Below are 56423 nucleotides of genomic sequence, written 5' to 3' on the forward strand. Positions count from 1 at the left end.
TCAACGTACTGACGATGATTATTGTCCTAAGACAAAAACCTTCCTCTTAATACTTCGTGTGAGACTCTTGATTACTTTTGCTATTGCTTCAGCCCCGAAAGACTGAAACCGCACTCGCCATCAAGCGCCCACACTTATCGGCTGTTAGTTTTTAAAGAGCGCATCGCCTGACTGCTTACTTCACCGCACCGAGCACCTTGCTCAGCGCCGCTTCCGTCTGGCATTTGCTGCATCAGCAGCAGAGAACGAGATTATGTCTGGCGAGAGGCAACGGGTCAACCCCTTTCTGCGATTTATTTTCGACTCGTGTCTGCTGCTTAATAACGAGGCATTCGGCAAACACCACCGATTCGATGATGGACCCGAACGCCCCGCCACTCGGGGCCGCACAACGCAGTCGCTTAATTTCCGAAGTATGGAACGCAAAAGCCCGCTGGTCCCACGCAGTCCGATGCGGATGACGAACCACGCTGCGTCATTCCCGATCCCGTCGCGCCCGAACGCGTGCCGCCGTACGATTGGTTCGCTCCATCCGCGTTTTGCTGCGCGGCGACCTTGGCTTCGGCGGCCTGAATATCGACCGGATAGCTGGCGTTGTCTCCCGACGCCGCCGAGTACCCGGCCCGCTCCAGTTGCACGAGCTCGGCCCGAACCTGCGCACGCGTGACCGGCGCGCTATCGGTCTGCGCGAAAACAAAAGTAGGCGCGATGACCACGGCGACCGACACAACGACTTTGGCGATGGTATTCATGATGTACAGACTCCCACGATAGGTTGAACGGGACCGCGTGCGATCCACTCACCTCATCGCGCGCAGGGACGATGGCCCATGCACCCGATTTGCTCGACCCAGGTTTCAAGCGTTGAGGCTTCGATTGGTTAACCCGAGGACATCGCGATCTATTCCCGTCATCGCGACGCGACGTCACACCGCACTTGACACTGTTGCCGAAGCTCACGTACTGTTTGGTAGACCAACCAATATTTTCAACCGGACCATGGAGCGAGCGATGCCCCGCATTCTTCGCGTTCCACTCTGTTCATGTCTTCTTCTCGCGATGCTGCTCACAGCATGTTCGCGGCAAGACTCCAACGCCTTTCAGGGCTATGTCGAAGGAGAATTCGTTTATCTAGGCTCTTCGCAATCGGGCAAGCTGATCGACTTGTCCGTCGCGCGCGGACAAAGCATCAAGGCCGCAGCGCCCGTGTTCGCGCTCGAATCCGACGATGAAGCCGCCGCGCTCGATCAAGCGAAGCGCCAGCTCGCCGCCGCGCAATCGCAACTCGAAGACATCCTGACGGGCAAGCGCGCGCCCGAGGTCGCATCGGTTCGTGCGCAACTCGCGCAGGCCCGCGCGAATGCACGAAAAGCCGCGCTGCAATTGAACCGCGACGAAGCGCAATTCAGCGCGGGCGGCATTTCGAAGGGACAACTCGACGACTCCCGCGCCAACGCCGACGCCACCGCCGCACAAGTGCGCGACCTGAGCGAACAGGTCGACATCGCGCGCCTGCCGGGACGTCCGCAGCAAATCGCGGCGCAGCGCGCACAAGTCGCGTCCGCGCAGGCCGTCGTCGCACAGGCGCAATGGAAGCTGGATCAGAAGCGTGTCGCCGCTCCCGCCGATGGCCTCGTCTACGACACGCTTTTTCGTCGCGGCGAATGGGTTCAGGCGGGCAGCCCGGTCGTGCAGATGCTGCCGCCTGAAAACATCAAGGTGCGCTTCTTCGTGCCCGAGACCATAGTGGGCGCGCTCTCGACGGGACGCGCGGTTTCGATTCATTGCGACGGCTGCATCGCCGATATTCCCGCGAAAATCACCTACATCTCGCAGCAGGCGGAGTACACGCCGCCCATCATCTATAGCAACGAAAGCCGTGCGAAGCTCGTGTTCATGATCGAGGCGCATGCGAACGCATCGGATGCGCGCAAGCTCCATCCCGGCCAACCTGTCGCGGTGAGCCTGCAATGAACGAGCCGATCGACGACGCGCATCGAACGCAATACATCATCGACGTGCACAAGCTCAACAAGCACTTCGGCGACAAGCACGTCGTCAACGATGTCTCGCTGCAAGTCGCGCGCGGCGAAATCTTCGGCTTCCTGGGTCCGAACGGAAGCGGCAAGACCACATCGATTCGCCTCATGTGCGGTCTGCTCACGCCCGATTCCGGCAGCGGCACGTGCCTCGGCTACGACATCGTTCGCGAGAGCGAAGAGATCAAGCGCAACGTCGGCTATATGACGCAGCGCTTCTCGTACTGGGAGGACCTGACGATCCGCCAGAATCTCGACTTCGTGGCGCGCATCTATCAGATGGCGAATCGTCGCGAAGTGGTGGACCGTTCGCTCGAAGCGCTCGGGCTGCAAAGCCGCGCGAATCAATTGACGGGATCGCTCTCGGGCGGCTGGAAGCAACGCCTCGCGCTGGCTGCATGCATGCTGCACGAGCCGAAGCTGCTGCTGCTCGATGAACCCACCGCCGGCGTCGATCCCACCGCGCGCCGCGACTTCTGGGAAGAGCTGCATCGGCTTGCGGCGAACGGCATCTCGGTGCTCGTGAGCACGCACTACATGGACGAAGCCGAGCGATGTCACAAGCTCGCGTACATCGCGTATGGGAAGCTGCTTGCGCAAGGCACCGCGAATGAAGTGATCGCATCGCAAGGGCTTGCGACATGGAGCATTCATGGCGAGCATCTGAGCGCGTTGTCGGAACGCTTGCGCGAGACGCCGGGTGTCGATCAGACCGTCGTCTTCGGATCGGCACTGCATGTCAGCGGCAGCGACCACGCAGCACTCGAACGCGCCGTGCACGATGCGACGAAAGACAGCGCGTTACGCGCCGAGCAAATCGACACGGGCCTCGAAGACGTGTTCATCTATTTGATGAGCCGTTCCACCGACAACTTCAAGGTGAAGTCATGAGCGCGCGCGTGCGTTTCTCGGTGACGCGCTGGTGGAGCATCGTGCTCAAGGAGTTCCTGCAATTGCGGCGCGATCGCATCACGTTCGCGATGATCGTCGGCTTGCCGATCATTCAGCTCGCGCTCTTCGGCTATGCGATCAACACCGATCCGAAACACTTGCCGACCGCGATCATCACGGGAGAAGACAGCACGTTCTCGCGCAGCTTCATCGCGGCGATGCGCAACTCCGCGTACTTCGATATCGTCGAAACGCTTCCCGACGACGAAGCCGGCCGGCGCGCGCTCGCGCAAGGCCGCGTGCTTTTCGTGCTGAACATACCGACGGATTTTTCACGCCGGCTCTTGCGTGGCGAACGCCCCGCGTTGCTCGTCGAAGCCGACGCGACCGATCCCACCGCGGTCAGCCGCGCGACGAGCGCATTGAGCGGCCTCGTTGAATCGGTCGAGTCGAAGGACATCACCGGCCCGCTCGCGAGACTCGCCGGCAAGCCGCCCGCGTTCGACGTGCAGGTGCATCAGCTTTACAACCCTGAAGGCATCACGCAATACAACGTCGTGCCCGGCCTCATGGGCGTGATCCTGACGATGACGCTCGTGATGATGACCGGCCTCGCCATCACGCGCGAACGCGAACGCGGCACGATGGAAAATCTTCTCGCGACACCCGTGCGCCCCATCGAAGTGATGACGGGCAAGATCGTGCCTTACGTGTTCATCGGTTTGATACAGGCGACGATCATTCTGCTCGCCACGCACTTCGTCTTCAACGTGCCGTTGGCCGGCAATCCTATCGCCATCTATGTCTCGGCGCTGCTCTTCATCGCGGCCAATCTGACGGTGGGCATCACGCTGTCATCGCTTGCACAGAATCAGCTTCAGGCAATGCAGCTCACGTTCTTCTATTTCCTGCCGAACATTCTGCTTTCGGGCTTCATGTTCCCTTTCGCGGGCATGCCGAAGTGGGCGCAATTCATCGGCAACCTTCTGCCGCTCACGTACTTCAACCGGCTCATTCGCGGCATTCTTCTGAAGGGCAACGGCTGGGCCGATCTTTGGCCTTCCGTGTGGCCGATGATGCTCTTCACGCTGATCGTCATGTGCATTGCGCTGCGCTTCTACCGGCGCACGCTCGACTAGGAGTCGCGCAAATGAAAACCATCGCAGCCATTTGCGTGCTGATGCTGGGCGGCTGCACCGTCGGCCCGGATTTTCATGCGCCCGCGCCGCCCGATACACAGTCCTATACGCGAAGCACATCGCAAGCGCTGGCCGTTGCCGATCACGCGCTGCCGCAATGGTGGAAGCAGTTCGGCTCGGATACGTTGAACGGTCTCGTCGATCAGGCGTTGCACAACAGTCCGACGCTCGCAGAGGCACGCGCGCGGCTGACGCAAGCGCGCGAGGACTATCAGGCGCAAGCGGGCGCCACGTACTTCCCTGCTGTCGATGCCTCGTTTTCCGCCTCGCGTCAGAAAGTGGACCCCGCCGCGTTCGGCATTCCGGTGCCGAGTCCCGGCCCGTTCACGCTATACGATGCATCGGTGAGTGTGTCCTACACGCTCGATGTCTTCGGCGGCGACCGTCGCGCGCTCGAAGCGTTGCGCGCGCAAGTGGACTATCAATCGTTCGAACTCGACGCTGCGCGCTTGTCGATAGCGGGCAACGTCGTTTCCACGGCGATTCGTCGCGCTTCGTTGCAGCAGCAGATCGCGTTGACGCAAAGCATCGCCGATGCACAAGCGCAGCAGCTCGCCATCATGGAAGCGCGGCTGAATGCGGGCGGCGTGGCACGCTTCGATGTTCGCAGCCAGCGAACGCTCCTCGAACAGACGCGCGCGAGCTTGCCATCGCTCGTTACTCAGCGCGATGCAGCCGATCATCGGCTCGCGATTCTGCTAGGCGTCGAGCCATCGAAAGCGGACTTCGACGCGCTCACGCTCGATGCACTGCGCGCGCCGGACGACGTGCCGCTCACGTTGCCATCGACGCTCGCACGCGAACGCCCCGACATCCGCGCGTCCGAGGCGTTGCTGCATCAGGCGAGCGCGAACGTCGGCGTGGCGACGGCGGATCTTTATCCGAAGTTCTCGTTATCGGCGGGCGTGGGTTCGCAACGCACGAGCATTCACGACATGCTCGACAAGCTGAATGTGTGGAACGTCGGCCTCAATCTGACGCAGCCGCTCTTTCGCGGCGGCGAATTGCGTGCGAGAAAGCGGTCCGCTGAAGCGGCCTACGATGCCGCGACGAACGCGTATCGGCAAACCGTGCTGGATGCGCTTCAACAAGTGGCCGATGCATTGACCGCGCTGCACAACGACGCGCATGCGGTGGCGTCGCGCGATATCGCGGCGGACGAGGCGCAAGCCAATCTCGATACCGTCCACGCGCGTCATGCCGCGGGTGGCGTGAGCCGCTTCGATTTGCTCGATACGCAACGGCAAGCGCTGCAAACGCAACTCGACCGCACGCTTGCGCATGCGAGCCGTCTCAGCGATACGGCTGCGCTGTTTCAGTCGCTTGGCGGCATCGAAAAAGAGCGCTTGAATGAATGAGCGCGCGCGTTATTCCGCGAATCGGCCCTGCACCGCGCGCTGAATTTCTGCGAACGCCACCGGCTTCACGAGATGATGATCGAAGCCCGCTTCTTTCGAACGCTGGCGATCATGCGCCTGGCCGTATCCGGTGACGGCGATCAGCAATGCATCGGCGGTTGCGGGGCGCGCGCGCATTTCGGCGGCCAGCCGGAAGCCGTCCATGCCGGGCAAGCCGATATCGAGCAGCACGATCTGCGGAAGGAACGCCTCGGCGATATCGAGCGCCTCCGCGCCGTCGTGCGCGGTGCGCACATCGAAGCCATCGGCTTCGAGGAGCAGCGCCATCGCGGTGGCTGCATCGACGCTGTCATCGACGAGCAATACGCGTTTGCCGCCCGTCACGCGCGGCGCTTCATCGACGGGGCGCGGCTCGGGCTGCGGTTCCTGCGCGAGCGGCAGCCACACGACGAACTCGCTGCCGTGCTGCGGCCCCGCCGAATACGCCTCGATGCGCCCGCCCTGCAATTCGACGAGCGTCTTCGCGAGCGGCAAGCCGATGCCGAGCCCGCCTTCCGACCGTTCGAGCGAGGTCTCGGACTGCACGAACAGATCGAAGATATGCGGCAGCATGTCCGCCGCGATGCCGATGCCGTTGTCGCGCACCGTGATGCGCACTTCGTCGCCGAACTGCGCGGTCTCGATCGCGATCTCGCCTTCCTCGAGACTGTACTTCGACGCATTCGACAGCAGATTGCCGAACACCTGCGCAATGCGCACGCTGTCGCCGACGATATAGAGCGGCGCATCCGCGAGCCGCGTCGTGAGTTTGTGGCGCTTGCGCTGCAGCGCGGGCTGCGCGGTTTCGATGGCCGCTTCGACCGCCGCCGCGACATCCACCGCTTCCTGCCGCAGCGTGACCTTGCCCTGCGTGATGCGCGCGACATCGAGCAGATCGTCGACGAGGCGGCTCAGGTGCCGCACTTGCCGGTCGATGATCGTGCGCACCGTCGCGAAGTGCTGCGCGGACGGCGCGCGCTGCGGGTCGAGCAGATCGACGGCATTGCGGATCGGCGCGAGCGGATTGCGCAGTTCGTGCGCGAGCATCGCGAGAAATTCGTCCTTGCGGCGATCGGCGTCGCGCAGCAGCATTTCGGCGGCCTTGCGCTCGGAGATATCGTTCACGACGCCCGCGATTCGCACGGGCCGGCCATCCGCGCCACGCACCTGCGACGCGCGCTCGGCCACCCAGCGCGGCCCGCCGTGCGCCCGCGCGATCCGATATTCGACCTGATACGGCGCGCCGTTCGTCAGCAATTGCCGATACGCCGCCGCCACATGCTCGCGATCCAGCGGATGAATGTCGCCGGACCAGTGATCCGGACCCGGACGCGGCGCGGGCGCGCCTTCGCCGGAATCCCACAGGCGCGCGTAGGCCGGGCTCACGTAGAGCAATTGATTCGCGGCGGGATCGAGCATCCAGAAAACGTCGTCGATATTCTCGGCGAGCTGCCGGAAGCGCTCCTCGCTTTCGCGCAGCGCGCTTTCCGCGAGCCGCACGCGCAACAGCGCGCGGACATGCGCGATGAGTTCGGCGGGTTCGACCGGCTCCGTCAGATAACTGTCCGCGCCGCCTTCCAGTCCGCGAATGCGATCGAGGCTATGCACCGCCGCCGCCGACGTCTGCAGCACCAGCGTGCTCGCGGTTTCCGGCGACGCCTTGATCTGGCGGCACACTTCGAGGCCGTTGATATCGGGCAGCTTCACGTCGAGCAGCACGAGGTCCGGCGATTCCGCGCGCACGCGCTCCAGCGCGGCCGTACCGGTTCCCGCTTCGATCACGTTGAAACCCGCGCGCGACAAGATGCGCGTTTTCGCATAACGCGCGCCGTCGTTGTCGTCGACGTTGAGAATCAGCACCTCGCTCCAGTCGCTTTTCATGATGTCGTTCCGTCGCCGCGAAGGGCACCGTTCATTCTGCCCGACACCATATCCAGCACGCCCGCCAATTCCCCGCCGGAAACCGGCTTTTGCACGAATGCGGCCGCGCCGAGCGCCTGCGCTTCGCCGCGATCTTCCGGCTCGCCCAGCACCACGACAGGAATATTGCGCGTGGCCGCCTGCGCGCGCAGCGCGGCGAGCCAGATCCACGCTTCGGACGGCGCGGGCCGCACGGCGAGCAGCAGCGCGGCGGGCGGCGTGCGGGACAGCGCGCGGCTCGCTTCGTCGAGCGTGGCGGCGCTGATCGTCCGATACGGCGACTGCCGCAGCGCCGCTTCGCAGTCGAGCCGTTCGATCGGATTGCTCGCGACGAGCAGCACCGCCGGCACGGCCTCGCCGTGGGCGGCGGCGTGCTCGGCTTCGGAGACGCCATAAAAAGCGGGAATCGTCGCGTTGAAGGCCGAGCCGCGCCCGACCTCGCTTTCGAGCGACACATCGCCGCCCAGCAGCTTGCAGAGCTTGCGGCACAGCGGCAAGCCGAGGCCCGTGCCTTTCACGTATTGCTGAAGCCGGTTCTCGACCTGGCCGAATTCCTCGAACACCACTTGCTGATGCTCCGGCGCAATGCCGATGCCCGTATCCTTCACCGAGAACGTGATGAGCCGGCGCGCTTCGTCGTAATGCGCGGACACGCGCACTTCGCCGCGCTCCGTGAACTTCAGCGCGTTCGACACGAAATTGCGCAGCACTTGCGCGACCTTGGCTTCGTCGGTGCGAATGGGCGGCAGGCCTTCGCAGGAATCGAAGATCAGCTCGACGGCATTGCCCGGCGTGAGCGGCCGCAGCATGCCGCGCAGCGCGGAAAAGAGCGTATCGACTTCGAATTCGGCGGCACGCACTTCGATCTTGCCCGCTTCGATCTTCGCGAGATCGAGCAAGTCGTCGACGGTTTCGGACAAGTCTTCCGCCGCCTTGCGGATGAAGCGCACCTGCTTTTCCTGCTCTTCCGTGAGATCGCCGTCGATGCGTTCCAGCAGCAGCTTCGAGAGCGCGCGGATCGACGAAAGCGGCGTGCGGAATTCGTGACTCATGTTCGACAGGAACCGCGACTTGGATTCATCCGCGCGACGCAGATGATCCGCGCGGGCGTCGAGTTCCGCGTACAGCGCGACGACGCCGCGATTCGTGTCTTCGAGTTCGCGCGTGAGGCGCGTCAGTTCTTCCTGGCGTTCGCGCAGGTCGGCGAGCGCGCCGATGAGTTCGCGGTTCTGCCGCGCGAGTTCGGCGGTCGAGTCTTCGGTGTTCTGGCGCGAGAGCGTCGCGGCGATGGACTGCGCGGCGTTCGCATCGAGCAACACGCTTTCGGGCAGCGCCTTCGCGAGCGAGATGGACGTGCCGCCGTCGGGATCGTCGGCGATCGCGCATTGATCCATCAGACGCTGCGCGGCGAGCAGGCCGAGCGCGGCTTGCGATGCGCCGCTCTTCATCGCGCGCAGACGTTCGCCCGCGCCCGCGCCGGCGAGAAACCGCACGACGAAGCGCGGCGGATACATCGCGTCGTCGAGCAGGAAATCCGCACGCGCGCGCGGTCCCGCCGAAAGCACCGTGCGCGCCGCTTCGAGCACGGACGTGGAAATACGCGTCTGGTCCTGCGTCGAGAAGCCGAGCGCGGCGCTCGCATCGCGCGCCTTGCGCCGGGCGGCGACGATATCGCGCTCGTCGTCGATCTCCATCGAGTAGAGCGGACGCGCCATCATGCAACTCCGGCCGCGCGTGCGACGAACACGGTGACGTCGTCGCGGCCGCGCGAGAAATCGCGGTACAGCACGGCGGCGACGAGCGCGGGATGCCGCGTGCTCAGGCCCGGATAGCGTTCGAGATCCCAGCGCGAGCCGAGTCCGTCCGAATGCAGGACGAGGAGCGAATCGCGCGAATACGGCACGTCGAACTGCTGCACGCGCCGCGCCGCATGCCCGACGATGCCGCTGTGCGATACCAGATGCCGGTGCGAACTGTGCGTCCACACGCTCGCCGCGATATTGCCGATGCCCGTGAACGCGACCTTCCCGTCCGCGCCCGACGCCGCCGCTCCCGCCGGCATGCGCGCGATGCCGACCGCCGCGCCGCGCGTCGGACGCAGCGCTTCGTTGGCCACGTCCATGATGCGTTCGAGCGGCGCGTCGCCGTGCGCGCCGAGCACGCGCGCCGCCTCGATCGCGGCGACGTTGGCGAGCGGCCCGTGGCCGAGACCGTCGGCGACGAGCACGGTGAAGTCATCGTCGCCGAAATGGCAGGACCAGGCATCGCCGGATACGGTTTCGGTCTGAAGCGGCAGATTCACGACGCCGTACGTCACGCCCGCATCGTTCGCGGATGCGCCCGCGCTGCTCCAGCACACGATGCGCATCACGGTGCCTTGTCCGGGCACGCTCCAGACATCCAGCTCGGACGACAGGCGGCGGATGGCGCCCATGCCGTTGCCGGGGCTGCCGGCCGTCGTGTAGCCGTCCTCGAAGGAACGGTAAAGATCCTGAATGCCCGGCCCGCGATCGATGCACAGCATTTCGATGCCGCATCGCTGCGAACCGTCCAGCAGCGGACGCACGAGCAGTTCGCCGCTGCCCGCGTGCTTGAGCAGATTGGTGCCGCATTCGGTGACGACGATCGCGAGCTGCCCCGCGACCGTCTCGTTGAAACCGAGGCCGCGCGCGAGTTCGCCGATCGAGCGTCGCGCGAAGGCAATCTGGCTCGCCTCGGCGATCTCGTACCGCTGCTGCGCCGCCATTGATTCCTTCAAAACGGTTTCCATTTGGTGATCGAGACGTGCGTGCCCTCGCCCGGCGCCGAGCGGATGTCGAACTCGTCGCACAGGCGTTTCGCGCCGCCCAGGCCCAGTCCCAGGCCGCTGCCCGAGGTGAAGCCGTCCGAAAGCGCGCGGGCGATGTCGGGAATGCCGGGGCCGTTATCGACGAATTCGAGCTTGAGGCCACGGCGGCCGTTGCGTTCGACGACCGTGCAATGCACGTCGCCGCCGCCACCGTAGATGAGCGTGTTGCGTGCCAGCTCGCTCGCCGCCGTCACGAACTTCGTCTGATCGATGAGCGACAGGCCCTGCGCCACCGCCTTTTCGCGCACGAACTGGCGCAGCCGCACGATCTGCTCGTCGTTGCGGATGGGCAGCGTGTCGGACGATGGCGAGGCAAACTGCGCTGCCGAGGGTTGAAAGGTCATCATGGACTGGTTCACAGCAGCCGTCAGGCCGCGCCGCTCCCGGTGAGGAGCGCCATGCCCTTTTCGACGTTGAGCGCCGTGCGCACGCCCGACAGCGTGAGCCCGAGCTCGACGAGCGTGATCGCGACCGAAGGCTGCATGCCGACGACGACCGTCTGTGCATCGAGCACGCGCGCCATCGCCGCCGTGTTGCCGATCATGCGGCCGATGAAGGAATCGACCACATCGAGCGATGAAATGTCGATCAGCACGCCGGTCGCGCCGTCCTTCACGATGCGGCCCGTCAGATCGTCCTGCAGCGCGAGCGCGAGGCGGTCGTGCATGTCCACCTGAATGGTGACGAGCAAGAGCTTGCCCATCCTGAGAATCGGAATGCGTTCCATCGCGTGGCCCTGTTCAGTCGCGTTGCATGCTGTTGAAGAATCCGCGCGCCGTCATTCCGGCAGCGACGAATCGTGCATGCCGCCCGCCGCGCCGTGGCGCGCCGCGCCGTGGCGCGCCGCGCCGTCGTGCGCGCCGGCCGCCGTCACCGACTTGCCCGTGCGCTGCAACGCGACGACGAACGCGGCCGCGAGCGTCGCCTTGGTCGTCACGTTCTGCAGGTTCACGCCCAGATGCACGATGGTCTGCGCGATCTGCGGACGAATGCCGCTGATGATGCAGTCCGCGCCCATCAGCCGCGCCGCCGCGACCGTCTTCAAAAGATGCTGCGCGACGAGCGTATCGACGGTCGGCACGCCGGTGATGTCGATGATCGAAATGGCCGCGCCGGTCTCGACGATCTTCTGCAGCAGGTTCTCCATGACGACCTGCGTGCGCGCCGAATCCAGCGTGCCGATCAGCGGCAGCGCGAGAATGCCGTCCCACAGTTGCACGACAGGCGTGGACAGTTCGAGCAACTCTTGTTGCTGACGCACGATCACTTGCTCACGGCTCGCCTGGAACACTTCGGTGGTGTACAGGCCGAGTTCGTCGAACAGTGCGCTGATGGTCCAGGTCAGATCGGCGAGCGCGGCCGAATCGCCACCCAGTTCTTCGCGAAGGCGCGCGACGAGCGGCTGCTTCAGCGAGAACACGAACATCGCCGTCTCGACCGGCGAGAAGCCCTGACGCGCGCGCTGGCCGGACATGTCGGCGAGAAACGCGCGCACTTCCTGCCATTCGGCTTTCTTGAAGTCGACGCGATCCGACGCGCCCAGCGCCGCGACGAGCAGCGAGACGAATTGCGAGAACTGATTGCGCAATTCCGCTTCGCCGACGAGCCCGCGCCGCGCCGCGATGGCGTGCTGCTGCGTGATCCATTCCGTCAGCAGCTCCTGCTGTTTGTTGCTGAAGAGTGTGGCGAGCCGCGTTCCGCCGACCATTTCCATGCCGAGATCCCTGTGCGAATGATGTTTTTGTGGGCGCCGAGCCCCCGACGAACGATGCGTCGCGTGACTGCAGATCAGGGCCGCGAGCAGTCGCGCACCGTGCAGAGCGACGCAAAGGCGCTCGGAATGTAGCACGCCATCTCGAAAATCGACAGTGCGCGGGGGCTTGATTCGAAAGACTTCGTGTGATTGTTGCGCGATTCCGCCGAAGAATCGGGACGATCGGTACATGCTGCCGATAACACTCACGCGCCCGGTCATAGTTTCCGTGTGAATCGGCATTTGCTCATGCCATACCGCGGATAGCAGCCCGAATATTTTTTCGCGCGATGCACGGTGCAATACTGGTCCGGCACATTTCTGCTACCGGAGCGCACATGTCCCAAACGATTCATCCCGTCGACGAAGTGCTGCCCTTCGGTCAGATGCTCGCCGTTGGCATTCAGCATGTGCTCGTGATGTATGCAGGAGCGATAGCGGTGCCGCTCATCATCGGCGCGGCGCTCAAGTTGCCAAAAGATCAGGTGGCGTTTCTCATCAGCTCGGACCTGTTCGCGTGCGGCATCGTCACGCTCGTGCAGTGCATCGGCGTGTGGAAGTTCGGCATACGCCTGCCGGTCATCATGGGCGTGAGTTTCGCGCCCGTCGGACCGATGGTCGCGATGGCCTCTTCCGGCGCGGGACTGCCCGCCATCTTCGGCGCGACGATCGCGGCGGGCGTGTTCGCCATCGTCATTGCGCCGTTTTTCGGGCGTTTGATGCGCTTTTTCCCGCCCATCGTCACGGGCACGATCATTCTCACCATCGGCATGACGCTCTTTCCGGTCGCGATCAACTGGGCGGGCGGCGGACGCGGCGCGCCGCATTTCGGCGACCCGCGCAATCTGATGATCGCGGGCATCGTGCTGCTCGCGATTCTGCTCATCAACAAGTATCTGCGCGGTTTCATCGCGAACATATCGGTGCTGCTCGGCATGGCGATCGGCTTTGCCATTGCGCTGCCGCTCGGCCTGATCGACTTTTCCGGCATCGGGCGCGCCGCGTGGTTCGCGCCGGTGCGGCCGTTCGCATTCGGCATGCCGACGTTCGACTTCGCGGCCATCGCTTCGCTGTGTCTCGTGATGGTCGTCATCATGGTGGAATCGCTCGGCATGTTCCTCGCGCTCGGCGATCTCGCGATGCGTCCGGTCTCGCGCGCCGATGCCACGCGCGGCCTGCGCACGGACGGCCTCGGCACGGTGATCGGCGGCATCTTCAACACGTTTCCGCACTCGTCGTTTTCGCAGAACATCGGGCTTGTCGGCATCACGGGCGTGAAAAGCCGCTGGGTGGTCGCGGTGTCGGGCGTCATCCTGATGCTGCTCGGGCTCTTGCCGAAGCTGTCGAACCTCATTGCATCGATACCGGTGGTCGTGCTGGGCGGCGCGGGCATCGCCATGTTCGGCATGGTCGCGGCGACCGGCGTGAAGATCCTCAGCAAGGTGGATTTCGAAAGCAAGAACAACCTGCTGATCGTAGCGATCAGCCTCGGCGTGGGCGTCATTCCGCTGACCGCGCCGACGTTCTTCGGCCAGATGCCCGCGTGGGCCGGGCCGCTCACGCATAGCGGCATCACGCTGACGGCAGTGGTGGCCATTCTGCTCAATGCGCTCTTCAATCGAAGCCGGCCAACGGACGATGTGGAACGCGAGATCGCGGCGGACATGCCCATGAGCTTGCGCCAGGGCGACGACAACGCTTGAGCCTCCGCTTGAGCCTCTTTAAGCAGCGCGTTTTATCATGCGGCTATTCCCCCACTATCCGCCGCGCACGATGAAGGAATTGCTCGGGCTGCTCGTTGCCGCCATCGCGCTGGCTTATCTTGCCGCGCTCGCCGCGCTTTACTGGCTGCAAGGCCGCCTCGTCTATCCGCTCGAGCAGGCGCAGGCCGTGGTCGATGCCACGCTCGACGATCGCACGCAATCGATCAGCGTTCGCACGCAAGATGGTCTCGATCTGGTCGCACGCTATGGCGCGCCGCCCGATGCCGCATCGCCGACGGTGCTGCTCTTTCACGGCAATGGCGAAGACCTGACGCAACGCGCGTTCATCGCGCTGGAATTGATACAGGCGGGCTACGGCGTGCTGCTCGCCGAATATCGCGGCTATGGCGGCAATCCCGGCAAGCCGCATGAAGCGGGTCTTTATGCCGATGCCCGCGCCGCTTATGCGTATGCGGCCGCGCGTTCGCAATCCATCGTGTTGCATGGCTATTCGCTTGGCTCGGGCGTGGCGGTGCAATTGGCGAGCGAAGTGCGCATCGATGCATTGATACTCGAAGCACCATTCACGAGCATTGTCGATGTCGCCGCGTCGCGCTTCAAACTTTTTCCCGTGCGATACCTCGCGCGCGACCGCTATGACAATCTCGCGAAAATACATTCGGTACGCGCGCCGATTCTCATCTACGGCGGCACGCAAGACTTCGTCATTCCGCCCGCGCATTTCCAGCGCCTTTTCGATGCCGCGCAAGGCGACAAACATCTCGCGTTCATAGAAGGCGCCGATCATATCGACGTTTGGGACCGAGGCGGACGCAAGCACGTGCTGCACTTCCTCGCATCGATCAAGGCGCGGGATAAACAAAAAGTACACGACGCCAACTGACGACCGTGCTTTAAAAATTCAGGCGCGAAATGGGAACCGCTGTGGATGTGTCTCGTCTCAACGAACTCGTAGTCGATGAGCTTTGCGCCGTTCGGCGCGCTCCATTTACCGGTTGTTATTCGACATTCACAAGAGGAGCGGTCAATGTTTCAATATCCCGGCAATATCGCTTATCAGATTCCCTCGATCGCACGCGCCAACCTACAGGCTTTTCTCAACGTCAGCGGCCGATTTGCGAGCGGCTTGCAGCAACTCACCGAGTTGAACGTGCAAACGGTGCGCAGCGCAATCGAAGAAAGCAACACGCTCTTGCAGCCTGCCGATGACTCGGGCGCAGGCGTGCTCGGCTGGCAGTCCGCCATGCTCGCGCAATTCCCGCAGAAGGCGGCTTCGTATGGACAGAACGTGTGGTCCATCGTGACGTCGACGGAAGCGGACATCATCGGCGAAATGCGCAGTCAGTACGAGCGCAACGGCGTCACGTTGAAGGGCCTGTTCGACACCGCATCGACCGAAGCCGCGCAAACCGCGCAATCGACGGCGCAAGAGGCCGGCGTGGTCATTACCAATCTCGCGGAAGCGGCAAGCGAAGCGACGCAAGAGACGAGCGGCGCCATTCTCGATGCAAGCGGCAACATCGCCAAAGAGGCGGCGAGCGAGTCCAGGCAATTAGGCGAGACGACCGAAACGCCTATCGCGAAAGCATCGCGTGCTTCGTCGAGACGTCAGGTATAAAACATCACGCTTCGGAAGCCTTCTTTCTGCTTCGCGATTCCTTCAATACGACCCACGTGGGCGCATGATCGCTCGCGTGGGGTTCGCCGCGCACCCATTTATCGACGCCCGCATCCTGCAGTTTGGGAGCCAGATCTTTGCTCAGCAAAATGTGATCGATGCGCAGCCCCGAATTCGTCTGCCAGTGCTGACGAAAATAATCCCAGAACGTATAGATGCGTTCGTCGGGATATTTCTTTCGCAATGCATCGGTCCAGCCTTGCGCGAGCAGCTTCGCGTAAGCGGCGCGGCTTTCGGGCTGAAGGAGCGCATCCTTGAGCCATGAGCGCGTGTTGTAGATGTCTTCGTCGGTCGGCACGACGTTGTAATCGCCCGCGAGCACCACCGGATGGCCGCTCTTCAGCAACGCCGCCGCGTGCGCGTTGAAGCGCTCGAACCATTCGAGCTTGTAATCGAACTTCGGTCCGGGCTGCGGATTGCCGTTAGGAAGATAAAGGCAACCGATCAATAAGCCATGCACGGCCGCTTCGATATAGCGGCTATGCGTATCGTTCTCGAAACCGGGCAGACCGCGCCGGCTCAGAACAGGCTGCGAATCCTTGGCAAGAATGGCAACACCGTTCCATGACGCCTGCCCATGCCACAGCGCGCCATAGCCCGCGTTTTCGATGGCAGCGGCGGGAAATTGTGCATCCGTCGCTTTCAGTTCCTGCAAGCACACGATGTCCGGCGCTTCGCGTTCGAGCCAAGTCAGCAAGGCGTCGATACGCGAGCGAATGCCATTGATGTTGAAGGTCGCGATTTTCATTCGGCGGTGTGCATCGGATGATGGCGAATGTGACGATCCTACGCCCGATGCACGATGCGTGCCGCCACGCGATCTCCGTCAGGATTGAACGCCCCAGCGCCGCACCGTGACGCGCTCGATGGTATCGAACACGAGATGTTCGACCGCGAGCCCGATCACGATGACCGCGGCAAGTCCCGCGAAAACGCGATCCGTATAAAGCTCGTTGCGATTCTGAAAGATGTACCAGCCAAGACCGCCCTTGCCCGAACTCGCGCCGAAGACGAGTTCTGCCGCGATCAATGTGCGCCACGCAAAGGCCCAGCCCACGCGCAAGCCCGCGAGAATGGAAGGCAGCGCGGCGGGCACCAGAATGAGCACGACATGCCGCAAGCCCGTGAGCCCGTAATTGCGTCCCGTCATGCGCAAGGTGGCCGGCACCGCCTGAAAGCCCGCATATGTGTTGAGCGCAAGCGGCCACAACACCGAATGCACGAGCACGAACAGCAGGCTGCCCGTGCCTAGCCCGAACCACAGCAAGGCAAGCGGCAATAGCGCGATGGACGGTAATGGATTGAACATCGCCGTTAGCATCGACAAAATATCGCGGCCGATGCGCGTCGAAACCGCAAGCGATGTCAGCACGAATGCAAGCGCCGCGCCGAGGAAATAACCGCGCAGCAGCACGGACATGGAAATGGCGACCTTCTCGATCAACTCGCCCGAGAGAATGCCTTGAACGAATGCAATGCATGTCGCGCTGAACGTGGGCAAGAGCAGATCGTTATCGACGAAGCGCGCCGCGATTTCCCATATGCCGATCAACACGAGCGCGATGAGCGTCTTGCGCAGCCATGCGCGATCGACGAGACGCGTGGCAAGCGGCAACGGCGCTTCGTGCGAGGGCTGATCGAGTGTGGACGGAACGGTTTCGAACTCGGGCCGAACGGGCGGCTCCATGAATTGCGGCGTGCTCATCGCGCGACCTCTTCTTCGAATAGCAGGCGATGAATACGCGCGACGCTTTGCTGAAACTCACCGCGCCCCACGCTTTCCTGCGAATACTGATGACTGTTCAATTCGGCGCGCACGCGGCCCGGATGCGGCGTCAAAAGCAGAATGCGATTGCCGACGATAAGCGCCTCTTCTATCGAATGCGTCACGAACAACAGCGTGAAGCGTTCATCGCTCCAGAGACGCAGTAGTTCTTCCTGCATGCGGCGGCGCGTGAGCGCATCGAGTGCGGCGAACGGCTCGTCCATCAACAGTACGCGCGGCTGCATGGCAAGCGCACGCGCAATCGCAACGCGCTGCTTCATGCCGCCTGACAGCGTGTGCGGATAGGCATCGGCGAAACGCGCAAGGCCGACTTTATCGAGGAAATGCAGCGCACGTTCACGCGCTTCGGCACGACCCAGCTTGCGCGCCACGCGCAACGGAAACGCGACGTTCTGCAAGACCGTCTTCCACGGCGGAAGCTGATCGAACTCCTGAAACACGACGATGCGATCCGCGCCCGGTCCCGTCACGCGTTCGCCGTCGATCTCGATGCTGCCCGATACCGGTTCGATAAAGCCCGCGACCGCCTTGAGCAATGTCGACTTGCCGCAGCCGGACGGTCCGAGCAAGACGAATCGATCGGCGCCATAGACATCGAAACTCACGTCCTGCGTCGCGCGCACGAGACGTTCCGGCGTGCGGTATTCGAGCGTGACGTGACGCGCGGACAATAATTTGCCGCTCGTTTCGGCGGCCTGACCGCCTTCTAGCGGATAAAGCAAGTGGGGATTGGCAGCCATGATCGCAGCGCGCTTGAATCAAACCACCAAGATACCGGCCCGCGATGCGCGCGCTAACCAATCATTGCGCATATTCAATGCAGCATCGCGGATAAGTGCTTGAGCTTTCTCTAGCTGCCGTCGCGTGTGGCCGGATCGCTAAAGAAATAGTCTTGCCACGACTTCGGCTCGTTCTTGATCGCACCCACGCGATGCATGAATTGCGCAAGCGCGAAGGTATTCTGCGGCGCGACCTTGAATTGCACCGCCGGATCCTTGATGACCTTCAAGAGCAGGCCGCGATCGATCTTCGCCTGATTCACGCGCAGATAAATATCGGCGGCGTCTTCGGGATGCTGCGTGATAAAGCGCGCGGCATCGGCGAGCCCATCGACGAAAGCGCGATACGTCTTCGGGTTCGCGTCGCGGAATTTCTCGGTGGCGTAGAGCACCGTCGCGGAACTGGGACCGCCGAGTACATCGTACGAATTCAATACGATATGCGCCTTGGGATTGCCCGCAAGCTCTTGCTGCTGAAACGGCGGATTGCCGAAATGCGCGTTGATTTCCGTGCCGCCCGCGATGATCGCCGCTGCCGCGTCCGGATGCGGCATTGCTTGAGTGAGTTTGTCGAGACGATCGTATTGCTTGTCGCCCCATTGCTTGGCCGCTGCAAATTGCAGAACGCGCGACTGCACCGAAACGCCGACCGCCGGCACCGCGATGCGGTCCTTATCGGTGAAATCGGCGATAGTCTTCACGCGCGGATCGTTCGACACGAGGTAGTAAGGCAGATTGCCGAGCGATGCCACGCCCTTCACATTCTGCCGGCCATGCGTGCGATCCCAGATGGTGAGCAAAGGCCCGACGCCTGCCGCGGCGATATCGATGGAACCGGACAACAGTGCATCGTTGATGCTCGCGCCGCCCGAGAGCTTCGCCCAGTCCACCTTGATATCGATGCCTTGCTTCTTGCCCTCCTGCTCGATGAACTTCTGATCGCGCGCGACGTTGAGCAGCAGATAAACCACGCCATATTGTTCGGCAATGCGCAGCGTGCCTTCGGCATGAGCGTTCGAAGCGCCCACGCCGATCGACAGCGCCAACGCAGCGGCGAGCGCGCGCAACGCGCCCTTCCCTCGTCGAGAATGCATCGGAAACCCCGTATTTCAAGGACTATTCGTGTGTGATCAGAAAGGCGCGTCGCCTTCTATGGTCGTGCGGTACAGCTTGCGACGCTGATCGTCCGGCGTGCCTGCCGCGAGATGCATGACCGAGCGGTTGTCCCAGAACACCATGTCATGGTCGCGCCATGCATGGCGATAAACGAACGCGGGCTGCACGCTATGCGCGAAGAGTTCGTCGAGCAATGCGCGGCTTTCGTCTTCCGGCATGTCGATGATGCGCGTCGTGAAGTGCTCGCTGACGAACAGCGCCTTGCGCCCGGTCTCCGGATGCGTGCGCACAATAGGCTGCTCGACGGGCTTCACTTGCGCGATCTGCTCCGCAGTGAGATTGGGCCGCCACGGACTGCGCTTCTGCAATTCCGCGTATTTGGCGAGGTACGTGTGCTCCGCCTTGCGCCCTTCAATCGCTTGCTTCAGATGCGCGGGCAACGTGTCCCATGCGAGATGCTGATTGGCGAAGAGCGTATCGCCGCCTGTTGCGGGCAACGCTTGCGCATGCAGCATCGAACCGAGGCTGGGCTTCTCTTTGTATGACAGATCCGAATGCCAGAAGTGACCGGCATCGCCCAGGCCGATAGGCTTGCCGTTCTCCACGATGTTCGACACGATCAGCACTTCGGGATGCCCGCCAAGCGCGAACTGATGCAGCACGTGTCTTTGCAATGGCCCGAAGCGCTTGCTGAACGCAATTTGTTCATCGGGCGTGATGTGCTGATCGCGGAACACGAGCACGTGATAGTCGAGATGCGCGCGATGAATGCGCGCGAAATCCGCTTGTGAAAGCGGCCTGGATAATTCAAGGCCGATGACTTCGGCGCCTAGCGGACCGTCGAACGGACGAATGGTGATGCCTGAATCGACGGCTTCGTGCGAAGCGTCGCGAGTCGGAGAGAGAATCGTCACGGTTGCATTGGAATCGGCGGATAGACGAACAATCTACGCCGCCCGCGCCGCGCGGGCAAACAACGATCCGCGATTTGGTTATGCATCCGCACGCTAAGCCGCGCTGTCAGTCCTCCAGCGCGTCGAATGGCAATTCCACTTGCACGGGCGCGACGACAGCATCGGCTTCGCCTGCCGCACTCAGCGCACTGACGCGCACACCGAGCAATCGCAATCTTTTCTCTAGCACGATGCGCTTCAGGCATTCCGTCGCGGCGCGGCGAATGTCGATTGCGTCGGCGGTGGCGACGGGAAGCGTCAGATCGCGTGTGACGGTGCGAAAGTCATCGAACCGCAGCTTGATGCCGACCGTGCGCCCGACATACGCTTTGCGCTGAAGGTCGTCGGCCACGCGCTGACACAAGCCTGTGAATGCCGCGGACAAGGTCGCGCGGTCATGCTTCGGATGAAGATCGCGCTCGAAGGTGGTTTCGCGGCTCATCGACTTAGGCGTGGAACTCACGACGACCGGGCGATCGTCCTGTCCCTGCGCGATGCGTGCAAGCCATGCCGCATAGGTCGGGCCGAAATGCGTCTGCAAGAACCCGAGGTCCGCAGCGGCAATATCGCCGACCGTGACGATGCCGAGCGCCGCCAGCTTCTCGTTTGCCTTCGGCCCGATGCCGTTCACCTTGCGCGCGGCAAGCGGCCAGATGCGCGTGGACAGGTCATTCATCGTGAGAATGGTGAGACCATCGGGCTTGTCAAGCTCAGAGCCGATTTTCGCGAGCAGCTTGTTCGGCGCGATGCAAATGGAGCATGTCAGTCCCGTCGCTTCGTAGACGGCATTTTTCATGCGCTTGCCGATATCGGCGGAATCTCCGTCCAGGTCGCTTACGTCGATATAAATCTCGTCGATGCCGCGATTTTCTATTTGCGTCGTGAAGGTCGCGACTGCCGCTTTGAAGAGGCGCGAGTAGTGGCGGTATGAATCGAAATCGGTCGGCAGAAGAATGGCGTCGGGCGCGAGTTGCGCGGCCTTCATCATGCCCATGGCGGAAAAGACGCCGAATTTGCGCGCCTCATACGTGGATGTAGTCACCACGCCCCGGCCCGCGTAATCGCGCAAGCGTGCGAAGCGGCGCGTACCGTCAGGAAGCGTCTCCGGCATGGCGTTGCGTCCGCCGCCCACGACGACCGGCTGCCCGCGCAATTCCGGATAGCGCAGCAATTCCACGGATGCGAAGAACGCGTCCATGTCGAGATGCGCAATACGTTTGGGCGGATGCGTAGCGGGTGTCGAGCTTGAAGCGATCATCGACGGCTAAAGGCTTAGGGCGCAAGCAGCAAAGGAAAAAAACGCGCTTACTGTACATCCATACAGTCATTTGCGCCAGTGCGCCGTGCGCGCTTTATTCCGGTGTACGCTTCTCCGCGAGCGCGCGGCGGCAATCGTCGAACACCTGCCTCACGACGCCGGATTGATAGTTGAGGTCTTCGCTATCGAGAATTTCTTCCACGGCATCACGCGCCCAATCTGCTTCGAGCAGTGCGCAATGACGCGTGGCGAGTTCGCGCGCGATGGCCGCGAGCTTCGCGACCGTCAGCCAGTCCGCAAGCCGTCCATGCCGGTCGAGCCATTTATGCGCCGCCTGCACATGAAACGCCGCCGCCGGCCAGTCGCCGTTGAGATAGAACGCGCCGAGGCTGCCGCACGTGAGCCAGCAGAGCAATTCGACGCGATCTCGGGCACTGAGAGTACGAGGCACATCGTTCATGGCGGCATTTCACGAAAGACGTTTCGACGAGCGGTGCTGAAGCACGCGCTTACGTTCGTATTGAAACAAGATAGCACGTGATGGTGCGGCGCGGCAGTGCTCCGATGAAGCGACATCGTGCGTTGACGAACGCTTGGCCGCGCTCACTGGCCGCTAATTCTCGGGGCTCAATCTGATTTGCATCGACGGCCGTTTGAACACGACTGAGCAAGCGGGCACGTCGTTCTGAGTGATTCTTTAGCGACGGAGTCCATCATGTTCGAACGAATCTCGAAGTCTCTTGGTGAATTGATTTTTTCACGGCACGACGCTTCAACAGACGCGTATTTCGCTTCATCGTCTGATCTTGCGGATCTCGAGCGCCGCATGCGCCACGTAGAAAACGAAGCGCCCCGCTACACGCTGCCCTTTTGCGGTTCGATGGATTCGCGCGACGATGCGCCCCGCTTTTGATGCGCCGCTATTTCGCTTCGTCGCGGCCGGCCTGCCCGAGCATGACGGTCCAGCCAAGGCCGCGCACGTTGCGAATCACGCCCGCGCCGAATTTCTTGCGCACCGAATGAATAAGCACGTCCACGGCGTTGCTTTCCACTTCCTTGCCCCAGCCATAGAGACGGTCTTCCAGTTGGTCGCGCGAGAAAATAGTGCCGGGGCGTTCCATCAACGCGTGCATCAGCGCGAACTCACGCGCCGAGAGCACGCCGGAAGTCTCGCCGCATGTGAGCGTGCGTTGGTCGAGATTGAGATTGATGGATTCGTCGCCCAGACGCGATACCGCGTATCCCGCTTTCCTGCGCAATACCGCGCGAATTCGCGCAAGCAACTCGGGCATGTCGAATGGCTTCAGCAGATAATCGTCCGCGCCGAGATCGAGGCCTTGCACGCGCGTGTCGAGGTCATCGCGTGCAGTGAGAATCAGCACGGGCGTTGCGTTGCCGGCGGTGCGCGCCTGTCGCAACAACTCGATGCCCGTCATGCCCGGCAAGCCGAGATCCAGCAGCACGACGGTGTATTCGGCGGCGTCCATCGCCTTGCGGCCCGCATTGCCGTCGCGTACCCAATCGACGGCGTAGTCCGCGTCCTTGAGTGCGCGCATCAGGCTCGTGCCGATTTGCACGTCGTCTTCGATCAGAAGAATTCGCATGCTCCACCTCGCACACCGCAGTGAGTTCGAGCGCGAGGCGATAAATATGCACGACCGGTCTTTTAACGATATCGCGCCGCGTGGCGAATGAATTTTAGACGGCACTCACGCGGTTGCGGCAGTGTTTTCTGTTGGGGAGAGATCAGCGCTTTCATCGACGGGAAAGCCTATCGACGCGACGATTCCCGAGCGGCCGTCGTCACGATTGCGCAGCGTCACTTCGCCGTGGTAGCGAATGGCAATAGCTTTCACGATCGATAATCCGAGCCCGCTTCCCTCTATATCCGCATTCGCGCGAAAGAAGCGGTCGAACACGCGAGGCAATAGTTCTTCCGCGATGCCGGGGCCTGTATCGATGATTTCGATCCACACCTTGTCGTGATCGCGACGCATGCGCACATCGATCGTTCCTTCATCGGGCGTATAGCGCACCGCATTGGAAAGCAAATTCATCACCGCCATGCCGATGTCCGCTTCCACCGCGCGCACGTGAGCGTCCACCATTTCTTCCGCGCCGACATCGAGGCCGCGCTGAAAGGCAATCGGCAATACGTCCGCGATGGCGTCCCTGACGACAGTGGCCATGTCCACGCGCACCATCGCGTCGCTGTTCATCGGCGCATCCGCGCGTGCGAGGCGCAAGAGTTGCGTGATGAGACTGCCGCTGCGCGCAATGCCGCGTCGCAATTCACGGAATCGCTCCTTATTTCCGGGCGCAATATGCGGCGCGAGATTATCGGCCTGAAGCTGAAGCGCCGTTAATGGCGTGCGCAATTCGTGCGCGGCATCCGCAATGAATTTGCGCTCGCTTTCGATTGACCTCGCCAGACGCTCGATCATCGTATTGATCGAATGAATGAATGGTGCGATTTCCGCAGGCACGCCGACAATAGGCAGCGGCTTGAGATGACCGGTATCGATGGCCTGCACTTCGTTGCCGAGTCGTTTGAGCGGGCGCAACGAGCGCTGCACGACGAGCGCAACCGCAGTCCACATGAGCGGCAACAGCACGGCGATAGGCCAGAGCGTCTTCGTTGCGCTGGCTTCGGCAAGCGCGCGGCGCACGGACGAACGCTGCGCGACTTGAATGGTCATCGTCGGCTCCTGACGCGTGAAAATGCGCCAGATTTCGTTGTTTACCACGGCGTTCGAAAAGCCCGGTGACGCATCGGGAGAGAAATGCAACGCGGGATCGGTCGTGCGAAACGGCGTGTCCTCGCCGGCCTTCCAGACCACGACGACGATATCGCGATCATCCTGCGAGCCTCGCGCCGGATTTTGCGGAATGCCTTCCGCGAAGCCTTCGCGCATGCGCGCCGCCACTTGTTCCAGACGCAAATCGAGCAGCGCGCTGATGCCGGTCTTGCTCAACTGATACGAACTCACGCCCTGCACGATGCCGATCACGCTCACGAGCAATCCCAGCGCGACGACCAATTGGTTTCTGAGCGATTTGATCATGTGAGTCCGCAGCGTCGTCAACAATGAGGGCGAGCCGCTTGCGTGGCTGTTTCTGCTTCGCGGCTTGAGGCGGAAGGACGGCATTGGAATCGATCAATACACTAAAAAAATGCGCGGGTCCCGGCGCAATAGACGCGCAAGGTTCGAGAAAATGCCAAGCCCAGCCTAGCGCACGAGAATGAGGAAAGAATGAGGGCACGCAAGCAGCGTTTCGCGTACCGGGATACCATTGCGTGTCCTTTAGCGGCGGACTCTCGCGCCAATGCCGCTGCAGCCAGATAAAAACTCACTCGCATGCCGCAGCTCAAGCAGACCCAGCGTCCCCTCGTCATCGCTGCCGTGATGGCGTCCATGGCGATGGTCGCGATCGAAGCGACCATCGTCTCTACCGCGATGCCGCAAATCGCCACGCAGCTCGGTGGACTCAATCTCTATAGCTGGGTGTTCTCGTCGTTCCTGCTGACACAGACGGCGCTGACCGTCGTGTTCGGCAAGCTCGCCGATCTCTTTGGCCGCAAGCCCGCGATACTCGTCGGCATCGCCATCTTTCTGATCGGCTCGGTGCTCGCAGGCTTCGCCTGGTCGATGCCCGCGATGATCGTCTTTCGCCTGATACAAGGCGTCGGCGCGGGCGCGATCCTGCCCGTTGCGCTCACCGTCGTCGGCGATCTCTATCCGGCAAGAGAACGCGGCAAGGTGCAGGGTTATCTCGCGAGCGTGTGGGCCGTGTCCGCCGTGCTCGGACCGATGGTCGGCGGGCTGCTCATCCGTCATCTGTCGTGGGCGTGGATCTTCTGGATCAACGTGCCGATCGGCGTGCTCGCCGCGCTGCTCTTCGTGATGTTCCTGCATGAAGAGAAACGTCACGAACGCCCGGCTATCGACATTGCGGGCGCCTGTCTTTTCACGGCAGCCGTTGCTTCGCTGATGATGGCGCTCACCGACGCGGGCAGCGCGAACAACGCGCGCGTCGGCGTGGAAGTGGCCGTGTTCGTCGTGGCGAGCGTGCTCTTCGTGTTGCAGGAACGGCGCGCTGCTGATCCGATGATCTCGTTCGGCTTATGGGCGCATCGCCCGATCGCGGCCGGCAACGCGGCGACGCTGCTCGCCGGCATGGCCCTCATGGGCCTGACCACGTTCCTGCCGATGTACGTGCAGGGCGTGATGCATCGCTCGCCTGTGGAAGCGGGCTTCACGCTGACGATGATGATGGTCGGCTGGCCCAGCGGCGCGACCTTCACGTCGCGCACGTTCAGCCGCATCGGGCTGCGTCGTCTGCTTATCGGCGGTACGGTGTTCATCCCGCTCGGCGCGATTCCGTTCGTATTGCTGACGCCGCAATCGAGTCCCGTGCTCGCGGGCATAGGGTCCGCTGTCATGGGCTTCGGCATGGGCGTGCTGAGCGTGTCGTGCCTCATCCTCATTCAGGAAATCGTGAAGCTGTCAGAGCGCGGCAGCGCGACGGCATCGAATCTCTTTGCGCGCAATCTCGGCAACACACTCGGTGCGGCCGTCTTCGGCGCGGTGCAGAACTACGGGCTCACGCATGCGAGCGGCTTGCCCTCAGTGAGCGCGGATCAGTTGAAGCAATTGCTGACCGCCGTACCCGGCAATTTTTCCGCGAACACAGAGATACGGCTTGCCTTGCATCACGCGTTGCATCTGACGTTCACGTCGATGTTCGTGATCGCCATCGGCGCGGTCATATCGATGCTCTTCATGCCCGCTGTGGAATTGGGTCGTGCGCGTGAGACCGTCGAAACAGTCGATCCCGTGAAAGGCACGAGCGCGGAAAGACATATCGGCATCGACGCTTGAGCATGCTCCAGCGCCGATGCCTTTCTCATTCAGGCGCCGTTAGTCCTGCGCCTGAACGAGCGGGCTGTCCTGCTTGTCTTTGGACACGCTCGCATCGTTGCTGTTTTGCGTCGCGGCTTCATCGGCTGCGATAGTCTGTGTGTTCATGCCCTGCTGCGACGCGGGCGCGCCGCTCGAAGGCATGTAATGCGGCGCGGGGCCATAACCGCTCGCGAGTGCATAAGACGCGGCAAGCGAAGCCGCAACGAAGATGATGCCGCCGAGTTTCCTGATCATGATCGTGCTCCTGAGGGGTTCAATGATCCACTTCATCGGCCTCATTGCACGAAGTTCAGCAAGCGACCTTCCGAAATGTGCACGCAGTCTACGTGCGTGCCTTGTCGTTGAAATCCCCCCAGAAGCGCGGATAAGAATGGATGGATGAGCGCTTCGTGAATGAAGCGCTTTGCGCGTTCAGACGTTGTCTTCGACGCCTATCGATACCGCTCCCGCGTTGATGGTCAGACGCGTGCGCTTGGCCAGCGCGTCCTGTGGCGCAGTGCGATCCGGGTTCAGTCCCTTCACCTTGTTGAAGATCGCGACGAACTGGCCGGGCGTGACCGTCGCCGATGCATAGCCCAGGCCGTCGAGATCCGAATACAGCATGTCCGGATTGTTCTGCATGACGAAGTTATCGAGCACGCTCGACGAATTGATGAGCGACGCGAGCGGCATGCCCGCCGAGTAAGTCGCGACGTCCTGAAAGAACGGCCGGCTGCTGATGCCCGCGACCATCAGATCGATGATGACGGGCGTGCCGGTCGCGGGATCGGGCACGTCTCGCACGATGCCCGCCTGGAACGCGTGAAGATCGCCGGTGATCGCGATCACGTTCGTGATGCCCTGCGCCTTCACGAACGAAGTGAGATCGGCCTTGTGCGATGGATAGCCGTCCCACGCATCGCAGTCGAGCACGAACACGGCGTTGTCCGGTGCGGGCGCAATCGATCGCAAGTCGAGCCACATGCGGTTCAGCATCACTTCGTTGCCCCACACCTTCCACGTCGCGGTCGATGCCTTCAGCGTGTCCTTCCACCATTGCGTCTGCACGGGGCCGAGCATCGACGGCACACGGCCGAGACGCTGCGTATCGAGCGCCTCGAACTGCGCGAGCACCTGTTGCGGCACGAAGTAACGCGAGCCGACGAGGTCGTTGCCGTTCACCGGATCGTGCCCGAGCGCCTGCGCGATGGCCGCTTCGCTGACGACGTGATCGTCGCGATAGAGCCGCTCGTCGGTCATCACGAGATGCAGCAGCGAACCGAAGTGAAAGTCGCGATAAATGCGGATGTTGTCGTAGTTCGCGTTGTTCAGATCGAACGACACGTCGCCCCAATCCACCGGCAGATATTCGGCCCACGCCTGATTCGCATTGCGGCGGCGCGCGGTCTGTTGCAGGTTGGCGTTCGTGTAGGTTTGATGATCCTGCCAGCAATCGTCGGTGAATTCATGATCGTCCCAGATGGCGATCACCGGAAAGCGCGCGTGAACCGTCTGCAAGCGCGCATCGCCGCGATACGTGCGATAAAGCGTGCGGTAATCGGCAAGCGTGTTTGCATAGACGCCGCCGCCCGCGAGCGGCAGTCCATCGGGCAAGGTGATCGGCGTATGCGCGGGTTCGGACGCGTTGGTCTCGATCGGTGTGCCCACCGTTTCGTAGATATAGTCGCCTACGTGCACGACGAAGTCGAGATCCGTTTCCGCAGCCATCAACGTCATGGCTTGCCAGTGGTTCGCGTTCCAGTTCTGACAGGTGAACCATGCGAAGCGCAGTTGCGCGACTGCATCGTTCGCGACGGGCGCGGTGCGCGTCGTGCCCGTTGCACTGACGTCGCTGCCCGCGATGAAGCGGTAATAGTAAGTCGTCTTCGCGGTCAGCCCCGTGATCTTCGTGCGCACCGTGAAGTCGTAGTCGGCCACCGCGCTCAACGGCACGCTCGCGGCGAGTTGCGAGAAATCGGCAAGCGGCGACACTTGCAGCGTGAGCGCGACAGGCTGCGTAGCGTTGCTTCCATTGGCGACACAACGCGTCCACAGCACAACGGACGTATCGCGGGGATCGCCGCTCGCGACGCCTTGTGCGAACGCATAAGCGCCTGTGGGCGGCGGCGGTGGCGTGCTGCTGCCGTTATCGTCGTCGCTCGAATGATGACAAGCTGTGAGCGTGCCCGACGCCGCTGCAACGGTATAGAACGCGGACAGGGACAGGAACCGGCGGCGATCCATACGAGCCTCCTCAGGTTCCTTACAAGCTACAAACCGCGCATGACGGTGTCAAGAAAGGCGGCGATCGAAGCGAAGCATCGAACGTTCGCTTTATTTGCGTTATTGCACTGCTCTCAGCGGAAAAATCACTCTCGCCGATATAAGGCCGAGCGCGCCGCCCAGCAAGGTTTCCCAAGCACGCGCCGCGAGCAGCGGCACCGAATGCACGCCGCTCGCGGCAAGCGTCACGATGAGCGCGAAGGCGAACGCACCGCATGCAATGTCATAGCGGTCCGGCGTGGCCATCGAAAAGACGATCATGGCGAACGCGGCCATCGACCAGACGACGAGCGGCGCATGTTCCGCAAGCGGCAGGCAGATCAAACCGATAGGCACGCCGACCAGCGTGCCGTAGATGCGCCGCCGCACGCGCTCGGCCGTGCCGACCGCCGAGGTCGCGACGACATACACGCAGGCCGTCATCGCCCACACGGATTCGGCAATGCCGAACGCAGCATTGAGCATTACCACGACGAGCGCGCCGCTCGCGGCCTGCAAGCCCATTGCGAATGCGGGCGATACCGCGTGCCTGCCATATGCCGATTCGGAAGCGAGCGCCGGCAGCACCACGGGATGTTCCGCCGGCCCGCTCAAGAGACGCGGGACGATCGCGGCGAGCATCGCGATGAACAATGCAAGCACGATCGCCCACGCATCCATGCGCGCGAGATTCGTCGCATAAGCCACGAGCTGGCCGATATAGAACTGCGAGCCGATGCCCGCGCCCGTCACGCCGAAGCGCTTCAGATAGCCCGCGAGAAACGCGCCCGGCACGAGTATCAACTCCGCGCCGCCGCGCCCGAGTTCGCGAAACAACGGCGCGAACAACACGAACGTCAACGCACCGAACGCGGCGGCTGCGCAGAAGATGGCGATATCGCGGCTCGACTTCGCGCGCGTCGTGCGCGCTTCCGACACGCTCGCCCATAGCGCGAACGTCCCTGCAAGCGCGCCGACGGATACGCTCGCGGGCACATCGCGCGTGACGTCATGCAAGGTGCCGATAGCCGCCGCGAGTCCGTATGCCGTGACAAGCCGCAAGCCCTTGATGCGCCGATGCGTGCCCGGATCGACGCGTTCGAGCCACGCGAGCATGGCGGACATGGTGTGCGTGCCCGAGTATTGCCGGTCGTTCATCGCAATCGGCCTCGCGTGATGGATGGATTCGCATGCGCCTGCAACGCATTCTAGGCGGTCTTTTTGTGCGTTGCGCGTTGGCGTGATGCCGCTTGCAAGCCACTCGCCTCATGCGCCGCTGCATCGACGATGCAGTCCGCAAGACGCGTCGCTGCATCGTGACGGCCGCGCCGCACACGCTCGACGAGACCGATCTCGCGATGAAACGTATCGTCGCCGAGATCGAGCGCCACCGCGCCACGCGGCCACGCACCGATGCCCGCCGACTTCGGCAGCAGCGCCACGCCCAAGCCGCGCGCGACGAATTGCGCGATGCCCTGCAACTCGTCGACCTCGATTGCATCGCGCACATCGATGCGCTTCTTGCGCAGAAACACATCGACTTGCCGGCCGCCGAACGAGCGGCGGTCATAGCGAATGAACGGTTGCGTTTCGATCAGTTCGCGCCAGGCGATGCGCTTTTTCGCAGCGGGTGCGAGCAGCACGAAGGGTTCGGCGACGAGCGTGCGCCATTGCAATTCCGAGGGCAACGAGAACGGCGGACGAATGATGACGGCCATGTCCGTTTCGCCGGCATCGACTTGTGCAAGCAGATTGAGCGATACGCCCGGCACGAGCCGGATGCGCCACGCGGGCAACATGCGTCGAAACTCGGCGATGGCGTCGGGCAAAAGCGCTGCATGCGCCGATGCGATCGCGCCTACGCCGAGCGTGCCGCTGCCTCCGTCCTCGCCTTCGGGTTCGGCAAGCCGCGCGTATAGCGCGATGAGTTCATCGGCGAGTTCGAGCGTGCGGCGGCCGGCTTTGTTGAGCGTCGCGGAGCGGCCCGTGCGATCGAAGAGCGCAAAGCCGAGATGTGCTTCGAGCCGCTGCATCTGCGCGCTGACCGCCGATTGCGTGAGACCGATCTGCGCGCCCGCGCCCGCAAACGTGCCGTATCGCGCAACGGCAATGAAAGTAGTGAGTTCGCGCAGCATGGGAATGCATCGATTTTATTGATGGTGACAGTCGAAATATATCGTTTTTCACCAGATTTATTCATCAATACAATCGAGGCCTCGATTCACTTCTTTCGCTAAAGCGCAAACGAGGACCACCCACATGAGCACCCCGCACGACGTCATGCCGCCGTTTCATCTCGCGTTTCCCGTACATAGTCTCGCCGCCGCGCGCGCGTTTTATGGCGATCTGCTCGGCTGCCCCGAAGGCCGCAGTTCGAACGAATGGGTCGATTTCAATTTCTACGGGCATCAGATCGTCGCGCATCTCGCGCCCGATGAAGTCGGGCATCGCTCGACGAGCGCCGTCGATGGCGACGCCGTGCCGGTACGTCACTTCGGCGCGGTGCTGTCCATTCCGCAGTGGGAGGCGCTGGCGGAGAAGCTGAAGGCTGCGGGGACGCGCTTCATCATCGAGCCGCATATTCGCTTCAAGGGCGAAGTCGGCGAGCAGGCGACGATGTTTTTCCTCGATCCGTCGGGCAATGCCGTCGAAATCAAGGCATTTGCGAACATGGCGTCGCTGTTTGCGAAATGAAGGCTCGCGCCGTTGCATGAAGGCGCATAAAGAAAACGGGACGCTCGTGAGCGTCCCGTTTTTACAACTGTGAAGTCAAGGCTTACTGACCGGAGCCGCTTGCGCTGACCGGTGCGCCCGGGCCGCTCGGCGTCGCGGTGCCGGTCGGCGCCGTCGAAGGTCCGGTCTTCATCGACGACGTATGGCTGCCGTGCGACTTCTTCGAATGCGAAGACTTGTGCGACGTGCCCGGACCCTGAGTCGTGGTCTGCGCGTTGTCCCCGGCCTGCAGGCCCGTCGACGAGCTCGGCGGGTTGTCCTGTGCAAACGCGGATGCACAGACGAGAGCAAATGCGCCAGCAGCGCACGAGAGAGCGATACGTTTCATGTCCAATGACTCCTGTTAGCGGTTCTGTCAGCGGTTGCAATAAGTTTGCAGATGCGATTCGTGCATTGTTCTGCATGCCGGCCGCCGCGGCTTTGCACGCAGCGGCTCGTCGCATTCGGTCTGGAGCACGCGACGTGCCACGGTCTGACGAAACGGTGACGCATGGCGCGCGCGTCAGAATTGCGCCGTCATCTGGAACCCGACCGTGATGCGCGACGTCGACAACGCCGACGGCTTGTAGATCGGCGTACCCGCGAATACGTCGTAGCTGAAGCCCGCATACTTCGACGGCACGCCGCCGCGCAGGCCGATCACCGCGCCCACGAGCTGCGTCCCGGCGAGAAACGCCGTATTCGGCCCGAATACGCGGCCATAATCGATGCCCGCGTAAAACGACTGGCCCGACTGCCCGATCATCGCCTGCAACTCGTTGCGCCAATAGAAGCCGCGCTCGCCGGCCAGCATCTGTTCGCCGTCGAAACCGCGCACCGTATAGCGGCTGCCGATGGTGAGATCGTCGATGTAATAGAGGCTGTCGTTCGTATATTGCGCGTGCACCGTGCCCACGTAGCGGAAGTTGTGCTGGCCTATCGCGAACGGCATCGAGAGGTTCATATCGGCGACGGCCATATGAAAGCGATACGTCGGGCTTGCGGGCGCCGTGGCCGGTGTCGGCGCGATGTTCGGATCGTCGTCGATATGCGGGTCCGGCTTTGCACCGAATGCGCCGATGCCTTGCCGATACGCGAGCGTGCCATCGAACTGCGCGCGGCCGAAGTAATGACGGTCGGTCAGTCCCGCTTCGAAGAACGTGTTGTTGCGGTTCTGGAGCGTGATGGACGTATCGTCGATGAAGCTCTCGCCAAAGCGCCGCGACAGTTGCACGTAGCTTCCGAGCACGTCGCTCTGACCGCGCGACAACACGCGTTGCAGTTTGATGCCAGCCGTCTGCGCGTTGCCGCTCGAGACGAACGTCTGATTGATGCCCGCGATGTGCTGATAGTACGTGTTCGTGTTGCCGAAAACCGATGCGGTCCAGTAGCCCCACGGAACCGAATACGAGCCGTTGAAACCGTGCGAGCCGCGCGCGTGATCGTGCAGATACAAGTCCTGGCTCGCGCCCGCGCTGAAGATGTCGTTGAGCCCGAGCGGATTGTCGATGCCGATGCCCACGTTCCCTTGCAGCTTGCCCGTTGCGCGGCTGCCCGAGTTGTCGACTGAAGCAACGATGCTCCAGGGCTTCGAGCGCTTCACGACAATGACGACATCGCTTTCACCCGGCGTGCTCGTCGGCTCGATTTTCATTTCGGCATCCTGACTGGATACGCGCTTCATCTGCTCGACGCCTTGCTCCAGTTCGCGCAGGTTCAGCACGTCGCCGGCGCGCGCGGGAAACGCGGATTTCCACGAGCCGGACGTATCGGATTGCTCGAAGCGCAGCGCATGAATGACGCCCGGCACGAGCGCGACCTGCAGCGTTCCCGTCGAAAGATCCTGTTGCGGCAAGAGCACGCGCGTCGTGACCAGCCCGCGGCTGAGAATGGCCTGTTGCAGGCCCTTCGTCAACGCGTTGACGCCTTCCTTGCCGACACACTGTCCCTTGTAATGATCGAGCCATTCGCGCGCGAATGCGAAACGATCGAGCGGCAACGCGGATGCGCCCTTCTCACGCACGGCATCGGGCAACGTCGATGGCACATCGAGCGCGAATGTATCGATACGAAAGCACGGCGTTTCCGCAGGAAGCGCGGGAAAGCCGCCGTCGCCGGGCACGCTGGAGCGCACGACCGGCGCTTGCGTGGCGGCTTCGCGTTGCTCGGCGTCGCGTTGTTGCTGAATCTGCTGATTCTGGATGGCATTGGCGCGCGCGGCGGCGGCTTGATCGGCTGGGGACGGCGACTGTTGGGCGTGAACCGCGAACGATACGAAGGCTGCCAGCGGCAACGCCGCGAGCCTCATGGTTGACTTCATAGTGCTGATGGATGTGATCGATGATGCTGACGCGGCAGGCACGCGATGATGCGCGCGTGGCTGCGGTCCGGGTTGACGCTCTGGCGTCTCACATGCGAAAGGCTCGCGATTCGCCGCTAGGAGACGGCATTTTAGTTTTGAGCCGTTCCGAGGCGGGATGTGATTTGTGGGTAGGTGTGATATTTGGTTGCGCGCGGCGTGCGTACCGTGCGCGACGGCGCGCCGCCTAAAGGCTCACGCGTCGTAACGCGCACGCGCGGCGGCGGCAATGCGCATCAACGCATCGACGCTCAGCTTCGCTGCAATGCCCTTCACGTATTCATGATGATGCGTTTCGAGCGGCGCATCGAGATATTGCGCATGCAAATAGCGAATCAGCGCAATGCGCCTGTGTTTCAGCGCGATGCTGCGATCGAGCAGCGCGAGCGCCGCATGCGCGTCATGGCCCTTGCATGCGCGCTCGGACAAACGCGCCGCCGTATCGCGCGATGCGTTCATGCGCTCGACGCGGCCATCGCCCGATTCGCGCACAATGCATCGTAATCCGAACGATTCCAGTCCAGTTCGAGCGCGCGCCTCTTCGTGCCTTCGCGAATCTTCGGCTTGTGCAGGCTGAGCGTGAGCGCATCCAGCGCGGGCCATTCATCGAAGGACAACGCGGCGATCTCCACCGCGAGCGTTTCGAGCAGGCGCGTATGCGGCTTGTCCTGCAGATACGCGGTCACGCGATTGCACCACGCCTCGTAATCGATGAGCCGCGCTTCGCTCGGCATGTCACGATAGCGCAGGCTCGCATCGATGGACACGGGCTGCGGCGCACGATGCTCGTGCTCATACAGCCCGATGCGCGTCATCACGACGAGTTCATCGACGACGACGCGCCAGCCCCGGCCGCCCGCATGGAAAGGCTCGAACGGCTTCACGACAACAACGGCTCGGCTGCATCGAGCATGATCTTCACGAAGTAATCCGCGAAGCTGCGGCGCACGATGATCTCGAAGCGATCTGCACCGAGCGGCACCAGCGTGATCGACGCCTTGAAGTAATGGCTCTGCGCACACTGTCCCGCGCCGAACATCTTCGGATGCAGGTCGAGCGGGCAGCCGCGCGACAGCACATCGCGCGTGCGCGGTCCGTCGATATCGAGCACCGTGTAGCCGCTGCCGATATCCACCGCCGATGCAAACGCGCCCGCGAAGGCATCGCGCAAACGCGCTTCGAGCGGCGCGGCGCGCGATGCATCGTGCGCGGCTTCCGACACCACGAGCCATTCGTCCGGGCCGAGCCACAGCATGTCGTAGCCGTTGCCCTTCGCGATGGTGTTCGGCCTCTCGGGCGGCGCACAGCCGATCACGCTCTGCACCGCTTGCACGAAGGCCGCGTCGCGCGTATCGCCACGCACGTTCACGAGCTGCAGGAATGGACGCTCCGTCAGGCGAAACGCCTTCGATGCGCCCGCCTGATGCGCCTTCATCGACGCATCCGCGCCCACGAGCGGCGACTCTTGCCACACGCCCTGCCCGACCGTCACGCGATCCACGACAGTCGAGGAACCTCTGGTTTCATTCAACATGCTGACGTGCTCCTTCGCTGTCGTAGAACACCGAACTGGTGATCTTTGCGTTGATCTGCTTGCCGCCCGCAAGCGGGATCGTGACCGATTCGCCGATCTTGTCGAGCCCGCCCTTCACGACGGCCAACGCAATCGAACGCTTTAAAACAGGGCTGAAGTAACTCGACGTGACATGCCCGAGCATCGGCGCGGTATCGCCCTGGAACGGACCCGCGACGATCTGCGCGCCTTCGGGCAGCACGAACGACGGATCGTCCGTGAGCAAGCCGACGAACTGCTTGCGTCCCGCCTTCGCGGTATCCGAGCGCGTGAGCGAACGCTTGCCGATGAAGTCCTTCGACTTCGCGACGAGCCCGCCCATGCCGAGGTCGTACGGCGTCATCGAGCCGTCCGTGTCCTGTCCGACGATGATGTAGCCCTTCTCCGCGCGCAGCACGTGCATCGTTTCCGTGCCGTAAGGCGTGATGTCGAATTCCGCGCCCGCTTCCATCAGCGCTTCCCATACCGCGCGGCCCACGTTCGCCGGCACGTTCACTTCGTAGGCCAGCTCGCCCGAGAAGCTGATGCGCATCACACGCGCCGATGCACCCGCCACCGTGCCATCGCGATAGCTCATGAACGGGAACGCGCCATTGGCGAAGTCGATGTCCTGACACACCTTCTGCAGCACCTTGCGGCTGTTCGGACCGACGACGGCGAAGGTCGCCCAATGATCCGTCACCGATGCGAGGCGCACGCGCATGTCGGGCCATTCGGTCTGCAGCCAGCGTTCGAGCCACGTGAGCACGCGCGCCGCGCCGCCGGTGGTCGTCGTCATCATGTAGTGGTGTTCGGCGAGGCGCACGGTGACGCCATCGTCGAAGATCATGCCGTTCTCATCGAGCATCAGGCCATAACGGCACTTGCCTACTTCGAGCTTGCTCCACGGATTCGTATAGACCCAGTTGAGCAGCTTGGCCGCATCGGGGCCTTGAATGTCGATCTTGCCGAGCGTCGATGCATCGAGAATGCCGACGCTTTCGCGCACCGCGAGCGACTCGCGCGCGACCGCCGCGTGCATGTCCTCGTTGCCGCGCGGGTAGTACCACGGCCGCTTCCAGTTGCCGACGTCCTCGAACATCGCGCCGTTCTGCACGTGCCATTCGTGGATGGCGGTCTTGCGCACCGGATCGAGAAACTCGCCCAGCTCGCGGCCCGCGAACGTGCCGAACGTCACCGGCGTGTAGTTCGGACGGAACGTGGTCGTGCCCGTCTCGGGAATGGTCTTGCCGAGCGCTTGCGCAAGAATCGCCATGCCGTTGATGTTGCCGAGCTTGCCCTGATCGGTGCCGAAGCCCATCGCCGTATAACGCTTCACGTGCTCGACGGATTCGAAGCCTTCGCGCGCCGCGAGATAGATGTCGGCGGCGGATACGTCGTTCTGGAAATCGACGAACTGCTTCGGACCGCGCGTGGCAAGCTCGCGTCCGCCGACGATCCACAGCGGCATCAACGGCGCTTCCGCGATTTCAGCCACCTTCACCGCTTCCGGCCGCGCGACGATGTGCCCTGCCGCGCGCGCTGCTTCCGCGCCTGCATCGAGACCGAAGCGAATGCCGCGCGCCAGCGTGAATTCGCCCGCGCATGCGCCGACACTGCTTTCGGCCTGCATCGCCTTGCCGGGCACGAAGCACGCTTTCTCGTCGTGCCAGTGCGCCTTGCCGCCCGATTGCGCGAAGAGATGCAGCACGGGGCTCCATCCGCCCGACATCGCGACGAGATCGCACGGCAGGTCCGTTTGCTTCGCGCCGACCTGTCCCTTCGAATACGCGGCCACTTCCACCGACGACACGCGCAGCTTGCCGTGCGCCGCGGTCACGACCGCATCGTTGAGCACGCGCACGCCGTAGCGCCGCGCGGCCGCGGGCAAGGCGCCTTTCGATTCCATCGGACGCGGATCGACGACCGTCACGTTCGCGCCTGCTGCCTTGAGATCGAGCGCGCATTGATACGCGTCGTCGTTGTTGGTGAACACGACTGCGTTGCGGCCCGGCAGCACCGCATAGCGATGCAGATACGTCGATACCGCCGATGCCAGCATCACGCCGGGCAGATCGTTATTGCCGAACACGATGGGTCGCTCGTGCGCGCCCGTCGCGAGAATCACGCGCTTCGCACGCACTTTCCACATCTGTTCGCGCGTGCCCTTGCGCATCGACACAGGCAGATGTTCAGTGAGACGCTGCGTCACCGTGACGAGGTTGTGGTCCTGATAGCCGAACGCCGTGCTGCGCGAAAGTATCTTCACGTCAGGCATTTTTCGCAATTCGGCTTCGACTTTCTGCACCCATTGCAGCGCGGACTTGCCATCGATTTCCGCGCGGCAAGACAAGAGCGAGCCGCCGAGTTCCGGCTGATCGTCGACGAGCATCACGCGCGCGCCCGACAAACCCGCCGCATACGCAGCCGCAAGCCCCGACGGTCCGCCGCCGACCACGAGCACGTCGCAATGCGCGAAGCACTTGTCGTAGCGGTCGGCATCGCGCTGTTCGGGCGCCTTGCCGAGACCGGCTGCATCGCGAATCACTTCTTCGTACTTCGGCCACATCTTGCGCGGCCACATGAACGTCTTGTAGTAGAAGCCCGCCGGAATGAAGCGCGCGATCTTCTGATTGACCGCCATGCGATCGTTCTCGATGTTCGGCTTCGCGTTCACGCTCTCCGCGACGAGTCCCTGATACAACTCGACTTCCGTCGCCCGCGCATTCGGCACGGTATAAGCGCCTTTTTCGAGCTGCACGACGGCATTCGGCTCTTCGACGCCCGCCGTCACGATGCCGCGCGGCCGGTGATACTTCCAGCTACGCGCGACGAAGTGCTGTCCGTTCGCGAGCAGCGCGGAGGCGAGCGTGTCGCCCTGAAAGCCCTGATACGTCTTGCCGTTGAACGTGAACGTCAGCGCGATGGCGCGATTGATGCGCCCGCCCGTGGCGAGTCGGTCTTTCTGGCTCATTTCGACGCTCCTTCCTTGTTGTCCATTGCAGCCAGCGGACGGTCGAACGTCTCGTAGCCCTGAATCTCATAGCTCACCGTGTCGCGCTGCACCTTGAACCAGCGGCGGCAGCCTTGCGCATGCATCCATTGCTCGCGATGCACGCCGCGCGGATTGCGTCGCATGAAAAGATAGTCGCCCCATTCCTTGTCGGTGAGCTTGTCGGTATCCAGCGGGCGCGCGATATCCGCTTCGCCGCCGCAGGAGAATTCGGTTTCGGCGCGCGGCCCGCACCAGGGGCATTCGATCAGCAACATGTGTCCTCTCCCTTCAGTGCGCAACGGCAGCAGCGCCGTGTTCGTCGATCAAATGGCCGGTATAGAAACGATCCAGCGAGAACGGCGCATTCAACGCATGCGGCTCGTCCTTCGCGATGGTGTGCGCATACGCCCAGCCGGAACCGGGCGTCGCCTTGAAGCCGCCCGTGCCCCATCCGCAATTGAAATACAGGCCCTTCACGTCGGTCTTGCTGATGATCGGGCACGCATCCGGCGACACATCCACGATGCCGCCCCACTGCCGGTTCATGCGCACGCGCGAGAACACGGGGAACATCTCGACGATCGCTTCCAGCGTGCCTTCGATGATGTGAAAGCTGCCGCGCTGCCCGAAGCCCGTGTACTGATCGACGCCCGCGCCGATCACGAGATCGCCCTTGTCGGACTGGCTGATATACGCATGCACCGCGTTCGACATGACGACGGTGTTGACCACCGGCTTGATCGGCTCGGACACCAGCGCCTGCAACGGATGGCTTTCGAGCGGAAGGCGCACGCCGGCCATGTCCGCGAGCGTCGTCGTGTTGCCTGCCGCGACGATCGCGACCTTCTTCGCCTTGATATGGCCTTTGGTCGTATCGACGCCGGTCACGCGGTCGCCGTCGCGACGAATGCCCACCACCTGACAGTTCTGGATGATGTCGACGCCCGCCTGGTCCGCGCCGCGCGCGAAGCCCCACGCGACCGCATCGTGACGCGCGACGCCGCCGCGCCGCTGAATGGATGCGCCCAGCACCGGATAGCGGCTATTCAGGTTGATGGTCGGCTCGATTTCCTTGATCTGCGCGGGCGTGAGGAACTCGGCATCGACGCCGTTGAGACGGTTCGCGTTCACGCGGCGCTCGGTATCGCGCACGTCCTGCAGCGTATGCGCGAGGTTCATCACGCCGCGCTGGCTGAACATCACGTTGTAGTTGAGGTCTTGCGAAAGCCCTTCCCACAGCTTCATCGCTTTCTCGTACAGCGCGGCGGATTCGTCCCACAGATAGTTGGATCGAACGATGGTCGTATTGCGCGCCGTGTTGCCGCCGCCAATCCATCCCTTCTCGAGAATCGCGACGTTCGTGATGCCATGTTCCTTCGCGAGGTAATACGCAGTCGCGAGACCATGCCCGCCGCCGCCGACGATCACCACGTCGTATTCGCGCTTGGGCTCGGGACTGCGCCACTGGCGCTCCCAGTTCTCGTGATACGACATGCCGTTGCGCAGCAGGCTGAATATCGAATAGCGGCTCATGGTGTTTCCCTTGTTTCGTAGCGGTGTTTCAGCACTCGATGACGTTCACGGCCAGCCCGCCGCGCGACGTCTCCTTGTATTTCGTCTTCATGTCCGCGCCGGTTTCGCGCATCGTCTTGATGACGGAATCGAGCGACACGTAATGCGTGCCGTCGCCCTTCATCGCCATGCGCGCAGCGTTGATCGCCTTGATCGCGCCCATTGCGTTGCGTTCGATGCAGGGAATCTGCACGAGGCCGCCGACGGGATCGCACGTCATGCCGAGGTTGTGTTCCATGCCTATTTCAGCGGCGTTTTCCACTTGCGCGGGCGTGCCGCCCATGACGGCGGCGAGCGCGGCGGCGGCCATCGAGCACGCGACGCCCACTTCGCCCTGACAGCCCACTTCCGCGCCCGAGATCGACGCCGTTTCCTTGTAGATGATGCCGATGGCCGCTGCCGTCAGAAGAAAGCGCACGATGCCTTCATCGTTCGCGCCGTGCATGAACTTGACGTAGTAATGCAGCACGGCGGGGATCACGCCGGCCGCACCGTTCGTCGGCGCGGTGACCACGCGTCCGCCCGATGCGTTCTCTTCGTTGACGGCCATCGCGTAGAGGTTGACCCAGTCGAGCATCGACAACGGATCGCGCAGCGACTCTTCGGAACGCGAACGCAGTTGCGCGGACAGGTCCGCTGCGCGGCGCTTCACGTGCATCGGGCCGGGCAATTCGCCGCGTTCCTTGCAGCCGCGCTCGACGCATGCGGCCATCACGCGCCACACGGCGAGCATGCCTTCGCGCACGTCCTGTTCGCTGCGATTCGCGCATTCATTCTTCATCGCGATATCGGCGATAGACAGACCTGTCTCCCGGCAGATGCGCATGAGATCGTCGCCGGTGCGAAACGGATACGGCACGTTCGCGCCCGCACGCACGCCGTTCACGCGATCGCCTTCGCGATTCACCACGAAGCCGCCGCCGATCGAGTAATACTCTTTCTCGACGAGCAACTGGCCGTGTTCGTCGAACGCCTGAAAGCGCATGCCGTTCGGATGCACGATGCTCGATCCCGCCGCGCCCGGCATCAGCTTGCGATAGAAGCCGATATGCTCGCGCTCGTCGAACGCAATCGCGTGCTTGCCGAGCAGCATCAGGCACCGCTTCTCGCGAATCTCTTTCAGGCGCGGCGCGATCACGTCCGGATCGATCAGATCGGGCAGATTGCCTTCGAGACCGAGCAGCACGGCCTTGTCGGTGCCGTGGCCCTTGCCGGTCGCACCGAGCGAGCCGAACAGTTCGATCCGCACGCGCGTGACGAACGCAAGCAGATTCGCGTCCTCGATATGCGATGCAAAGCGGCATGCCGCGATCATCGGCCCGACGGTATGCGAGCTGGAAGGACCGATGCCGATCTTGAACAGATCGAAAACGCTGACATTCATGGCGTGCCCTCAGGGTTGGCGGTTCGCATGCGTGGCCGGTCATCGCCCGATCACGACATGGCCTCATTGCACCAAACCGCAATTCCGGCTGATAGAACAAAAACGGCATGGAAATGGGATGGCGGCGTCAGCGCGCTTTTTCGCACGCTTCGCACGACGCATTGCTGCGCAGTTTCGTTGGAAATCGGGAGTTTTTTGAGATTGCTCTGAAAGGCTGAACGGGTGCGCCTCGGTATATTCCCTAGGTCGCGAGAGGCCGCCGGAACACGCCTCTCTTCCCCGATTTCCCTCGTTCAACGGTTTGCAGCAATGGAAAGTCACGCCCTTCCCGATCAGTTCTTCAAGTCCTGGGTTTTCGCGTTCGTCGTCGGCGCCGGTGTCGTCGGCGTGCTTCAGGCTTTAGGCATCCTTTCGCCCGAACGCCTGCTCACGCGAGAAGCGCCCGTGTGGGCCGCGCTCGTCGTCGTGTGCTCGCTCGGTCCCGTGCTGCGCTACTTCGGCGTGTTGCAGGCGGAAGTCGAACAACGCTGGGGCGACTACACCATCGCGAGTCTGCTCGGCCGTTCGACGGGCGCGCTCATCGGCGGCGTGTTCTCGTGGGCGTTCGCCGTGCTCGGCGCCTGAATTCCGCTGTCCTCACGCCACGTCTGCAAGCGTGGCGTCCCTCATTCCGATCATGCTCGCGCGATGCGCGGCCGGTGTTATGCTCGCTGCATAATTCCAGCCGCCGCAATTCACGCGCATGAACCCCGCCGAGTCACTTCCGCCGCTCTCCATCGACGGCCAATCGAAATCGCGTATTCGCTTCGGCATCGTGCTGTTGCCGAACTTCACGCTGACCGCGTTCTCCGGCTTCGTCGATCTGCTGCGACTCTCCGCCGACGAAGGCGATTTCAGCCGCCCCGTGCGCTGCTCGTGGAGCGTGATCGGCGAAACGCTCGCGCCCGTGCGCGCCAGTTGCGGCATTCAGATCACGCCGTGGGAAACGTTCGAGAACGCGGAGCCGTTCGATTACGTCGTCGTGGTCGGCGGCCTGTTGCATTCGGGACCATCCGCGAGCGACGCCACGCTGCAGTTCATCCGCCGCGCCGCCGCTGCGGAAGCGACCATCGTCGGCATGTGCACGGGCGTCTTCACGCTGATGCGCGCGGGCGTGCTCGACGGTCATCGCGTGTGCGTGAGCTGGTTCCATTACTGGGATTTCGTCGAGCGCTTTCCGCGGGCCGATGAGCAGATGCTCGTCGCGGACCGGCTCTTCGTGATCGACAGAAGGCGCATCACATGCTCGGGCGGGCGCGCTTCCATCGACGTGGCCGCCGCCATTCTGCTGCGTCACTTCGAAACCGCGACGGTGCAGAAGGCGCTGCGCATTCTGCTCGTCGACGACATGCAAAAGGGCAACGCGCCGCAACCGCATCCGCCGGGTCTCGCGCCCGCCACGCATCCGAAGGTCAAGCGTGCGATCCTGCTGATGGAGCAGCACGTCGGCCGCTCGTTATCCCTCGATGAACTCGCGCACAAGCTCGACATGTCGACGCGTCAGCTCGAACGTCTCTTCAAGGCGGAGACGGGCAAGGCGCCGCAAGCGTACGCGAAGCAGGTGCGTTTGCGCACGGCCGCGTGGCTGCTGACGAGTTCGGACAAGACGGTAGCCGACATCGCATCGAGTTGCGGCTTCTCCGATGCATCGCATCTGGGCCGCGAATTCCGCAAGCAGTTCGGCCTGCCGCCGATGATGTATCGCGAGCAGCGCGGCGCGCAGGACGCAGAAGAAGTGCATCACGCAATGGACTACGACGAAACTTTCCCCGGCCGCGCGCAGGCGATCTAGCGCATCTGTCCGACGTTTTCCGCGGCCATCCACCCAAGGAGAAACGGCATGGAGACTCACGGTTTTTCGCAGGAAGAATGGGCGTTGCGCTGCGATCTCGCGGCGCTGTATCGCGTGATCGCGCATTTCCGCTGGACCGACATGATCTTCACGCACATCAGCGCGCGCGTGCCGGGGCCGGAGCATCACTTTCTCATCAACCGATACGGCGTGCTCTTCGACGAAATGCGCGCGTCGGATCTCGTGCGTATCGATAGCGAAGGCCGCCCGGTCGATGCCGATCCCGCGCATCTCGAGCGATACCTCGTGAATCCGGCGGGCTTCACGATTCACTCGGCCATTCACATGGCGCGTCCCGATGTGGTGTGTGTCGTGCATACGCATACGGCCGCCGGCGCGGGTGTGTCGGCGCAGAAGAAGGGCCTTTTGCCGATCAGCCAGCACGCGCTGAAGTATTACGGGCATCTCGCGTATCACGACTACGAAGGCATTGCGCTCGACCTTGCGGAGCGCGATCGCCTCGTCAACGATCTCGGCCTGCACAACGCGATGATCCTGCGCAATCACGGCCTGCTCACGTGCGGCCCGTCCATTCCGACTGCGTTTCAGGAGATGTACTTTCTGGAGCGCGCGTGCGAGATCCAGTTGCGGGCGCTCGCGGGCGGCGGCGAACTGAATCTGCCATCGGCGAAGGTGTGCGAAGTCACTGCCGCGCAGTATCGAAGCGATGAAATCGAAGGCGTGACCGCGCTGCAATGGCAGGCCGCGTTGCGGATGATCGAAGGCGGCAAGACGGATTATCGAACGTAGCGTTCTAACGGCGTCACGCAGAAAGACGCCGCTCGACGCTCGGCGCGTGTCCGAATTGCGCGCGATACGCCTTGCTGAAATGGCAAGGCGAGTGAAATCCGCAGACGCTCGTCACGCGCGCAATCGATGCATCGGTGTTGCGCAACAGATCGCGGGCGCGTCGCAGGCGCAGCGTCAGGTAGTAATGCGTCGGCGACACGCTGAGGAACATCTTGAACATGCGCTGCAAGTGCCGTTGCGACAGATGCACGAGCCGCGCGAGTTCTTCGAGCGAGAGCGGCTCTTCGATGTTGGCTTCCATCAGGCGCACGACTTCCACGAGTTCCGCACGCGAGAAGCCGACGCGCGCATCGACGGGAATGTGCTGATAGTCGCTCGAACCGCGTATGCGTTCGACGATGAACTGCTCCGACACCTGCGCCGCGACCGCTTGCCCGAGCCTCAGGCCGACGAGATTGAGCATGAGATCGAGCGGCGCGGTGCCGCCCGTGCAGGTCACGCGGTCTCGATCGATCACGAAGAGTTCATCGGCGAAGCGCACGTGCGGAAAGCGCTTGTTGAGCGGCGACATGTCTTCCCAGTGCACGGTGCAACGATAGCCGTCGAGCAGCTTCGCCGCGAGCAGCGCATAAGGACCGGTGCAGATGCCGCCGAGCGGAACGCCTGCGTCGTGCACGCGTTGCAGCAGCGCGATCACCGTGTCGTCGACATAATCGGCCACGTGCCAGCCTGCGCAGACGATCAGCACGTCGGGCATGCCGGCTTCGTCCAGCGTGGTCGTCGGCTTCACGGTGATGCCGTTGCTTGCGCGCGCCGGCTCGCCGTCGGGCGTGATGACGGACCATCGATAGTGCTGCGCGCGGCCCACGTAGTTGGCCATGCGCAGCACCTCGACCGCGCTCGTGAACGCGATCATCGAGAAGTTCGGCAGCGTCAGGAAGCCGAAGTGCGCGAGATTCGCAAGCGGCGATTCGCTGACAGCCGGAACGATCGCGTCGCGCTTCATATGCACATCAGCCTTGCTGCGTAGCCGGCGCGCGGCGTACACGCATCACGCTGCGGATGCCCGAGAGAAGCGGGGCGCGCGCCATGCCGGGCGAACGTCCGAAGCTCTCCGTGATGCGATCGAGGACGATCGCGAGCAACACCACGGACAAACCGCTCTCGAAGCCCAGGCCGATATCGAGCCGCTGAATGCTCGCGAGCACGTCGTTGCCGAGGCCGCCCGCGCCGACCATCGACGCGATGATGACCATCGAGAGCGCCATCATGATCGTCTGGTTCACGCCCGTCATGATCGACGGCAGCGCGTTCGGAATCTGCACCTTGTAGAGCAATTGCCACGGCGTGCAGCCGAACGCCTGACCCGCTTCCACGATCTCGCGATTCACATGCTTGATGCCGAGCGACGTGAGGCGCACCGCGGGCGGCATCGCGAAAATGACGGTGGACAGAATGCCGGGCACGCGGCCGAGACCGAAGAGCATGGCCGCGGGAATCAGATACACGAAGGCGGGCATCGTCTGCATCAGGTCGAGCACGGGACGCACGGCCATTTCGACGTATTTGCTCTTCGCCGTCCAGATGCCGAGCGGCACGCCGAGCAACAGGCTGATGAATGTTGAGGACAACGTAAGACCCAGTGTGATGACCATCTGGTCCCAGAAGCCCGTCGCATAGATCAGCAGTAGCGAGAGCAAGGTGAACGCGGCGAAGCGCCAGCCGACGCGCCATAAGCCGATGCCGACGAACAGCGCCATTAGCGCCCACATGGGAATGGATTGCAGGCTGTGTTCGATGAACGCGGCAAAGCTCTCGATGACCTTGCCGATGGAATCGAATGTTTTGGCGTCGTGGTCGAGCAGATAGTGAACGCCCTGATCGACCCAGCTACCGAGCGGAATGATTTCAGACATGGGAACCTCGATGGCGCGTTAAAACCTGCAGTACGTTCGTCTTGTTGACCGAACCGCAATACGAACCGTCCGCATCGACGACGGGCAGCGGCGCGGGGCTCGCGACCACACGGTTCACGACGTCGTCGAGCGTCATGCTTCGCTCGATGCATTCGATGTGATTGATCTGCGGCGCGACGTTGCCGTTCGAATCGCGACCGACGAAGCCGCGAATTCGGCGTTGCGCGTCGAGCACGAACGCGTAATCGGCGCTGCCGTTGAGCGTCGCCGCGACGCTCGTTGCGTCGATCTGCGGCGAATGCTTCATGAGCGGCACGGCGTCGGTCTGCATCAGATCGCCGGCCGTCAGATAGCGGCTCGTGTCGATGCCTTCGAAGAACGCCTCGACGTAATCGTCGGCCGGGTTCGTGATGATGTCCTGCGGCGTGCCGATCTGCACCACGCGGCCGCCTTCCATGATCGCGATGCGCGTGCCGATGCGCATCGCTTCCTCCAGATCGTGCGACACGAAGAGAATCGTGCGGCGCTGCTCGCGCTGCAGTTCGAGCAGCACGTTCTGCATTTCCTTGCGCTTCAGCGGATCGAGCGCGGAGAACGCTTCGTCCATGATCATCAGCGAAGGATTGACGGCGAGCGCCCGCGCCAGCCCGACGCGCTGCTGCATGCCGCCCGACAGTTGCGACGGCAGCTTCTGCGCGAACGCCGCGAGGCCGACCTGTTCGAGCACGGCCATCGCGCGCTTTTCGCGTTCCTTGCGTCCGACGCCCGCGACTTCGAGCCCGAACGCCGCGTTCGAAAGCACGGTGCGTTGCGGCATCAGCGCGAACGACTGGAACACCATGCTCATGTCTTTGCGGCGCAGCGCGGTCAGTTCCGAGCGCGGCACGGCGGCGACATCGCGTCCGTCGATCAGCACCTTGCCGGCGGTCGGATCGACGAGCCGGTTGATCAGACGAATCAGCGTCGACTTGCCCGAGCCGGACAGTCCCATCAGGACGAAAATCTCGCCTTCCTGGACGTCGAACGAGACGTTGTGGACGCCCACGATCTGCCCGGTGCGCGAGAAGACTTCTTCCTTCGTCGCGCCGCCGGCCAGCATATCCAGCGCCTGTTTCGGGCTATTGCCGAACACCTTGCACAGCCCTTCGACTACCACCTTGGGGGAATTCATTGAAACCTCCGGAAAGCGTGGCGGACATCCGTCCGCGCTGTGCATACATAGTTGCCAGAAAAAAGTGCCGTGAGCCGACTATTTGCGACAGCTACATGAAGAAATACGACAACGGAATAAGGCGATTCGGCGCGGGGCGCGGCGAAACCCTTGCGCGGCAAGGGTTTGCGAAGAGGCGGGGAGACAGGCGTGCGGTTTTTGGCGTGTCGCGCCGGGACAAGTCGCGGCGCGTTTTTCGATGCTCGATCGCGTGTTTGCGCCGAGCCGCTCAGGCGCCCGGGCGGATCATCTGGAACATTTCGCCGATCTCGGCGTAGTCGGCGCGATACCCCGCGCGCATGATCGGGCGGGCGGCGGCGGTATCGAAAAGACCGTCTTTCAGGAATTCGCTGCGGATATGCACGCCGACGACCTGCCCGAGCGCGAGCCAGTTGTTCATCGGCTGGCCGTCGAGATCGTGCAGGCGGACGACCTGAAGCAGCTTGCATTCGAGCGCCGCCGGCGATTCCGCGACATGCGGCACGCCGACGTTGCGGCCCGGCGCTTTCGTCAAGCCCGCGAGTTCGAATTCGTCGATACCGCGCGCCACCGGCGCCGACGTCCGGTTCATGCGTTCGGCGAGCGGGCGCGTCGACATGTTCCAGACGAATTCGCCGGTTGCCTCGATATTGCTGATGCTGTCCTTGCGGCCTTCGCTCGAAAAGCCGATCACGTACGGAAAGGTCGCGAATGCGCCGAAGAAGCTGTACGGCGCGAGATTCACGCTGCCGTCCGCGTCGCGGCTCGATATCCAGCCGATGACGCGCGGCGCGACGATCGCCTTGAACGGGTCGTGGGGCAGGCCGTGGCCTTCGTTGGGATCGTAGAAATGGACGTCGCCGGTCATGGGGCGCTCGATGCGTGGGAGTGAAGGAGACGAAAGAATACCGCGTCGGCGGATTCGGCAACGGGCGGGGAGAAAAGCGGCGGGGAGATGAAGCGTCGCGCGGTGAGCGCGGAGCGGAGAATCGTCGTACGACGAGGTGCGGAAACGGCTAGAAAAACTACAGAATCAGGAGAAAGCTGGCGGGCGGGTATTCGGCTTGCGCCGTTGGATTTTGCTGGCTTGGTATGTCCCGCGCCGCCTTTAGTGACGCATTACAGACGGACGCCGAATGCGGTACCGCGTGCCTTGCGCTGACGCTCCGCTTCACGGAAACGCGCTTGATACGAGTAGTCTTTGTCCATCGGCAGGTGCGGCGATTCGAAGATCGAAGCAAATTTTTGCAGCAGGGCGAAGAGGTAGCTCATGTCTGACTCCGGTTAGTGATTGAGGGTTTTCCCTTAGCAATGATTATAGGGATACCCCTCCCGGATTTCTAGTGCAACGCAACATTTCTTGAGCGGAAATGTGGTAGTTTTTCTACATCACCGGTCGATTCGACCGCTTTCACGTTGCTTTAATAAACAGGGACGGGACGCGCGCGTCCATGCGACGGGCGTGCGCGATGGATTGCGCGACACGTCGCCGCGCGAAACGGGAAAAGTGGAATCAGCGCCCGGTGCGGGCAGCCGATGCGGTCGAATCGGCGTCGGAGAGAAAAGCGAAGGTCGCGGGACGGCTGGCGTGCAGCAGCAGCACCGTTTGCGCGATGCCGGCCGCGAGCGTCGTGAGCATGGCGCAGAGCGTGATGGTCAGCAGCGTCTTCGTGCGCCGCGCCTGGGCGGCAGCCGTCGCGCGTTGCTCGGAAACGACCGCGCGCAGTGCATCGACCGTATCGGCGAAAGCCGTCGCGCGGGCGCCGTCGAGGTCGAGATCGGGCGCGGCGATCCACGCCACGCTCGCCTGCCGCGCGATGGCGGCGGCTTTGCCGGGCGTCGCCGGGCGGGGCGCGAGCGCATCCGCGATCAGCTCGCCCTGCTGCTGCGCGGCTTCTGCCGGCTCGCGCGGCGTCGCGTTGGTGCGCGCCGCGCGCCGCTTCGCCGTCGATTCCACCGCGGCCAGAAACACCTCCGGCAGCTCGAACCCTTCGAACGTGCCCTGGCGGATATCCGTGTTCATCGCCTGCAGCGTTGCGCGCTCGGCGTCCTCGGCGAAAAGATCGAGCGTTTCGCCGTAGCGCTGGCCATCGCTCAGATCGGCGAGACGTTGCGCGGAGCGCGCGGCGCGGTTCAGCTTTCGGTCGACGTCGATATCGGCGTTCGCCTCGGCGGATCGCCGGGGCTTCGCGGATGCAGCGGTTTCGTCGTCGACGATGTCGGATTGTCGGGGTACTGCGGGATCTGGCATAGGTCGAAAGGCTGCGGCGGCACTGCCGGCGCGCAACCGTCATGCGGTCAGGCAACAATTTTCGAGAGGCCGCATTGTCGCACGGCTGCGCGCCTTATCCAGCGGGCTTTTTGAGGAGAATGAGCGCGCCGCCGGTCAATTCGCTTCTTCCTCGCGAAACTCGCGGACGCTCTGAAGTTGCCGCAGACGATCGCAGATCGCCCGATATTCCTGCGACGACACGCGCGAAAGCTCGACCTGCACTTCGTCCAGTTCCGGCGTTTCCTCGCTTTGCTGCACGACGAACTGCTTCACGCGCACGCTGCCCGGCCCGAGCGCCTCGTGCAGGCCGTGAAAGGAGAGCGAGCCGCGATCGACGAGCATCGTCAGTTGCCGGCGCTGCCGCACGGTGATGAAGCGGCGTTCGAGCGGCTTCAGCCCCGCGAGAATGAGCAGGATGATCGCCGTCGCCGCAATCGACGCCGTGTACAGCCCGCCACCGACCGCGAGCCCGATCGCCGCGACGGACCACAGGCTCGCGGCGGTCGTCAGCCCGCGCACGATTTCGCCGCGCATCAGAATCGATCCCGCGCCCAGGAATCCGATGCCCGACACGACCTGCGCCGCCACCCGCGACGGATCGAGCACGACGTGATCGCTTCCGAGCGCATCGGCGAAACCGAACGCCGACACGATCATGATCAGCGCCGAGCCAACGCACACGAGCATGTGCGTGCGCAGCCCCGCCGCCCACGAAAGGCGCTCGCGCTCGAAGCCGATCACGCTGCCCAGCGCCGCGGCCAGCACGAGCCGCGAAATGAGTTCGACGTTGTTCAACATCTCGTTCATCTCCTTTGGTTGCAAGGCGCTGGCGCGCCGGAACGGGTTTGCTATGCTTCAGCGGCTACCCGCTAGCATTTTCGAAACATTTTTACAGAGTTGTCGTATGCAAGATCGACTCACGCGTGGCGAACCGGCGACGCCATCGACGAATCCTGATTCCGGCGCCGCGTTGCGCGCGCATTTCGCGGACATCGTTTTGCCGATATGGCGCGGCCCCGGCTTCAACGAGGCGCGGCGTTTGCCGTACGAAGCCGTCGCGCCCGACGATCACGCGCCGCTGCAGCCGTTGCGTTATCGCGCGATGGCGTGCGCGCGCCAGCTCTTCGTTTTCGCCGATGCAGGCGAACTCGAACACGCGAAGACGCTGTTCGAATCGTTACGGCACTCTTTTCAGGACACGCAGAACGGCGGTTGGTTCTACAGCGTGGATGCGGACGGCGCGCCGCTGGAGCGCCAGAAGGACCTGTACACGCACGCGTTCGTGATCTTCGCGTGCGCGCACTATGCGCGAAAAAGCGGATCGGCCGATGCGTTCGCGCTGCTCGATGAAACGTCGAAGCTCGTCGAAACACGCTTCGCAAATGGCGGCGACATCTTGAACGCCGCGCTTTCCGAGGATTTCACGCGCACGCTGGAAGGACCGCTGCAGAATCCGCTGATGCATCTTGCCGAAGCGTGGCTCGCCGCGCGCGAAGCCACCGGCGACGCCGCCTACGACGTGCGTTTAGCAGAACTCGCGGAATCGGTGGCGCGCACGTTCGTGCACGAGGCGACGGGCTGCATCGCCGAATTGCCGATCGGCGCGGCGGACAACCGGCTGGAGCCGGGGCATCAGTTCGAATGGTATTTCTTGGCGCTCGGCAGCGGCCATGCGGCGTTCGCATCGGCGGGACTGAACGAGCGGCTCGAGCGCGCGTTCGACTTCGCGCAGAAACACGGCGTCGACAAGGAAACCGGCGCGGTGTGCGCCGCGCTCGATGAAACCGGCCGCGTGATCGACGCCACGCAGCGCATCTGGGCGCAGACCGAATATCTGCGTGCGCTCGCCACGCGCGGCGATGCGCTCGGCGAACAGATCGAGCGTTTCCGCGCGCGCTTTCTGCACGCGCGCGGGTGGTTCGAATGCCGCTCGGCCGACGGTGAAATCAGCCGCGCGGACATGCCTTCCACCACGCCCTATCATCTGGCGACGGCTTACGCGTCGCTGCCGCTTTAGGCCAGCTGGAACACCGAAACGGCCGCCTTCAGTTGCCGCGTCTGCTCATGCAGTGACGACGCGGCCGCCGCGGCCTGCTCGACGAGCGCCGCGTTCTGCTGCGTCATCTCGTCCATTTGCGTGACGGCCTGATTCACCTGTTCGATGCCGACGCTCTGCTCCAGCGACGACGCGCTGATTTCCGCCATCATCTGCGTGACGCGCGAGATCGACGTGGACACGTCGCGCATCGCCGCGCCCGCGCGCTCGACGAGCACGGAGCCGTCGCTCACCTGCGCGACCGATTCGCCGATCAGTTCCTTGATTTCCTTCGCCGATTGCGCCGAGCGCTGCGCGAGTCCGCGCACTTCGCCCGCGACGACCGCGAAGCCGCGCCCTTGTTCGCCCGCGCGCGCCGCTTCGACGGCCGCGTTCAACGCGAGAATGTTGGTCTGGAACGCAATGCCGTCGATCACCGAAATGATCTCCGCGATCTTGTCCGAGCTTTGCGCGATCACGCGCATCTTCTCGACGACGTCATCGACCACGCTGGAGCCGCGCGACGTGGCTTCAAGCGCATCGCCGGCGAGCGTGTTGGCTTCGCGCGCGTGATCGGCGTTCTGTCGCACGGTCGCGGTCAGTTCTTCCATGCTCGATGCGGTTTCTTCCAGCGACGCCGCCTGATTCTCGGTCCGCGCCGAGAGATCCGCGTTGCCGCTCGCGATTTCATCCGCGCCGAAGTTGATCGACTCCGACGTTTCGCGCACCGTCTTCACCGTGCTCGCGACGCTTGCCTGCATCAACGCGAGGCCGGCGAACAGGCGGCCGATTTCATTGGTCCCGCGATCCGCGATGCGCTCGTCCAGACGCCCCTCGGCGATACGTTCGAAGTGACGGCCCGCTTCTTCGAGCGGCGCGATCACGCCACGGCGCAGCCAGAAATGCACGAGCACGATGCCCGCGATCAGCGCCGCCGCGATCGCGAAGCCCACCGCGCGGAACCACGTGTAGCGCGTGTCGATCGACTGCAGATACGCATTGCTCGACGCATTGCCGAAATCGACGAATTTCTGCTGCTCGGCGAGATAGCGGTCCTGGAAGCCTTGCGTCGGCTGATCGAGAAACGCCTGAATGTTGTTCGAGTCGAGATACTGCACGAGCTCGGACAGCGCCTTCGCGTACTCGGCGTATTTCGCCTGCAGCGCGGCCGTGCGCGCGCGATTCTCGTCGCCGGTCTTCGGCGCATCGAGGAACGACGTGAACGATTTCTCCGCGAGCGCGATCTCTTCGCGCGCGTGCTGCACGATCTCCACCGGCTCGGTGCCGCCGCGCACCATGCGCGTTCCGGCGCGCGACAGGTTGATGCGCGCGTCCATCAAATGCTGCGTGGTCTTGTTGACCGCGTTGACCTGCTTCAACGCGATATTGGACAGGCTGCCGACGTCGTCGTGCGTGCTCGAAAGCGACCAGAACCCGAGCCCTTCGGTCACGAGCTGAAACAAGCAAAACACCACCAATACGGCAAGCAAACCCGATGAAACCTTGATCTTTCCGAACATCACTTCCACCTGACTAACGAATTGAGCCGTTTCAACTCACGGCGATAGTCCGGGTTTACGGCAACGCGAACCACGATCTTGAATCGTTTGCCGCGAAGCCTGTCTACGCGTTTGGCGGGGCCATCGTGTGGTCCGTTACGCCGGCGATCCGCATCGGATGCGTGCACCGAAATGCGCCATTGCACGATTTCCGCCGAACTTGCTTGCAGAGCGCGCGAACGCTACCTATTGTCTTTGCAGTACGGCGCCGAACCCACCCAAGGAGTGTCCGAATGGCCGAAATCGTCGATATCGCGCGCGGTGCGCTGAATGCGCAACCGTTCAGCGCCTTGCTCGGAACCAAGCTGATGCAGGTCGATTCAGCGAGTCTCACGCTGTGTCTGCCGATCCGCGACGAGCTGAGGCAGCAACACGGCTTCGTGCACGGCGGGGTGGTGAGTTATCTGGTCGACAACGCGCTGACGTTCGCGGGCGCGCTGCGGCTCGGTCCGAAGGTGGTGACGGGCGAATACAAGATCAATCATCTGCGCCCGGCAGTGAGCGGCACGCTGATGGCCCGCGCGCGCGTCGTGCATGCGGGCATGACGCAGGCAACGTGTCAGTGCGATGTCTTCGTCACCGATGGCAACGCCGAGCGGCTCGTCGCGGTCGCGCAGGGAACGGTCGCGCGCATCGGCGATACGGCGGTCGAGGCGTTCTACAACGCCTGACGTCGTTCGCGTTTTTTCGCCGCTTCGCACGTGAAAAAGCCTCGCCGCGTGGCGAGGCTTTTCGTTCGTGCGCGTTGCTTCTTTACTTCGCCGCGACGGTCTTCTGCTGCTGTTCGCCGAGTCCCTGAATGCCGAGGCGCATCGTCTGGCCGGCCTTCAGATACACCGGGCTCGGCTTCACGCCCATGCCGACGCCCGGCGGCGTGCCCGTCGAGATGACGTCGCCCGGCTGCAGGCTCATCACCTTCGACAGATACGCGACCAGTTGCGCGACGGTGAAGACCATCGTCTTCGTGTTGCCGTTCTGGTAGCGCTTGCCGTCGACTTCGAGCCACAGATCGAGCTCCTGCGGATCCGCGATTTCGTCCTTCGTGACGAGCCACGGACCGATCGGGCCGAACGTATCGAAGCCCTTGCCCTTGTCCCACTGCGTGCCGTGTTCGAGCTGCCACTCGCGCTCGGAGACGTCGTTGATCACGCAATAGCCGGCGACGTAATCGAGCGCGCTGGCTTCATCGACGTACTTCGCTTCCTTGCCGATCACCACGCCCAGTTCGACTTCCCAATCCGTCTTGGTCGATGCGCGCGGAATTTCGACGTCGTCGTTCGGGCCGCAGATCGCGCTCGTCCACTTGCCGAAGATGACCGGCTCGGTCGGAACCGGCAGGTTCGATTCGGCGGCGTGATCCGCGTAGTTCAGGCCGATGCACACGAACTTGCCCACGCGCGCGACACACGGCCCGATGCGCGGATTGCCCTCGACCACCGGCAGCGACGCCGGATCGGCCGCACGCACTTTCGCCAGGCCAGCTTCGGTCAGCGTCGCGCCGGCGATGTCGTCCACGACCGACGAGAGGTCGCGAATCTGGCCGTCCGCGTCGAGAAGACCTGGCTTTTCCTGACCCTTCGGGCCGTAACGAAGCAGCTTCATCTGGTTTGATCCTCTATTTCTGCAGCAAGTTGAAAAGCGATGCGCGATCGGCCCGTTAGTTGGACCAGCCGCCATCGATGATGTGAATCTGACCCGTCGTGAACGACGACTCATCGGACCCGAGATACAGCGCGAGCGCCGCGATTTCATCGGCCCGGCCGACGCGTCCCATCGGCTGGCGCGCGACGAACGCCGCCTGCACCTGATCGACGCTCGCGCCCTGCGCCTTCGCCTGCTCCGCGATGCGCTCCTTCAGCGACGGCGACTCCACCGTGCCCGGACAGATCGCGTTGCAGCGGATGCCGCGCGTGACGAAATCCGCCGCGACGGACTTCGTCAAGCCGATCACCGCGGCCTTCGACGCGCCGTACACGAAGCGGTTCGGCACGCCCTTCACGCTGGACGCCGCCGACGACATGTTGATGATCGAGCCGCCGCCCTTTTCCAGCATCGCCGGAAGGAACGCGCGAATCGTGCGATACATCGCCTTCGCGTTCAGATCGAAGGCGAAATCCCAGTCGTCTTCGCTCGCTTCGAGAATCGAGCCGGCGTGGACGTAGCCCGCGCAGTTGAACAGCACGTCGACCGGGCCGACTTCCTTCGCGAGATCGTTGATCGCCGCTGCGTCGCGCACGTCGAGCTTGCGCGCTTCGAACGGCTTGCCGTCGAGCGATTCGATGCGGATGTCCGTCGCGATCACGCGCGCGCCCTGCGCCGCGAACATCTCCGCCGTCGCGAGACCGATGCCCTGTCCCGCCGCCGTGATCAGCGCGGTCTTGCCTGCCAGTCTTTGTACCATCCACTGCTCCAGTCGAAGTTGTTTTTGAGACATGCCGGGTATAGGGCGATTTCCAAGTCGGGCGATTTCAAAGTCGGTAGAACGCACGGGCGTTCGCGCCGAAAATCGCCTCTTGCCCGGCTTTTTCGAGATGCGCGGTCAGGCGCGTGGCGGCGGCGTGCCAGCCAGTGTAGTCGCCGTTGAGATTCAACACCGGCCAATCGCTGCCCCACATCAGCCTTTGCGCGCCGAACTGCGCGATGAGATGCTCGACGTAAGGTTGCAGCGTCGCGTCGCTCCAGTTCGCCGATGCTTCCGTGGCAAGTCCCGAGAGCTTGCAGTAGAGCTTTTGCGGCAACGCGGCGAGTTGCGCGATGCCGTCGGCCCACGGTTGCCACGCGGTGTCGACGCCGTCGCGGATCGGCGGCTTCGCGCCATGATCGACGACGATCCTGAGCTTCGGATACCGCCGCGCGAACTCGATCAGCGACGGAACGTGCCGCGCGAGGATGAGCGCGTCGAAGGCGAGATCGCGTTCGATCAGGCGCTCGATCGCATCGGCGCGCGGGGCGTGGGCGATCCACGTGTCGTCGGGCAAGTCCTGCAGCATCGGGCGAACGCCCTTGAACTTCGGATCGCGCGCGAATTCGTCGATGATTTTCAGTGCGTCGACGGAATCGAGCGGAACCCAGCCAACGACGCCCGCGATGGAATCGTCGTCGCGCGCAAGAGTCAGCAGATAGCGCGTTTCGTCGACGGTCGGCGCGGCTTGCACGACGACGGTCCGCGCGATGCCAGTGGCTTGTCGCAGCGGCGCGAGATCGTCCGGACCGAATTCGCGATAGAGCGACGCCATGTCCGGCGTGAGCCAGCCGTAATCGCCGCGTGCGGGATCCCAATAGTGCTGATGCGCGTCGATTCGGTCTTCGACGCTCATTGCGGCACCGGCGCGTTTGCGCGAAGCAAGCCTTCCGCGCGCAACGCATCCCATAGCGCGGATGGAATCGGTGTCGCGAACGATGCCGCGTTTTCGCGCACTTCATCGGGATTACGCGCGCCCATCAGCACGGTGGCCACGACTTTATGCGCATAAGGAAACTGGAGGGCGGCGCTCGACAACGCAACGCCATGTTCGCGACACACGCGCTCCAGTTTGCCGACGCGTTCGACAATTTCCTTCGGCGCATCGCCGTAGTTGAACTTGAGGTCACCGTGCGCGTTGGCATCGAGACCGCGCGCGAGAATGCCGGAATTGAACGCGCCGCCGAGCAGAATGCTCACGCCGCGCTTTTCACACTCGGGCAACAAGTCGTCGAGCGGATCTTGTTCGAGCAGCGTGTAGCGGCCGGC

56 protein-coding genes (1 of these 56 running past the window's edge) are annotated in these 56423 nt (G+C 63.1%); 15 read left to right on the forward strand and 41 right to left on the reverse strand.

Going from position 1 to position 56423, the window contains the following annotated elements; all coding sequences use genetic code 11:
- Positions 1-401: 401 nt before the first annotated feature.
- Positions 402-752 (reverse strand): DUF4148 domain-containing protein, encoded by a 351-nt coding sequence (locus NCR39_RS19550; RefSeq protein ID WP_250453745.1) that lies wholly within the window; start codon positions 750-752, stop codon positions 402-404.
- Positions 753-1011: 259 nt separating this feature from the next.
- Here NCR39_RS19550 and NCR39_RS19555 point away from each other — a divergent pair, with 259 nt between their 5' ends.
- Genes NCR39_RS19555 through NCR39_RS19570 form a run of 4 tightly spaced genes read left to right on the forward strand, consistent with a single transcriptional unit; the run spans position 1012 to position 5487 of the window.
- Complete coding sequence (locus tag NCR39_RS19555; protein WP_250453746.1) at positions 1012-1974, forward strand: HlyD family secretion protein; 963 nt, start codon at positions 1012-1014, stop codon at positions 1972-1974.
- A complete protein-coding gene (locus NCR39_RS19560) occupies positions 1971-2930 on the forward strand; it encodes an ABC transporter ATP-binding protein (protein WP_250453747.1) in 960 nt (319 codons plus the stop codon). The genes NCR39_RS19555 and NCR39_RS19560 overlap by 4 nt, the downstream gene beginning before the upstream one ends.
- Complete coding sequence (locus NCR39_RS19565) at positions 2927-4069, forward strand: ABC transporter permease (RefSeq protein WP_250453748.1); 1143 nt, start codon at positions 2927-2929, stop codon at positions 4067-4069. Before NCR39_RS19560 ends, NCR39_RS19565 begins: the two co-directional genes overlap by 4 nt.
- An 11-nt stretch (positions 4070-4080) precedes the next feature.
- Positions 4081-5487 carry an efflux transporter outer membrane subunit gene (locus NCR39_RS19570; protein ID WP_250453749.1) on the forward strand — a complete coding sequence of 469 codons (1407 nt, stop codon included), beginning with the start codon at positions 4081-4083 and terminating at the stop codon, positions 5485-5487.
- 9 nt (positions 5488-5496) lie between these two features.
- On the opposite strand, the gene NCR39_RS19575 is transcribed toward NCR39_RS19570, so the two are convergent.
- Genes NCR39_RS19575 through NCR39_RS19600 form a run of 6 tightly spaced genes read right to left on the reverse strand, consistent with a single transcriptional unit; the run spans position 5497 to position 12008 of the window.
- Positions 5497-7407, reverse strand: a complete 1911-nt coding sequence (locus NCR39_RS19575; RefSeq protein ID WP_250453750.1) for a hybrid sensor histidine kinase/response regulator — start codon at positions 7405-7407, stop codon at positions 5497-5499.
- Entirely contained in the window at positions 7404-9164 is a 1761-nt protein-coding gene (locus NCR39_RS19580) for an ATP-binding response regulator (protein ID WP_250453751.1), read from the reverse strand. Before NCR39_RS19580 ends, NCR39_RS19575 begins: the two co-directional genes overlap by 4 nt.
- Positions 9161-10216, reverse strand: a complete 1056-nt coding sequence (locus NCR39_RS19585) for an ATP-binding SpoIIE family protein phosphatase (protein WP_250453752.1) — start codon at positions 10214-10216, stop codon at positions 9161-9163. Before NCR39_RS19585 ends, NCR39_RS19580 begins: the two co-directional genes overlap by 4 nt.
- Complete coding sequence (locus tag NCR39_RS19590) at positions 10201-10641, reverse strand: anti-sigma regulatory factor (protein ID WP_502800247.1); 441 nt, start codon at positions 10639-10641, stop codon at positions 10201-10203. Before NCR39_RS19590 ends, NCR39_RS19585 begins: the two co-directional genes overlap by 16 nt.
- Before the next feature lie 20 nt (positions 10642-10661).
- Positions 10662-11021: an STAS domain-containing protein gene (locus NCR39_RS19595; RefSeq protein ID WP_250453754.1), complete on the reverse strand. Its 360-nt coding sequence runs from the start codon at positions 11019-11021 to the stop codon at positions 10662-10664.
- A gap of 51 nt (positions 11022-11072) precedes the next feature.
- A complete protein-coding gene (locus NCR39_RS19600; protein ID WP_250453755.1) occupies positions 11073-12008 on the reverse strand; it encodes an STAS domain-containing protein in 936 nt (311 codons plus the stop codon).
- A 377-nt stretch (positions 12009-12385) separates the two neighbouring features.
- On the opposite strand from NCR39_RS19600, the gene NCR39_RS19605 reads away from it, so the two are divergent.
- The 3 genes from NCR39_RS19605 (at position 12386) to NCR39_RS19615 (ending at position 15389) form a co-directional block, all read left to right on the forward strand.
- Positions 12386-13750: a nucleobase:cation symporter-2 family protein gene (locus NCR39_RS19605; RefSeq protein ID WP_250453756.1), complete on the forward strand. Its 1365-nt coding sequence runs from the start codon at positions 12386-12388 to the stop codon at positions 13748-13750.
- Positions 13751-13787: 37 nt separating this feature from the next.
- The gene (locus NCR39_RS19610; RefSeq protein WP_250453757.1) at positions 13788-14654 is read left to right on the forward strand and encodes an alpha/beta hydrolase; all 867 of its coding nucleotides are present in this window, start codon (positions 13788-13790) and stop codon (positions 14652-14654) included.
- Positions 14655-14798: 144 nt separating this feature from the next.
- Positions 14799-15389 (forward strand): phasin family protein, encoded by a 591-nt coding sequence (locus NCR39_RS19615; protein ID WP_250453758.1) that lies wholly within the window; start codon positions 14799-14801, stop codon positions 15387-15389.
- A 4-nt stretch (positions 15390-15393) separates the two neighbouring features.
- Here the strand turns inward: NCR39_RS19615 and NCR39_RS19620 are convergent, their stop codons facing one another.
- The 7 genes from NCR39_RS19620 to NCR39_RS19650 all read right to left on the reverse strand — a co-directional run bounded on the left by NCR39_RS19620 (position 15394) and on the right by NCR39_RS19650 (position 21801).
- Positions 15394-16197 (reverse strand): exodeoxyribonuclease III, encoded by an 804-nt coding sequence (locus NCR39_RS19620; RefSeq protein WP_250453759.1) that lies wholly within the window; start codon positions 16195-16197, stop codon positions 15394-15396.
- A 78-nt stretch (positions 16198-16275) separates the two neighbouring features.
- Positions 16276-17154 (reverse strand): ABC transporter permease, encoded by an 879-nt coding sequence (locus NCR39_RS19625; protein WP_250453760.1) that lies wholly within the window; start codon positions 17152-17154, stop codon positions 16276-16278.
- On the reverse strand, positions 17151-17975 hold the full coding sequence (locus NCR39_RS19630) for an ABC transporter ATP-binding protein (protein ID WP_250453761.1): 825 nt from the start codon (positions 17973-17975) through the stop codon (positions 17151-17153). Before NCR39_RS19630 ends, NCR39_RS19625 begins: the two co-directional genes overlap by 4 nt.
- Positions 17976-18085: 110 nt before the next feature.
- Entirely contained in the window at positions 18086-19108 is a 1023-nt protein-coding gene (locus NCR39_RS19635) for an ABC transporter substrate-binding protein (RefSeq protein WP_250453762.1), read from the reverse strand.
- A 36-nt stretch (positions 19109-19144) separates the two neighbouring features.
- The gene (locus NCR39_RS19640) at positions 19145-20044 is read right to left on the reverse strand and encodes a TauD/TfdA dioxygenase family protein (protein WP_502800248.1); all 900 of its coding nucleotides are present in this window, start codon (positions 20042-20044) and stop codon (positions 19145-19147) included.
- A gap of 106 nt (positions 20045-20150) precedes the next feature.
- Positions 20151-21341, reverse strand: a complete 1191-nt coding sequence (dinB, locus tag NCR39_RS19645) for a DNA polymerase IV (protein ID WP_250453763.1) — start codon at positions 21339-21341, stop codon at positions 20151-20153.
- Positions 21342-21435: 94 nt separating this feature from the next.
- The gene (locus NCR39_RS19650; RefSeq protein ID WP_250453764.1) at positions 21436-21801 is read right to left on the reverse strand and encodes a hypothetical protein; all 366 of its coding nucleotides are present in this window, start codon (positions 21799-21801) and stop codon (positions 21436-21438) included.
- A gap of 255 nt (positions 21802-22056) precedes the next feature.
- Here NCR39_RS19650 and NCR39_RS19655 point away from each other — a divergent pair, with 255 nt between their 5' ends.
- The gene (locus NCR39_RS19655) at positions 22057-22254 is read left to right on the forward strand and encodes a DUF3563 family protein (protein ID WP_250453765.1); all 198 of its coding nucleotides are present in this window, start codon (positions 22057-22059) and stop codon (positions 22252-22254) included.
- Positions 22255-22261: 7 nt separating this feature from the next.
- Here NCR39_RS19655 and NCR39_RS19660 read toward each other — a convergent pair whose 3' ends face one another.
- Together NCR39_RS19660 and NCR39_RS19665 are read right to left on the reverse strand one after the other, a co-directional pair.
- The gene (locus NCR39_RS19660) at positions 22262-22945 is read right to left on the reverse strand and encodes a response regulator transcription factor (RefSeq protein ID WP_250453766.1); all 684 of its coding nucleotides are present in this window, start codon (positions 22943-22945) and stop codon (positions 22262-22264) included.
- Between the two features lie 105 nt (positions 22946-23050).
- Positions 23051-24406, reverse strand: a complete 1356-nt coding sequence (locus NCR39_RS19665) for a sensor histidine kinase (RefSeq protein ID WP_250453767.1) — start codon at positions 24404-24406, stop codon at positions 23051-23053.
- A gap of 294 nt (positions 24407-24700) precedes the next feature.
- Between NCR39_RS19665 and NCR39_RS19670 the strand changes: the two genes are divergently transcribed.
- The gene (locus NCR39_RS19670) at positions 24701-26224 is read left to right on the forward strand and encodes an MDR family MFS transporter (protein WP_250453768.1); all 1524 of its coding nucleotides are present in this window, start codon (positions 24701-24703) and stop codon (positions 26222-26224) included.
- Between the two features lie 39 nt (positions 26225-26263).
- Here the strand turns inward: NCR39_RS19670 and NCR39_RS19675 are convergent, their stop codons facing one another.
- The 4 genes from NCR39_RS19675 to NCR39_RS19690 form a co-directional block, all read right to left on the reverse strand.
- The gene (locus tag NCR39_RS19675; RefSeq protein ID WP_250453769.1) at positions 26264-26500 is read right to left on the reverse strand and encodes a hypothetical protein; all 237 of its coding nucleotides are present in this window, start codon (positions 26498-26500) and stop codon (positions 26264-26266) included.
- 177 nt (positions 26501-26677) lie between these two features.
- The gene (locus NCR39_RS19680; RefSeq protein ID WP_250453770.1) at positions 26678-28489 is read right to left on the reverse strand and encodes an alkaline phosphatase D family protein; all 1812 of its coding nucleotides are present in this window, start codon (positions 28487-28489) and stop codon (positions 26678-26680) included.
- A 99-nt stretch (positions 28490-28588) separates the two neighbouring features.
- Positions 28589-29665, reverse strand: coding sequence for an FUSC family protein (locus NCR39_RS19685; protein WP_250453771.1), 1077 nt, complete (start codon positions 29663-29665; stop codon positions 28589-28591).
- Between the two features lie 50 nt (positions 29666-29715).
- A complete protein-coding gene (locus NCR39_RS19690) occupies positions 29716-30642 on the reverse strand; it encodes a LysR family transcriptional regulator (protein ID WP_250453772.1) in 927 nt (308 codons plus the stop codon).
- Between the two features lie 124 nt (positions 30643-30766).
- Here NCR39_RS19690 and NCR39_RS19695 point away from each other — a divergent pair, with 124 nt between their 5' ends.
- Positions 30767-31201 carry a VOC family protein gene (locus NCR39_RS19695; protein WP_250453773.1) on the forward strand — a complete coding sequence of 145 codons (435 nt, stop codon included), beginning with the start codon at positions 30767-30769 and terminating at the stop codon, positions 31199-31201.
- Positions 31202-31283: 82 nt separating this feature from the next.
- Here the strand turns inward: NCR39_RS19695 and NCR39_RS19700 are convergent, their stop codons facing one another.
- From NCR39_RS19700 to NCR39_RS19740, 9 genes are all read right to left on the reverse strand, one after another.
- Entirely contained in the window at positions 31284-31568 is a 285-nt protein-coding gene (locus NCR39_RS19700) for a hypothetical protein (protein WP_250453774.1), read from the reverse strand.
- A 174-nt stretch (positions 31569-31742) separates the two neighbouring features.
- Complete coding sequence (locus NCR39_RS19705; RefSeq protein WP_250453775.1) at positions 31743-33539, reverse strand: ShlB/FhaC/HecB family hemolysin secretion/activation protein; 1797 nt, start codon at positions 33537-33539, stop codon at positions 31743-31745.
- Between the two features lie 234 nt (positions 33540-33773).
- A complete protein-coding gene (locus NCR39_RS19710; RefSeq protein ID WP_250453776.1) occupies positions 33774-34037 on the reverse strand; it encodes a hypothetical protein in 264 nt (87 codons plus the stop codon).
- The gene (locus tag NCR39_RS19715) at positions 34034-34462 is read right to left on the reverse strand and encodes a dihydroneopterin aldolase (protein ID WP_250453777.1); all 429 of its coding nucleotides are present in this window, start codon (positions 34460-34462) and stop codon (positions 34034-34036) included. Before NCR39_RS19715 ends, NCR39_RS19710 begins: the two co-directional genes overlap by 4 nt.
- On the reverse strand, positions 34459-35112 hold the full coding sequence (locus NCR39_RS19720) for a sarcosine oxidase subunit gamma (protein WP_250453778.1): 654 nt from the start codon (positions 35110-35112) through the stop codon (positions 34459-34461). The genes NCR39_RS19715 and NCR39_RS19720 overlap by 4 nt, the downstream gene beginning before the upstream one ends.
- Positions 35102-38104 (reverse strand): sarcosine oxidase subunit alpha family protein, encoded by a 3003-nt coding sequence (locus NCR39_RS19725; RefSeq protein WP_250453779.1) that lies wholly within the window; start codon positions 38102-38104, stop codon positions 35102-35104. The genes NCR39_RS19720 and NCR39_RS19725 overlap by 11 nt, the downstream gene beginning before the upstream one ends.
- Positions 38101-38400, reverse strand: a complete 300-nt coding sequence (locus tag NCR39_RS19730) for a sarcosine oxidase subunit delta (RefSeq protein ID WP_040050562.1) — start codon at positions 38398-38400, stop codon at positions 38101-38103. Before NCR39_RS19730 ends, NCR39_RS19725 begins: the two co-directional genes overlap by 4 nt.
- 13 nt (positions 38401-38413) lie before the next feature.
- Positions 38414-39658: a sarcosine oxidase subunit beta family protein gene (locus tag NCR39_RS19735; RefSeq protein ID WP_250453780.1), complete on the reverse strand. Its 1245-nt coding sequence runs from the start codon at positions 39656-39658 to the stop codon at positions 38414-38416.
- A 28-nt stretch (positions 39659-39686) separates the two neighbouring features.
- Positions 39687-41081, reverse strand: coding sequence for an L-serine ammonia-lyase (locus NCR39_RS19740; protein WP_250453781.1), 1395 nt, complete (start codon positions 41079-41081; stop codon positions 39687-39689).
- A gap of 309 nt (positions 41082-41390) precedes the next feature.
- On the opposite strand from NCR39_RS19740, the gene NCR39_RS19745 reads away from it, so the two are divergent.
- The 3 genes from NCR39_RS19745 to NCR39_RS19755 all read left to right on the forward strand — a co-directional run bounded on the left by NCR39_RS19745 (position 41391) and on the right by NCR39_RS19755 (position 43722).
- Positions 41391-41705, forward strand: coding sequence for a hypothetical protein (locus NCR39_RS19745; protein WP_250453782.1), 315 nt, complete (start codon positions 41391-41393; stop codon positions 41703-41705).
- A 118-nt stretch (positions 41706-41823) separates the two neighbouring features.
- Positions 41824-42912, forward strand: coding sequence for a GlxA family transcriptional regulator (locus NCR39_RS19750; protein WP_250453783.1), 1089 nt, complete (start codon positions 41824-41826; stop codon positions 42910-42912).
- 48 nt (positions 42913-42960) lie between these two features.
- A complete protein-coding gene (locus NCR39_RS19755) occupies positions 42961-43722 on the forward strand; it encodes a class II aldolase/adducin family protein (RefSeq protein WP_250453784.1) in 762 nt (253 codons plus the stop codon).
- A gap of 13 nt (positions 43723-43735) precedes the next feature.
- Here NCR39_RS19755 and NCR39_RS19760 read toward each other — a convergent pair whose 3' ends face one another.
- The 7 genes from NCR39_RS19760 to NCR39_RS19790 form a co-directional block, all read right to left on the reverse strand.
- Positions 43736-44728 carry a GlxA family transcriptional regulator gene (locus tag NCR39_RS19760; protein WP_250453785.1) on the reverse strand — a complete coding sequence of 331 codons (993 nt, stop codon included), beginning with the start codon at positions 44726-44728 and terminating at the stop codon, positions 43736-43738.
- A gap of 7 nt (positions 44729-44735) precedes the next feature.
- A complete protein-coding gene (gene choW, locus NCR39_RS19765; RefSeq protein WP_250453786.1) occupies positions 44736-45638 on the reverse strand; it encodes a choline ABC transporter permease subunit in 903 nt (300 codons plus the stop codon).
- Positions 45631-46809 carry a quaternary amine ABC transporter ATP-binding protein gene (locus NCR39_RS19770; RefSeq protein WP_250453787.1) on the reverse strand — a complete coding sequence of 393 codons (1179 nt, stop codon included), beginning with the start codon at positions 46807-46809 and terminating at the stop codon, positions 45631-45633. Before NCR39_RS19770 ends, choW begins: the two co-directional genes overlap by 8 nt.
- Before the next feature lie 268 nt (positions 46810-47077).
- Positions 47078-47695 carry a flavin reductase family protein gene (locus NCR39_RS19775; protein WP_250453788.1) on the reverse strand — a complete coding sequence of 206 codons (618 nt, stop codon included), beginning with the start codon at positions 47693-47695 and terminating at the stop codon, positions 47078-47080.
- A gap of 251 nt (positions 47696-47946) precedes the next feature.
- Positions 47947-48099: a hypothetical protein gene (locus NCR39_RS19780; RefSeq protein WP_167550966.1), complete on the reverse strand. Its 153-nt coding sequence runs from the start codon at positions 48097-48099 to the stop codon at positions 47947-47949.
- Between the two features lie 241 nt (positions 48100-48340).
- Positions 48341-49078, reverse strand: a complete 738-nt coding sequence (locus tag NCR39_RS19785) for a hypothetical protein (RefSeq protein ID WP_250453789.1) — start codon at positions 49076-49078, stop codon at positions 48341-48343.
- A 135-nt stretch (positions 49079-49213) separates the two neighbouring features.
- Positions 49214-49897 (reverse strand): MgtC/SapB family protein, encoded by a 684-nt coding sequence (locus NCR39_RS19790; protein ID WP_040050622.1) that lies wholly within the window; start codon positions 49895-49897, stop codon positions 49214-49216.
- Between the two features lie 106 nt (positions 49898-50003).
- Here NCR39_RS19790 and NCR39_RS19795 point away from each other — a divergent pair, with 106 nt between their 5' ends.
- Positions 50004-51116, forward strand: coding sequence for an AGE family epimerase/isomerase (locus NCR39_RS19795; RefSeq protein ID WP_250453790.1), 1113 nt, complete (start codon positions 50004-50006; stop codon positions 51114-51116).
- Here NCR39_RS19795 and NCR39_RS19800 read toward each other — a convergent pair.
- The gene (locus NCR39_RS19800; RefSeq protein ID WP_250453791.1) at positions 51113-52654 is read right to left on the reverse strand and encodes a methyl-accepting chemotaxis protein; all 1542 of its coding nucleotides are present in this window, start codon (positions 52652-52654) and stop codon (positions 51113-51115) included. The genes NCR39_RS19795 and NCR39_RS19800 overlap by 4 nt on opposite strands.
- A 272-nt stretch (positions 52655-52926) precedes the next feature.
- On the opposite strand from NCR39_RS19800, the gene NCR39_RS19805 reads away from it, so the two are divergent.
- Positions 52927-53364 carry a PaaI family thioesterase gene (locus NCR39_RS19805; protein ID WP_250453792.1) on the forward strand — a complete coding sequence of 146 codons (438 nt, stop codon included), beginning with the start codon at positions 52927-52929 and terminating at the stop codon, positions 53362-53364.
- An 82-nt stretch (positions 53365-53446) separates the two neighbouring features.
- Here the strand turns inward: NCR39_RS19805 and NCR39_RS19810 are convergent, their stop codons facing one another.
- From NCR39_RS19810 to NCR39_RS19825, 4 genes are all read right to left on the reverse strand, one after another.
- Positions 53447-54295 (reverse strand): ureidoglycolate lyase, encoded by an 849-nt coding sequence (locus NCR39_RS19810; protein ID WP_250453793.1) that lies wholly within the window; start codon positions 54293-54295, stop codon positions 53447-53449.
- Between the two features lie 55 nt (positions 54296-54350).
- Positions 54351-55094: an SDR family oxidoreductase gene (locus NCR39_RS19815; protein ID WP_250453794.1), complete on the reverse strand. Its 744-nt coding sequence runs from the start codon at positions 55092-55094 to the stop codon at positions 54351-54353.
- 67 nt (positions 55095-55161) lie between these two features.
- Complete coding sequence (locus tag NCR39_RS19820; protein WP_250453795.1) at positions 55162-56010, reverse strand: amidohydrolase family protein; 849 nt, start codon at positions 56008-56010, stop codon at positions 55162-55164.
- On the reverse strand, positions 56007-56423 hold the 3' end of the coding sequence (locus NCR39_RS19825) for an aldo/keto reductase (RefSeq protein WP_250453796.1). Its footprint extends 633 nt past the window's final position; the window shows 417 of its 1050 coding nt (coding positions 634-1050); its start codon lies beyond the right edge, outside the window; the stop codon is at positions 56007-56009. Before NCR39_RS19825 ends, NCR39_RS19820 begins: the two co-directional genes overlap by 4 nt.

Source organism: Caballeronia sp. ATUFL_M2_KS44 (assembly GCF_023630965.1).
Classification (GTDB): domain Bacteria; phylum Pseudomonadota; class Gammaproteobacteria; order Burkholderiales; family Burkholderiaceae; genus Caballeronia; species Caballeronia concitans.

Coding starts and splice junctions, on each gene's coding strand:
- NCR39_RS19550 (WP_250453745.1), bottom strand. CDS start 752: ATGAATACCATCGCCAAAGTCGTTGTGTCGGTCGCCGTGGTCATCGCG.
- NCR39_RS19555 (WP_250453746.1), top strand. CDS start 1,012: ATGCCCCGCATTCTTCGCGTTCCACTCTGTTCATGTCTTCTTCTCGCG.
- NCR39_RS19560 (WP_250453747.1), top strand. CDS start 1,971: ATGAACGAGCCGATCGACGACGCGCATCGAACGCAATACATCATCGAC.
- NCR39_RS19565 (WP_250453748.1), top strand. CDS start 2,927: ATGAGCGCGCGCGTGCGTTTCTCGGTGACGCGCTGGTGGAGCATCGTG.
- NCR39_RS19570 (WP_250453749.1), top strand. CDS start 4,081: ATGAAAACCATCGCAGCCATTTGCGTGCTGATGCTGGGCGGCTGCACC.
- NCR39_RS19575 (WP_250453750.1), bottom strand. CDS start 7,407: ATGAAAAGCGACTGGAGCGAGGTGCTGATTCTCAACGTCGACGACAAC.
- NCR39_RS19580 (WP_250453751.1), bottom strand. CDS start 9,164: ATGATGGCGCGTCCGCTCTACTCGATGGAGATCGACGACGAGCGCGAT.
- NCR39_RS19585 (WP_250453752.1), bottom strand. CDS start 10,216: ATGGAAACCGTTTTGAAGGAATCAATGGCGGCGCAGCAGCGGTACGAG.
- NCR39_RS19590 (WP_502800247.1), bottom strand. CDS start 10,641: ATGATGACCTTTCAACCCTCGGCAGCGCAGTTTGCCTCGCCATCGTCC.
- NCR39_RS19595 (WP_250453754.1), bottom strand. CDS start 11,021: ATGGAACGCATTCCGATTCTCAGGATGGGCAAGCTCTTGCTCGTCACC.
- NCR39_RS19600 (WP_250453755.1), bottom strand. CDS start 12,008: ATGGAAATGGTCGGCGGAACGCGGCTCGCCACACTCTTCAGCAACAAA.
- NCR39_RS19605 (WP_250453756.1), top strand. CDS start 12,386: ATGTCCCAAACGATTCATCCCGTCGACGAAGTGCTGCCCTTCGGTCAG.
- NCR39_RS19610 (WP_250453757.1), top strand. CDS start 13,788: ATGCGGCTATTCCCCCACTATCCGCCGCGCACGATGAAGGAATTGCTC.
- NCR39_RS19615 (WP_250453758.1), top strand. CDS start 14,799: ATGTTTCAATATCCCGGCAATATCGCTTATCAGATTCCCTCGATCGCA.
- NCR39_RS19620 (WP_250453759.1), bottom strand. CDS start 16,197: ATGAAAATCGCGACCTTCAACATCAATGGCATTCGCTCGCGTATCGAC.
- NCR39_RS19625 (WP_250453760.1), bottom strand. CDS start 17,154: ATGAGCACGCCGCAATTCATGGAGCCGCCCGTTCGGCCCGAGTTCGAA.
- NCR39_RS19630 (WP_250453761.1), bottom strand. CDS start 17,975: ATGGCTGCCAATCCCCACTTGCTTTATCCGCTAGAAGGCGGTCAGGCC.
- NCR39_RS19635 (WP_250453762.1), bottom strand. CDS start 19,108: ATGCATTCTCGACGAGGGAAGGGCGCGTTGCGCGCGCTCGCCGCTGCG.
- dinB (WP_250453763.1), bottom strand. CDS start 21,341: ATGATCGCTTCAAGCTCGACACCCGCTACGCATCCGCCCAAACGTATT.
- NCR39_RS19650 (WP_250453764.1), bottom strand. CDS start 21,801: ATGAACGATGTGCCTCGTACTCTCAGTGCCCGAGATCGCGTCGAATTG.
- NCR39_RS19655 (WP_250453765.1), top strand. CDS start 22,057: ATGTTCGAACGAATCTCGAAGTCTCTTGGTGAATTGATTTTTTCACGG.
- NCR39_RS19660 (WP_250453766.1), bottom strand. CDS start 22,945: ATGCGAATTCTTCTGATCGAAGACGACGTGCAAATCGGCACGAGCCTG.
- NCR39_RS19665 (WP_250453767.1), bottom strand. CDS start 24,406: ATGATCAAATCGCTCAGAAACCAATTGGTCGTCGCGCTGGGATTGCTC.
- NCR39_RS19670 (WP_250453768.1), top strand. CDS start 24,701: ATGCCGCAGCTCAAGCAGACCCAGCGTCCCCTCGTCATCGCTGCCGTG.
- NCR39_RS19675 (WP_250453769.1), bottom strand. CDS start 26,500: ATGATCAGGAAACTCGGCGGCATCATCTTCGTTGCGGCTTCGCTTGCC.
- NCR39_RS19680 (WP_250453770.1), bottom strand. CDS start 28,489: ATGGATCGCCGCCGGTTCCTGTCCCTGTCCGCGTTCTATACCGTTGCA.
- NCR39_RS19685 (WP_250453771.1), bottom strand. CDS start 29,665: ATGAACGACCGGCAATACTCGGGCACGCACACCATGTCCGCCATGCTC.
- NCR39_RS19690 (WP_250453772.1), bottom strand. CDS start 30,642: ATGCTGCGCGAACTCACTACTTTCATTGCCGTTGCGCGATACGGCACG.
- NCR39_RS19695 (WP_250453773.1), top strand. CDS start 30,767: ATGAGCACCCCGCACGACGTCATGCCGCCGTTTCATCTCGCGTTTCCC.
- NCR39_RS19700 (WP_250453774.1), bottom strand. CDS start 31,568: ATGAAACGTATCGCTCTCTCGTGCGCTGCTGGCGCATTTGCTCTCGTC.
- NCR39_RS19705 (WP_250453775.1), bottom strand. CDS start 33,539: ATGAAGTCAACCATGAGGCTCGCGGCGTTGCCGCTGGCAGCCTTCGTA.
- NCR39_RS19710 (WP_250453776.1), bottom strand. CDS start 34,037: ATGAACGCATCGCGCGATACGGCGGCGCGTTTGTCCGAGCGCGCATGC.
- NCR39_RS19720 (WP_250453778.1), bottom strand. CDS start 35,112: ATGTTGAATGAAACCAGAGGTTCCTCGACTGTCGTGGATCGCGTGACG.
- NCR39_RS19725 (WP_250453779.1), bottom strand. CDS start 38,104: ATGAGCCAGAAAGACCGACTCGCCACGGGCGGGCGCATCAATCGCGCC.
- NCR39_RS19730 (WP_040050562.1), bottom strand. CDS start 38,400: ATGTTGCTGATCGAATGCCCCTGGTGCGGGCCGCGCGCCGAAACCGAA.
- NCR39_RS19735 (WP_250453780.1), bottom strand. CDS start 39,658: ATGAGCCGCTATTCGATATTCAGCCTGCTGCGCAACGGCATGTCGTAT.
- NCR39_RS19740 (WP_250453781.1), bottom strand. CDS start 41,081: ATGAATGTCAGCGTTTTCGATCTGTTCAAGATCGGCATCGGTCCTTCC.
- NCR39_RS19745 (WP_250453782.1), top strand. CDS start 41,391: ATGGAAAGTCACGCCCTTCCCGATCAGTTCTTCAAGTCCTGGGTTTTC.
- NCR39_RS19750 (WP_250453783.1), top strand. CDS start 41,824: ATGAACCCCGCCGAGTCACTTCCGCCGCTCTCCATCGACGGCCAATCG.
- NCR39_RS19755 (WP_250453784.1), top strand. CDS start 42,961: ATGGAGACTCACGGTTTTTCGCAGGAAGAATGGGCGTTGCGCTGCGAT.
- NCR39_RS19760 (WP_250453785.1), bottom strand. CDS start 44,728: ATGAAGCGCGACGCGATCGTTCCGGCTGTCAGCGAATCGCCGCTTGCG.
- choW (WP_250453786.1), bottom strand. CDS start 45,638: ATGTCTGAAATCATTCCGCTCGGTAGCTGGGTCGATCAGGGCGTTCAC.
- NCR39_RS19770 (WP_250453787.1), bottom strand. CDS start 46,809: ATGAATTCCCCCAAGGTGGTAGTCGAAGGGCTGTGCAAGGTGTTCGGC.
- NCR39_RS19775 (WP_250453788.1), bottom strand. CDS start 47,695: ATGACCGGCGACGTCCATTTCTACGATCCCAACGAAGGCCACGGCCTG.
- NCR39_RS19780 (WP_167550966.1), bottom strand. CDS start 48,099: ATGAGCTACCTCTTCGCCCTGCTGCAAAAATTTGCTTCGATCTTCGAA.
- NCR39_RS19785 (WP_250453789.1), bottom strand. CDS start 49,078: ATGCCAGATCCCGCAGTACCCCGACAATCCGACATCGTCGACGACGAA.
- NCR39_RS19790 (WP_040050622.1), bottom strand. CDS start 49,897: ATGTTGAACAACGTCGAACTCATTTCGCGGCTCGTGCTGGCCGCGGCG.
- NCR39_RS19795 (WP_250453790.1), top strand. CDS start 50,004: ATGCAAGATCGACTCACGCGTGGCGAACCGGCGACGCCATCGACGAAT.
- NCR39_RS19800 (WP_250453791.1), bottom strand. CDS start 52,654: ATGTTCGGAAAGATCAAGGTTTCATCGGGTTTGCTTGCCGTATTGGTG.
- NCR39_RS19805 (WP_250453792.1), top strand. CDS start 52,927: ATGGCCGAAATCGTCGATATCGCGCGCGGTGCGCTGAATGCGCAACCG.
- NCR39_RS19810 (WP_250453793.1), bottom strand. CDS start 54,295: ATGAAGCTGCTTCGTTACGGCCCGAAGGGTCAGGAAAAGCCAGGTCTT.
- NCR39_RS19815 (WP_250453794.1), bottom strand. CDS start 55,094: ATGGTACAAAGACTGGCAGGCAAGACCGCGCTGATCACGGCGGCGGGA.
- NCR39_RS19820 (WP_250453795.1), bottom strand. CDS start 56,010: ATGAGCGTCGAAGACCGAATCGACGCGCATCAGCACTATTGGGATCCC.